48 protein-coding genes (1 of these 48 running past the window's edge) are annotated in these 57671 nt (G+C 44.1%); 39 read left to right on the forward strand and 9 right to left on the reverse strand.

Features of this window, described 5'->3' with window-relative positions:
• Positions 1-383: 383 nt before the first annotated feature.
• Together WC841_05655 and WC841_05660 are read left to right on the forward strand one after the other, a co-directional pair.
• Positions 384-2087 (forward strand): GspE/PulE family protein, encoded by a 1704-nt coding sequence (locus tag WC841_05655; protein MFA5828810.1) that lies wholly within the window; start codon positions 384-386, stop codon positions 2085-2087.
• Entirely contained in the window at positions 2084-3139 is a 1056-nt protein-coding gene (locus tag WC841_05660) for a type II secretion system F family protein (protein MFA5828811.1), read from the forward strand. The genes WC841_05655 and WC841_05660 overlap by 4 nt, the downstream gene beginning before the upstream one ends.
• A gap of 1 nt (position 3140) precedes the next feature.
• On the opposite strand, the gene WC841_05665 is transcribed toward WC841_05660, so the two are convergent.
• Positions 3141-3512: a response regulator gene (locus WC841_05665; protein MFA5828812.1), complete on the reverse strand. Its 372-nt coding sequence runs from the start codon at positions 3510-3512 to the stop codon at positions 3141-3143.
• Between the two features lie 63 nt (positions 3513-3575).
• Here WC841_05665 and WC841_05670 point away from each other — a divergent pair, with 63 nt between their 5' ends.
• On the forward strand, positions 3576-4757 hold the full coding sequence (locus tag WC841_05670) for a hypothetical protein (protein ID MFA5828813.1): 1182 nt from the start codon (positions 3576-3578) through the stop codon (positions 4755-4757).
• 12 nt (positions 4758-4769) lie between these two features.
• Positions 4770-5759, forward strand: a complete 990-nt coding sequence (locus WC841_05675; GenBank protein MFA5828814.1) for a hypothetical protein — start codon at positions 4770-4772, stop codon at positions 5757-5759.
• Position 5760: 1 nt separating this feature from the next.
• On the opposite strand, the gene WC841_05680 is transcribed toward WC841_05675, so the two are convergent.
• Positions 5761-6162: a heme-binding protein gene (locus tag WC841_05680; GenBank protein MFA5828815.1), complete on the reverse strand. Its 402-nt coding sequence runs from the start codon at positions 6160-6162 to the stop codon at positions 5761-5763.
• Positions 6163-6190: 28 nt separating this feature from the next.
• On the opposite strand from WC841_05680, the gene WC841_05685 reads away from it, so the two are divergent.
• From WC841_05685 to WC841_05725, 9 genes are all read left to right on the forward strand, one after another.
• Positions 6191-7609, forward strand: a complete 1419-nt coding sequence (locus WC841_05685; GenBank protein MFA5828816.1) for an ATP-binding protein — start codon at positions 6191-6193, stop codon at positions 7607-7609.
• Between the two features lie 2 nt (positions 7610-7611).
• Positions 7612-8085, forward strand: a complete 474-nt coding sequence (locus WC841_05690) for a prepilin-type N-terminal cleavage/methylation domain-containing protein (GenBank protein ID MFA5828817.1) — start codon at positions 7612-7614, stop codon at positions 8083-8085.
• The gene (locus WC841_05695; protein MFA5828818.1) at positions 8060-10003 is read left to right on the forward strand and encodes a hypothetical protein; all 1944 of its coding nucleotides are present in this window, start codon (positions 8060-8062) and stop codon (positions 10001-10003) included. The genes WC841_05690 and WC841_05695 overlap by 26 nt, the downstream gene beginning before the upstream one ends.
• 1 nt (position 10004) lies before the next feature.
• Positions 10005-10499 (forward strand): hypothetical protein, encoded by a 495-nt coding sequence (locus tag WC841_05700; protein MFA5828819.1) that lies wholly within the window; start codon positions 10005-10007, stop codon positions 10497-10499.
• Positions 10496-10885: a hypothetical protein gene (locus WC841_05705; protein ID MFA5828820.1), complete on the forward strand. Its 390-nt coding sequence runs from the start codon at positions 10496-10498 to the stop codon at positions 10883-10885. Before WC841_05700 ends, WC841_05705 begins: the two co-directional genes overlap by 4 nt.
• Before the next feature lie 4 nt (positions 10886-10889).
• A complete protein-coding gene (locus tag WC841_05710) occupies positions 10890-11972 on the forward strand; it encodes a LytR C-terminal domain-containing protein (GenBank protein ID MFA5828821.1) in 1083 nt (360 codons plus the stop codon).
• Between the two features lie 33 nt (positions 11973-12005).
• Positions 12006-12488, forward strand: coding sequence for a type II secretion system protein (locus WC841_05715; protein MFA5828822.1), 483 nt, complete (start codon positions 12006-12008; stop codon positions 12486-12488).
• Between the two features lie 72 nt (positions 12489-12560).
• On the forward strand, positions 12561-12896 hold the full coding sequence (locus tag WC841_05720) for a hypothetical protein (protein ID MFA5828823.1): 336 nt from the start codon (positions 12561-12563) through the stop codon (positions 12894-12896).
• Positions 12893-13102: a hypothetical protein gene (locus tag WC841_05725; GenBank protein ID MFA5828824.1), complete on the forward strand. Its 210-nt coding sequence runs from the start codon at positions 12893-12895 to the stop codon at positions 13100-13102. Before WC841_05720 ends, WC841_05725 begins: the two co-directional genes overlap by 4 nt.
• Here the strand turns inward: WC841_05725 and WC841_05730 are convergent.
• Together WC841_05730 and WC841_05735 are read right to left on the reverse strand one after the other, a co-directional pair.
• Positions 13089-15842, reverse strand: coding sequence for a hypothetical protein (locus WC841_05730; protein MFA5828825.1), 2754 nt, complete (start codon positions 15840-15842; stop codon positions 13089-13091). The two genes, WC841_05725 and WC841_05730, sit on opposite strands and share 14 nt — an antisense overlap.
• Before the next feature lie 59 nt (positions 15843-15901).
• Positions 15902-16492: a hypothetical protein gene (locus WC841_05735; GenBank protein ID MFA5828826.1), complete on the reverse strand. Its 591-nt coding sequence runs from the start codon at positions 16490-16492 to the stop codon at positions 15902-15904.
• A gap of 435 nt (positions 16493-16927) precedes the next feature.
• Between WC841_05735 and WC841_05740 the strand changes: the two genes are divergently transcribed.
• From WC841_05740 to WC841_05765, 6 genes are all read left to right on the forward strand, one after another.
• Positions 16928-17584 carry a hypothetical protein gene (locus WC841_05740; GenBank protein MFA5828827.1) on the forward strand — a complete coding sequence of 219 codons (657 nt, stop codon included), beginning with the start codon at positions 16928-16930 and terminating at the stop codon, positions 17582-17584.
• 34 nt (positions 17585-17618) lie between these two features.
• Positions 17619-18941: a hypothetical protein gene (locus WC841_05745; GenBank protein MFA5828828.1), complete on the forward strand. Its 1323-nt coding sequence runs from the start codon at positions 17619-17621 to the stop codon at positions 18939-18941.
• A gap of 14 nt (positions 18942-18955) precedes the next feature.
• Positions 18956-19354 (forward strand): hypothetical protein, encoded by a 399-nt coding sequence (locus WC841_05750; GenBank protein ID MFA5828829.1) that lies wholly within the window; start codon positions 18956-18958, stop codon positions 19352-19354.
• Between the two features lie 269 nt (positions 19355-19623).
• Positions 19624-20658, forward strand: coding sequence for a glycosyltransferase family 2 protein (locus tag WC841_05755; GenBank protein MFA5828830.1), 1035 nt, complete (start codon positions 19624-19626; stop codon positions 20656-20658).
• A gap of 106 nt (positions 20659-20764) precedes the next feature.
• Positions 20765-21265, forward strand: a complete 501-nt coding sequence (locus WC841_05760; protein MFA5828831.1) for a hypothetical protein — start codon at positions 20765-20767, stop codon at positions 21263-21265.
• Entirely contained in the window at positions 21247-24498 is a 3252-nt protein-coding gene (locus tag WC841_05765; GenBank protein MFA5828832.1) for a polysaccharide deacetylase family protein, read from the forward strand. The genes WC841_05760 and WC841_05765 overlap by 19 nt, the downstream gene beginning before the upstream one ends.
• Here WC841_05765 and WC841_05770 read toward each other — a convergent pair.
• A complete protein-coding gene (locus tag WC841_05770) occupies positions 24491-25543 on the reverse strand; it encodes a glycosyl hydrolase (protein ID MFA5828833.1) in 1053 nt (350 codons plus the stop codon). The genes WC841_05765 and WC841_05770 overlap by 8 nt on opposite strands.
• Positions 25544-25630: 87 nt before the next feature.
• Here WC841_05770 and WC841_05775 point away from each other — a divergent pair, with 87 nt between their 5' ends.
• The 3 genes from WC841_05775 to WC841_05785 are packed head-to-tail and all read left to right on the forward strand — an operon-like array spanning position 25631 to position 27843.
• Positions 25631-26848: a phosphodiester glycosidase family protein gene (locus WC841_05775; GenBank protein MFA5828834.1), complete on the forward strand. Its 1218-nt coding sequence runs from the start codon at positions 25631-25633 to the stop codon at positions 26846-26848.
• Between the two features lie 23 nt (positions 26849-26871).
• Complete coding sequence (locus tag WC841_05780) at positions 26872-27330, forward strand: HIT family protein (protein MFA5828835.1); 459 nt, start codon at positions 26872-26874, stop codon at positions 27328-27330.
• A gap of 54 nt (positions 27331-27384) precedes the next feature.
• On the forward strand, positions 27385-27843 hold the full coding sequence (locus WC841_05785) for a flavodoxin domain-containing protein (protein ID MFA5828836.1): 459 nt from the start codon (positions 27385-27387) through the stop codon (positions 27841-27843).
• Here WC841_05785 and WC841_05790 read toward each other — a convergent pair.
• Positions 27838-28389, reverse strand: coding sequence for a metal-dependent hydrolase (locus WC841_05790; protein MFA5828837.1), 552 nt, complete (start codon positions 28387-28389; stop codon positions 27838-27840). The genes WC841_05785 and WC841_05790 overlap by 6 nt on opposite strands.
• Before the next feature lie 56 nt (positions 28390-28445).
• Between WC841_05790 and WC841_05795 the strand changes: the two genes are divergently transcribed.
• A complete protein-coding gene (locus tag WC841_05795) occupies positions 28446-29690 on the forward strand; it encodes a pyruvate carboxyltransferase (protein MFA5828838.1) in 1245 nt (414 codons plus the stop codon).
• 199 nt (positions 29691-29889) lie between these two features.
• Positions 29890-31002: a methionine adenosyltransferase gene (gene metK / locus WC841_05800; protein MFA5828839.1), complete on the forward strand. Its 1113-nt coding sequence runs from the start codon at positions 29890-29892 to the stop codon at positions 31000-31002.
• Here the strand turns inward: metK and metG are convergent.
• A complete protein-coding gene (metG, locus tag WC841_05805) occupies positions 30969-32675 on the reverse strand; it encodes a methionine--tRNA ligase (GenBank protein ID MFA5828840.1) in 1707 nt (568 codons plus the stop codon). The genes metK and metG overlap by 34 nt on opposite strands.
• A gap of 135 nt (positions 32676-32810) precedes the next feature.
• Between metG and WC841_05810 the strand changes: the two genes are divergently transcribed.
• A complete protein-coding gene (locus WC841_05810; protein ID MFA5828841.1) occupies positions 32811-34268 on the forward strand; it encodes an ABC-F family ATP-binding cassette domain-containing protein in 1458 nt (485 codons plus the stop codon).
• A 7-nt stretch (positions 34269-34275) separates the two neighbouring features.
• Here the strand turns inward: WC841_05810 and WC841_05815 are convergent, their stop codons facing one another.
• On the reverse strand, positions 34276-34752 hold the full coding sequence (locus tag WC841_05815) for a CxxC-x17-CxxC domain-containing protein (GenBank protein MFA5828842.1): 477 nt from the start codon (positions 34750-34752) through the stop codon (positions 34276-34278).
• Positions 34753-34836: 84 nt separating this feature from the next.
• On the opposite strand from WC841_05815, the gene WC841_05820 reads away from it, so the two are divergent.
• The 14 genes from WC841_05820 to mscL all read left to right on the forward strand — a co-directional run bounded on the left by WC841_05820 (position 34837) and on the right by mscL (position 56987).
• Entirely contained in the window at positions 34837-37614 is a 2778-nt protein-coding gene (locus WC841_05820) for a hypothetical protein (protein MFA5828843.1), read from the forward strand.
• The gene (locus WC841_05825; GenBank protein MFA5828844.1) at positions 37586-38653 is read left to right on the forward strand and encodes a hypothetical protein; all 1068 of its coding nucleotides are present in this window, start codon (positions 37586-37588) and stop codon (positions 38651-38653) included. Before WC841_05820 ends, WC841_05825 begins: the two co-directional genes overlap by 29 nt.
• Before the next feature lie 66 nt (positions 38654-38719).
• Positions 38720-39739, forward strand: coding sequence for a hypothetical protein (locus WC841_05830; GenBank protein ID MFA5828845.1), 1020 nt, complete (start codon positions 38720-38722; stop codon positions 39737-39739).
• Positions 39740-39776: 37 nt separating this feature from the next.
• Complete coding sequence (locus WC841_05835) at positions 39777-40838, forward strand: hypothetical protein (GenBank protein MFA5828846.1); 1062 nt, start codon at positions 39777-39779, stop codon at positions 40836-40838.
• Complete coding sequence (locus WC841_05840) at positions 40787-41776, forward strand: hypothetical protein (protein MFA5828847.1); 990 nt, start codon at positions 40787-40789, stop codon at positions 41774-41776. Before WC841_05835 ends, WC841_05840 begins: the two co-directional genes overlap by 52 nt.
• Positions 41777-41903: 127 nt before the next feature.
• Entirely contained in the window at positions 41904-43208 is a 1305-nt protein-coding gene (locus WC841_05845) for a hypothetical protein (protein MFA5828848.1), read from the forward strand.
• On the forward strand, positions 43208-52516 hold the full coding sequence (locus tag WC841_05850; protein ID MFA5828849.1) for a DUF2341 domain-containing protein: 9309 nt from the start codon (positions 43208-43210) through the stop codon (positions 52514-52516). The genes WC841_05845 and WC841_05850 overlap by 1 nt, the downstream gene beginning before the upstream one ends.
• Before the next feature lie 35 nt (positions 52517-52551).
• Complete coding sequence (locus WC841_05855; protein MFA5828850.1) at positions 52552-53238, forward strand: LytR C-terminal domain-containing protein; 687 nt, start codon at positions 52552-52554, stop codon at positions 53236-53238.
• Positions 53239-53248: 10 nt separating this feature from the next.
• Entirely contained in the window at positions 53249-53800 is a 552-nt protein-coding gene (locus WC841_05860; GenBank protein ID MFA5828851.1) for a hypothetical protein, read from the forward strand.
• 25 nt (positions 53801-53825) lie between these two features.
• Positions 53826-54719: a GNAT family N-acetyltransferase gene (locus tag WC841_05865; GenBank protein ID MFA5828852.1), complete on the forward strand. Its 894-nt coding sequence runs from the start codon at positions 53826-53828 to the stop codon at positions 54717-54719.
• 37 nt (positions 54720-54756) lie between these two features.
• Entirely contained in the window at positions 54757-55704 is a 948-nt protein-coding gene (locus WC841_05870; GenBank protein ID MFA5828853.1) for a hypothetical protein, read from the forward strand.
• A 9-nt stretch (positions 55705-55713) separates the two neighbouring features.
• The gene (locus WC841_05875) at positions 55714-56025 is read left to right on the forward strand and encodes a cupin domain-containing protein (protein ID MFA5828854.1); all 312 of its coding nucleotides are present in this window, start codon (positions 55714-55716) and stop codon (positions 56023-56025) included.
• Between the two features lie 37 nt (positions 56026-56062).
• Positions 56063-56554 carry a hypothetical protein gene (locus WC841_05880; protein MFA5828855.1) on the forward strand — a complete coding sequence of 164 codons (492 nt, stop codon included), beginning with the start codon at positions 56063-56065 and terminating at the stop codon, positions 56552-56554.
• A 25-nt stretch (positions 56555-56579) separates the two neighbouring features.
• On the forward strand, positions 56580-56987 hold the full coding sequence (mscL, locus tag WC841_05885; protein MFA5828856.1) for a large conductance mechanosensitive channel protein MscL: 408 nt from the start codon (positions 56580-56582) through the stop codon (positions 56985-56987).
• Here the strand turns inward: mscL and WC841_05890 are convergent.
• Positions 56967-57671: the 3' portion of an alpha/beta fold hydrolase gene (locus WC841_05890; GenBank protein ID MFA5828857.1), read on the reverse strand. Its footprint extends 261 nt past the window's final position; 705 of the gene's 966 nt are visible here — the last part of the coding sequence; its start codon lies beyond the right edge, outside the window; it ends in the stop codon at positions 56967-56969. The two genes, mscL and WC841_05890, sit on opposite strands and share 21 nt — an antisense overlap.

Consider the following 57671-nt stretch of genomic DNA (forward strand, 5'->3'; position numbering starts at 1 on the left):
AGAACACCCATATTGTATATATTTTGTTTATTTTATATCCGGATCTTCGTAATTATTCCGGCGCCTTTTGAGAATAATAATCTCAAATGTCGGAATTTTACCACCTATCGTATGTGTAATCAAATTGTTATAGGTACTACCCGTTCAATTAGGATATTTAGAAAATATGGGGCCGAGCCTTTCAGACCAAAGCCTGCTCAATAAATTTCTCACCCCCGAACAATCTCTTGCTTTAGAACCATATTGCTCCCACACCGTAACCGATTTTTTTGTACCCATGGCCTGTGATTTACCGGCCCCTCGTAATTGCTCAAGATAAACCCAAAAACCACCGCAAGTATCAGCAGCAGTATTGCCCCGGCCAAAATTTGTTATTCTTATATATGCCCTCGCTAAATTCGTCAGAGTTAATTACCCTTTTAGAAAAAAACAAGCTTTCTACACCAAAAGAGCTGGCGGCCATAGAAGAGTATTCAAAAACAAACAACCTCAGCTTTTCCGATGCCATAGTCCAAAAAGGTATTGTTACCGAAGAAGCTCTGGGGAACCTCCTTGCCGGACACTATCAACTTCCCTTCATGGGTTTATCGAAGCTGACCATCCCCCCCGAAGCCTTCAACAGCATTCCTTTCACCCAGGCCGACAAACACAAAATGGTAGTTTTCAGCCGTGACGCCAATCTTCTCAAAATCGCCACCTGCCGGCCACCGATTGACTCCGAAATTTTAAAAAATATCGCCAAAAAAACCGGTCTCAAACCCGAAGTTTATTATTCCACCGAGGCCGACATAGAAAATGTCCTGATAAATAACCGCCAGGATCTCCAAAGTACATTTGAAAAATTAGTAAAAGAGGGGATAGTCACTGCCACCAATCTTGACGGCTCCGACGATCCTCCGGTCGAGAAAATCGTCGATCTCCTGATTGAAACGGCATATCAGGAAAAAGCTTCTGATATTCACATCGAGCCACAGGAAAAAAACGCCATTATCCGTTTCCGTATCGACGGTTCACTAAATGATGTTTTGACCGTCCCCAAAATTCTCCACGACCGTCTGATTACCCGCATCAAGGTAATGTCTAGTCTCCGCACCGATGAGCACCTGAGCGCCCAAGACGGCAAGATAAAGTTTCACTCAAAAGAAATTTATTTTGATTTGCGTGTCTCAATTATCCCCATAGTAGACGGAGAAAAGGTAGTTATGCGCTTACTTACATCAAATATCGGCGCCTTCGGTTTGGCCGATTTGGGTATGAGTGAAAAAGACATGGAAAAAGTCAAACGTGCCTTTACCAAATCCTATGGCATGTTTCTGTCCACCGGCCCCACTGGCTCAGGGAAAACTTCATCCATTTATTCCATCTTAAAAATCCTCAATGCCCGGGAAAAAAACATTACCACCATCGAAGATCCGGTCGAATACCGCATCAAGGGCGCCAACCAGATTCAAGTCAACAACCGCACCAATCTAACTTTTGCCAATGGTCTCCGCTCAATTCTTCGCCAGGATCCAAATATTATATTTGTCGGAGAAATACGTGACAATGAAACAGCCGGCATCGCCATCAACGCCTCTCTTACCGGCCATTTGGTTTTGTCCACTCTCCACACCAACACCGCCGCCGCCGCCATCGCCCGTCTGATTGATATGGAAGTTGAGCCTTTTTTGGTTGCCTCAACCGTTTCTGTGATTGTTGGTCAGCGCCTGGTCCGGCGTATTTGCGACAAATGCCGTGTGTCCTTTACCATTACCCGTGCCGAACTTCTGAAATATTTATCAGAAGACATGATTACCAAGCACTACATTCCTGTCGGCAAAGCCAAAGAAATTCGGGTGTACAAGGGCAAAGGCTGCAAATTTTGCCACAACACCGGATATGTCGGCCGAATCGGTATCTTTGAAGTTCTAGAGGTCACCAAAAAAATCCGTGAGCTGATCGGCCACCACGCCGATACCGACGAAATTCTTGAGGCCGCCAAAAAAGAAGGCTTCAACAGCATGCAAGACGATGGTCTAGACAAAATTACCAAAGGTTTTACCACTATTGAAGAAGTTCTTCGGGTTACAAAAAACGAATTGGAATGAAAACCACCTCCGTTACCTTTTCTACCGACGAAAAGATCAATCTTTTGAGTAATTTTTCTACCATGCTTTCCTCTAGCATTCCCATTTTGGATGTAGTAAATACCCTGCTTGAAGACTCCAAAGGCAACCTCAAGTTTTTTTTGACCACCTTAAAAGTTGATTTAATCGCCGGCAATCGGATAAATACCACTTTTGCCAAATTTCCCCGCAGTTTTGATCGGGTGGTGGTAAACCTCATCCGGGGAGCCGAAGAAAGCGGTACTCTGGAAACCACCCTTAGGGATATCAAAAACAATATCCAAAAAGAAGCTGAATTTTCCGACAAAATAAAATCAGCCATGATGTACCCCATGATTATTTTCACTGTCTTCACCGGAGTGATTCTCATGATTCTAATCGTTGTTATCCCCAAAATTTCGGTAGTTTTTACCAGGCTTCGGGTTCCTCTCCCCCTGCCAACAAAAATCCTGATTTTTTTATCTGATTTACTGATCCATCAATACCTCTATCTTATTTTTGGTCTGACGGTTTTTGCCATTATCGCTACCTTTCTCTACAAAGAAAAACGTTCTTTTTTTACCAAGCTGATTGTCTCTCTTCCCCTGATTTCCGGTCTGTCCAAAAAAATAGATTTAACCAGATTTGCCCGCAATCTTTTTCTCCTGTTGACTTCCGGTTTGCCCATTTCCACCGCCCTTGAGTTTTCCCAGGACGTCGTAGCCAATCAGCAGATAAAAAATCTAATCAGAAATTCCCGGGAAATGCTAACCTCAGGAAAACAATTTTCTACCGGTCTAAAAAACAATAAAAATGCCATCCCCAGTATGATGATCAAGCTAATCGAAGTCGGTGAAAAAAGCGGGACTCTGGAGAAATCCATGCAGGATATTTCTGACTACATGGATTATCAGGTATCAAAAGACCTAAAAACCATCACCGCCCTCATTGAGCCGATTATGCTTATTTGTGTCAGTATCGCTGTCGGCGGGATGATGATTTCAATTATTGGTCCAATCTACGGGCTGATTAGTCAAGTTGGCGGCAGACGTTAAATTACTTCAACACTTCCTTAATCTTTTTGAGAAATTCATCCGGATTCATCTCGGCTTTGTTCAGACAAGCCACCGCCCCCTTTTGAATCGCATCCTTAATTACTGGGTCATAAGCCAAATTTGTCAAAAGAATTATAGGACCATTTCCAACCTTCGGTTTTTCCTCTCTCAATTTATCCAATATTCCGATACCGTCCAGGTAGGGGAGCATCACATCGAGCAAAACCAAATCATACCCACCGGCAATTATTTTTTCAAATCCCTCTTTTCCGTCAACCGCAGTTTCTACCTCAAAACCGGCATTTTTCAATATCTCTTCATATAACTCTCTTATATATTGATCATCATCAACTAAAAGAACTTTTTGTGCCATATTTTATATAATTTATATTATATATTAACAAATACTTGACATACCTGATATTATATCAGCGTTATGCCAAAACGTGTTGAGGGACAACCCGATTCAGGTGCAAAAGAACCCGCCGCAAGCTCTCGGGTCGATCTATCACCACTCATTGACCGAAAGGAGGATGGTTTTTTATCCAGGGTATCGGACCAAATGAAGCTGCAAGGCAATGAAGATGGTGAAGACCGCCATCGCGATCCGATTATCCGAAAATTTTATCGCGGCGCATTAAAGGCAATCTTTGCCCCGGGACAAAAATTTTCGACCATGCTGTCCGAAATTCATGCCCATCGGTCTGAAATGGATGAGACACATATGGTCAACCTGTTTTTCAGAGCAATTCAGTACACTCGCAGACACAACAATGATTGTGCTTATATGACTTACGAAGAAGATGATTGGGCTAAATATTTTTCTGGAACTGGTTTAGCAGATATAGATACGATCAAACAAACCATGAAAGAAAAAAATACCGCCACAAATATCCCCGCCCGATATATCGGACTCGCCGCCGCCCTCCGCCTTATAACCGCCGGCAATCCCAATATCCGACTCGGAGTAGGGGATGTTGGCTGTAGTCTTGGCCTTGGCCTACCCGCCTCTATTCATCCTGACTATTTATCGAAACTGCAATTTGCAGACGGAACTGATGGCCAGCAAATTCAAGCCGCCCTTTCCCTACCGATAGCCGAACTTTACCGGGCGATTGGGATCGATATTGACCTTCCCGACGTCGAATGGGTTAAGGCCTGCAATTACCCGTCACAATATGACACCGATGGCGCTGCCATTGATAAAACTATTGCCGAATTATCCGAAGTGTCGCGTACCGTAGATATAAAGCAGGCCGACATTACCAGCCCGGAGTCGGTTGAAATTCTGACGGGAGGTGGCCCCGCTCTGCACGTAATTCATTCATCTCTGACCATGTACGAGCTAACCCTCGAGCAGCAGCAAGCCGCCCTCGATAATATCGCCAAGGCCTTGCGTGTTGGCGGAATTTACCTCGAGTTTACATTTGTCGATCCGAAAAATTGGTTTAAAGGCTTTCACGCTTTAGCCAGATATAAAACTCCTTCAGGCCAGCTCTCAGAATCGCTCGAATGGCTTGTCTGGGGCGATTCACGTTGCCGTCAGGTCGATCGGGGTACAGACTTCGCCCAGGTAAACGAGTATCTTGCAAACATGGGGAGAAACCACAATTTGTGATAATCTAAACATATGTCAGCCCAAGAAAATCCACCCTTATCCCCCTATTTACAAAGGTTGGCTGCATTACAAAAATTGGGCTTACTTCCACATCAGGGTGGGGAGCTTCCCTCAAAGACATCCGAGTTTGCGCCAAAAATTGTTTTCATGGACACACCTCAAGGAGTCGCCGAAGTTGGTGATGCTCTTGCTATGGGGTGGCCGGTGATTACCGATTATGGTGCCACTTACGGCACTACTTTCCCTCCCCACATCCGGGAGGCCGTTGCCCTCGCCCGTGGTGAAGTTGAGCCGTTGCCCACCGTTTCTATCGTAACTTTTCGCGACGTTGCCTATGGCTGGATGGATACTTCCCGTATTCATCCGGATATCGTCAAATCGCTTAATGCGGGTAAATTTGACATTTTAAACGGAATTGCTTTTATGAGATATTCCTGCAACGATGTCTGTCAAAAAACTCTGGGCCGGCATTACGTAAACGCAAAACAGGAAGTCCAGGTTTTTATTGTCGAAGATGTTGATCCGCTTATGTCATACCTTCGCCGGGAGCATCGCCTCGCCTATATCGCCGTCAGATCATCAAATGTCACCGGTCAACAGGAAGAAGCTTTTCCCGGAGGGGCGCTGAAATATGCTGCCTCTATCGGTTCCCCGATTCTGGCCGTCCGAACTGTTGCCTCACTGACCGTCCAGCAGGAAGATGAGCAAAATGTCCGGGAAAATTTATACGATAAGTTAAAAAGAAAGCGATACGGATCCCAACCGATTGTTACTCTTTCATCCGTCGACGAGCCTCCGGCTATTACCCTCACCCGGGCTGGAAACACCGACCCAGCCACCCTCCAACGGCTCATGGCCGACATTATTGCCGATGGTATTGGTTTTGTTTATATACCCGAAAAAGTAACTAATTTCACCAGGCCCATGTATGCCGCCGGAGACGACGTCCGCACTCCCCAAGATATCCGCCAAAGTTTGCTAAGACATTCAGGCCTAATTTAATCTATTCCAATGCGCCCAATCCGGCCTGAGCACAGGTTACATCCTTGTTAACATCAGCCGAGCCTCCCACGCCGATAGCTCCAACCACTTGGTCATTTTCCGAAACAGGGATGCCCCCCGCAATCACCATCAATTCTCCATCAAAAGCACTTGTAGTCCCATAGTACGGTTGGCCCGGAGTCGCGTATTTGGCGATATCAGCCGTTGCCAAACGTAAAACAGCCGAAGTATAAGCTTTAGCCATTGCATATTTGGGGCTGATAATCAGCGCTCCGTCCATTTTTTGGGAAGCTACCATTACCCCATAGTTATCTACTACCGTCACGGTAACTTTTTCTTTTAGTTCATCGGCTTTTTTAACTGCCGCATTAATTGCTTTTAAAGCTTTCTCAAGTGTTATCATAAAGTGCAAAAACAAATAATATTATTATATGCAAAACCATTCTAACACACCCAAAACCAGAAAAATAATTGAAGCCCTCTGGAAGTTGGAAAAAATAATTCTTGATACCCTCGATTTCAACGAGGTCGTCCAAAAAATCTGTGATGGTTTACTGACCGAACTAGGTTATCTTAAACTTGGCTATCGGATTATTGTTTTGACCCTGGTTGACGAAAATAAAAAAGTCTTAAAAAGGATATCTCTTTCTCAGACCAAAGAAGCCGCTCGCGCTCAGGCCGCCTCTGCCGTCCCCTTTCATAAAATTGATATCCCGCTTGGGTCCAGGAACAACCTTTTAATAAAAACACTTAAAAGTAATCAGCCCGAAATTACTCACTATTGGCCCGACATTTTCCGCCCCACTCTCACCGATGACCAGGCTCTGGCAAACCAGAAGGCTTCCGGTATCAAAACTAGTATGCTTTATCCGGTCACCGTAAAGGACAAGGTCATTGGTGTCGTCATTTTTAGTCTAATCAAGCACGAAGACAATATTTCCCAAGACGAAAAAGATTTGATCAGAGGCTTTTGCGATATCGTTGGTTTGGCCGTCCAAAATGCCAGGTTATATACCACTCTTGGTGAAACCTCTGAAAAATTAAAACAAGCCAATGCCAAATTAAAAGAGCTCGATGTCTTAAAAGACGAATTTGTTTCTGTTGCTTCACACGAGCTTCGCACCCCCATGACCGCCATCAAATCCTACCTTTGGATGGCCCTAAGCGGTCAAGGCGGCCCTCTCAATTCCAAGCAAAAATTTTATCTTCAAAGATCCCTCGACTCAACCGAACGGCTTATCAAGCTCGTCAACAACATGCTAAACATTTCCCGGATAGAGTCCGGCCGGCTCTCCCTGGAGCTAAACAAAGTCGACCTTTCAAAATTAATAGAGGACGCCATCAACGAAATTGCCCCCCGGGCCAAAGAACTGGGTATCAATTTGGTCTACAATCCGGCTCCGTCCCTTCCAAAAGTTATCGCCGATGCCGACAAAATCAAAGAGGTGGTGATCAATCTTATCGGCAACTCATTTAAATTTACCCCGAAAAACGGCTCTATTACCGTAAACTTCCAAGTCACTGATGATCAGGTTATCACCTCTGTCACTGATACCGGATCCGGCCTTTCCCCCGATATGATCAAAAATCTTTTCCAAAAATTTGGACTGATCAAGGGATCTTATCAGACCAACCAAACCCCAACCGACCAGGGGACCGGCCTGGGCCTATACATTTGTAAGCAAATCATAGAACTTCATCATGGCACTATTTCCGCCCTCTCCGAAGGTGTTGGCAAAGGATCAACTTTTAGTTTTTCCTTGCCAGTTTACACTCCCGCCAAGCTCAAACTTTATCAAAAAAAATTCCAGCATACTAGTAATATTGGTATCATTCACAGTAAGATTTAATCATGAGCCAAAAGTCTGGGTTTACTCTCCTCGAGGTCACTATAGTTCTCGGTATCCTGGCTCTCCTCTTTTCCATTACCTCACTTAATTTAAGCAACACTGCTCCCAAAAGTTCACTCGACAATGCCGTCCAACTTTTAATCGCCAACATAAAAGAGCAGCAGCTTTATGCCCTCACCGGCAAAACCGAAGACCAAACTGGTACTAACTTTGGTATTTATTTTGGCCCCCAAAAATATACTCTTTTTCAGGGAAACACCTACGACGCCAATGACCTATCCAACTATGATGTCCATCTTGACGACATCGACACGTCTTCAACCGCTACCGGTTCGGTTATAATTTTTACCAGAAACACCGGTGAAATCCAAAATTTTCAACCCACAGGCAACACTATCACTTTAACCCAAACCAACATTCAACAATCAAAGACAATCACACTAAATAAATATGGCATTATCGAATCAATTTTCTAAATCAGGGTCGGTCTTGGTAGAAATAATCATCGCCATCGCTCTCATGGCTTATATTGCTCCGGCCATTATTGATGGTCTTATCACTACCAGGCAGGGTGAACCTCAGCAGAATCAGCGTTTGACAGCTCTCGCCCTGATTAAAGAAACACAGGAATCGTTACGGGTAATCCGGGAAAAAGGTTGGTCCGCTTTTGCCGTTAATGGTACTTTTCACCCTCAAATATCTGCCGGCTCCTGGACACTTTTATCAGGCACCGAAACGGTAGGGGATTTTAGCCGCAGTATCACCATCTCTGATGTCTACCGTGATACATTTGGAAACATTGGTTCTTCCGGTATCGTCGATTCTTCTACAAAAAAAGTTCTCACCACCATAAACTGGACCGAGCCGATTGCTTCTTCCGTCACCACACTTTCCTATCTTACGAGATATCTCGACAACCTTTCTTATGAGGAAACGACCGCCTCTGATTTTAACGCTGGTATTGGTGTCGGTGTAACTGTAACTTCAACAAACGGTGGAGAGATAATTCTTGGCTCCGGCGGACGGGTAGACTGGTGTAAACCTGACTTAACCATCAACGCCCTGGATCTCCCCGGTCAGGCCTACGCCTCCGATATTTCCGCCATCGAAGGTCGGGCTTTTGTAACTACCGGCGGCAACTCTTCGGGTGATTCAATGGACAGAATCGATGTTACCAATTCTAACCCCCCGGTTGCCTCAAACACTGGTATCTACAACAATAGAAAATCATACGCTATTTTTGCTACTCCCGCCTACAACTATTTGACCTCAGACCACCCCAGCCTGACTGTCGATATTGTTAATTCTGCCACCCTAACGCATGCCGGATATTTTCTGGCAAGCGGCGGAGGCAAAGGCAACGGTGTCTATGTAGACGGAAATATTGGCTATGTTACCGCTGGATCAAAGCTGTACACCTTTGATACTTCCACCATCACCGGCAATAATCAATCAGAGCTCGCCAGTATTTCTTTGGCGGGAATAGGTCAAAAGGTGGTAGTCAAAAACGGTTTTGCCTACGTTGCGATTTCCGGATCCTCCATCAAACTCCAGATTATCTCCAGTACAAACGGTGGTCGTAGTCTAAAAATTATCGGTCAAGCCGACTTTGATAGTCAGTCGGCTGTAGGTGTCGCGGTTAACTCCACCGGCAGTCGGACTTATGTCATTACCGCTGCCTCTGGTACCCAAAAAGAACTATTTATTATCAACACCGCCGACAAACCGCTCGATCCCCCCACTCCCGTTAATTATTCTGTTGTCGGTAGCTATGAGGCCAATGGTATGAACCCCAAGGGGATTATTGTTGTCTTTGGAAACAAGGTAATAATTGTCGGTTCCGGCGGTGAGCAATACCAAGTGGTCGATATTTCCAGTGAGGCCACCCCCTCCCGTTGTGGCGGCTTAACCAATCCTTATGGCGCCAGCACCATCAACGCTATTGCTACAGTGGTCGAACAGGATTCCGATAGTTACTCGTATATCCTGACCAACAACAGCAGTAAAGAGCTGCAGATCATCGAAGGCGGCCCCGGGGGTGTAGTTAGCATCAATGGCAACTTTACTTCCAAAATATTTTCTCTGGACCGAGCCACTGCCTTTAACCGTTTTAATATTGACGCCGAGACACCCTCCAGTACCGAAATCCGCTATCAATTTGCCCTTGCTCCTCAGGTATCCGGCAGCTGTGTGGCCGCCAACTATGTCTTTGTCGGCCCCGACGGTACCCCCTCGACCTTCTTTACTTCCAATTCCGGAGCAATGCCGTTGTCAAACGACGGTCTGGATTACGAAAATCCCGGCAGTTGTTTCCGCTACAAAGTTTATTTAAGCTCGGCCGATAGGTCTCAAACCCCGGTTTTTAACAGCATTAGTGTTAATTACTCCCCCTAAAATGAAAAAAATCTCACCTAGTGCCGGAACAACCCTAATCGAGCTAATCCTATACATGGGGCTTTTGTCTATATTTCTATTAATGATTTTCAATTTATTTGCCACCATTCTTGCTTCTCAAACCCGTTCCGTCGCCGTATCGCTCGTTCAAACCAATGGTAATTTTATTTTAACCAAATTAACTCACGACATAAATCAAGCCGATTCTATCATCACGCCTTTAACTGTCGGCACCTCGGATACTTCCATGGTTCTTCGTGTAGGCACTTCCGATTCCGACTATAATGTCTCGGACGGCCGTCTTGTCCTTACCGATAGTACTGGTGCATCCAACCTCAACGATACCGATACTACGGTTTCTGATTTTGTTGTAAAAAGATTGGGCAATTTCGGTGGAAGACAGGGTTTGCAAATATCGTTTACAATTACAAGTAATGTTATCGACAACACTAGCGTCAAAACTAAAAGTTTTCAAACATTTGCTTCTCTAAGATGAATCCAAAATACATTTTTTCCACCTTCCAAAACGGGCAAGCCCTCACCTCTCTTTTGATCATCATGTTTATCGGTCTGGCAATAGTTTCCGCCTCGGTGGGGATGATCAGCACTAATCTTGCATCGACCTCCGGGCTCCTTGTATCAAATGATGCCCTGGTGGTCGCTGAAAGCGGGGCCGAGGATGCTCTTCTTAAAATCCTTCGCAATCCATCATACGCTGGGGGGACTTTGCCCCTTAGTATCGGCACTGCTACTGTCAGCATTTCTTCCACCTCTCCCTTCACCTTTGTCTCCACTGGTCAGGTGGGTCAATACCAACGCTCAATTCGGGTTATACTAAATAATACTGACGGTGTTACCACCGTCACTTCTTGGAAAGAATAAAACCATGACCAAAAAATCTAGCCTTATTTTTTACCTTGATCGGCAAAAATTAATTATTGCCGGTACTCAGTTGGCCGTCCCCCTAACCCTGGATTTCCCTGCAAGCATCGTTTTGGATATCGACATTATCGACATCGAATCATTTGACTTACTTCTGGGAAATTTTCTGGAACAATCCCAAATTGCCGTCTCCGATGTCCTGCTGGTTGTTTCCCCAGAAGTTTATTACGAAAAAGACACCTCCCTTTCCCTCGACCCTACCGAGCGTCAAAATCAAATTGATCTTTTTTCGGAAACGATACCATTCAAGCATCTTATTTTCAAAGATTATTCATTAGGTACGCCCCGTCTCATCGCCTTAAACAAAAATTTTTACGAACCGGCAATCAAATTAATCGAAAAAAAGGGCTTCAACATCTTTACCATTATTCCTTTTTTTGTCCTTGGTCATTTTAATTTAAAATTGGAAAATTACCAGCCCGCCGAAGTAAAAGAAATTTTCAAAAAAATAAAGTTGCTTGATCCTCTAAGTATTATTTCTAGTCAGGATATCGACAAAATGGTTACCACCCAAATCCACAAGCCCAAGGAAGACTCTAAGCGGACATATATATTACTTGCTGTTTTTTGTTTCCTCTTTGTCTCCCTTCTGGCTTTTGTTCTTCTTGGTCCCCGGCTACTTAGGCCCGGTGCCAAAAAAACATACCCACCACCATCTATAATATCCACCCCCATCCCGACAAAGGTTTTAATCTCCCCCATCCCCACCGTTACTTTTCTTTCCGAAGAAACCTTACGAATCAAAGTCGTCAATAGTTCCGGGGTGGCAAATCAGGCGGCTGCGGTAAAGCAAGCATTGACAGCCGCCGGTCTAAAGGAAATTACTATCGGCTCTTCGTCCAAAGTCACCGCCGCCAACAACCAAATTAGTTTTTCCCCAAATGTTTCTCCCGAATCCCGTCAAAAAATAACCGCCGCCGCTGAAAAAATTGCCGGGGTATTTACCGAGACCGAATCCACCGATCTTACCAATATTGATGTGCTTATCACCACTACTTTCAAGCCCGGTACTAAAGCTACCCCTTGACAACAAATACTGATTTAAACTAGTCTTAATCAAATGAAACAAAAAATCTGCCAAAAAACCAACAAAAGAGGTTTCACCTTGATCGAGTTATTGGTCGTCATAGGTATCCTCGCTCTCTTGCTTGCCATTACTCTTATCGCTATCAACCCGGCCAAACAGTTCGCCCAAGCCAACGACACCAAGCGTAGTAGTGATGTCAATGCCATTTTAAATGCTCTCAACCAGTATGCCGCCGACAATCGGGGCCAGCTTCCCGCCGGTATCGGTGCCTCAGCCGTTTCCATTGGTTCTTCAGGGGTCAACCTCTGTGCCGATTTAGTCACCGAATATCTGGCCGCCCTCCCCACCGATCCGACTAGTGGTAATACCGCAGGAGAAGTCGGAGCTCCCGTAACTGTCTGTACTGCCGCCTATGATACCGGTTATGTAGTTTCCAGAAGCGCCGACAATAACCGTCTTACTGTTACTGCCACTAGCGAGGTCAACCCGACCATCCCGATTTCAGTCACTCGCTAATAGAATTATTTAGACATTCAAGCCCCCCCAAGCTTCTCGAAGGGGGGCTTTTGGTATCTGTATAATTATTTTATGGATGAAATAAATTATTGTGCCGTCTATCATCAGTCAAGCGAACCCTTAGATTATTATTGCCGCAATTGTGGTAAAAGTTTGCGGCCCCGACCTCTTTCCACTTCTGTACGAAGCCAACTAGTCCTATATATTAAAACTCTTCTCTTGCCACCATTTGGTTTTATTTGGGGCTATCGCTATCTACGCCAATCGGACACCGTCTCAAAACTGGTCGGTCTTTTTACTGTTCTCATCACTACGGCTGAAATTATCTGGCTTATCCAATCCACGGTAAATACTTTTACCACCGTCAATCAGGAGATTTATCGGCAGATGAAACTCTACGGACTTTGATTGGATTATATATAATTACTTGTGCCAAAAAAACTGATTTTTTTTCCCAGCCGTCGTCGATAATTTTTGAAAAACTTCAGGACTCTCTTTTCCCGAAATTTCTCGTCGGTCGGGTTTTTGCCTATATGCCCTCAGACGGTAGCAATGTCGATGCCTCTGCCAAGTTCGTTTTACTGACAAATTTATTTTTGGCTAAAAAGCTTTAATCTGTGCCAGGGCCGTTATCGAAAACAACATCAGTACCGACAGGGTAAAGGTGACAATCACAAAAAGCAAATAAAATACTTCAAAAATATTTACTTTCTTTCCGTTTTTCCATTTGTTCAGCTGATGATATATCCACACCGAAGACTCAAGCAAAAGTGCCGCGTACAAAATCCAGTCTTTCTTTTCTGGTTCAATCATCTCCGTTATTTCTACATTGCTCCCGGCCACTTGCCCGTCGGTTACGTTATCCGTTTTCTCCTCCGCCATAGCCGCCAGCACTTTCCCGTATCGGCTCTTAACCCCAAATTCTGTCTCCGACCAGTTTGACATTAGCTTCTGGCCATTTTGGTCCAGGCCGTAAATTATTGTCCGGCTTCGATATTGTCCTTCACTTGTTTTTATGGGTATTGGTATTCCAAAGTGTACTTTCCCGTGTCTGTTTCCTTTAATTTCACCCAAATCAATTTCTGCCCATCGATAAAGTTCTCCGTATTGATCATATATCTCATGCCGCAGATATGTGTTGTATGCCGACACCGCCGCTCTGTTTTCTACTTCAATTTCAAAAGTCACCACATCACCCGGGTATACAAATTCATTTACATTATTACCGACTTTTATTACCAATTCTGCCCTTCGGCTGTCCTGGTTCTTTGATCCTTCTGTTGTTACCTCCGCCGTCTCTTCTTGTCCCTCACTACTGTCAATTTGCTCATCAATATCCACCACCACCTCACCGTTTTGAACTACCAGAATTTTGCTTACCGCTACCGCTTGATTGTTGCCGTTGTTCGTTTCCACCTGTCGGTTTCTCACTATCGCCCGCGCCTCCGCATCTATCAGTACCTCCGCTGCCAAAACCGGTCTTATAATTTTTTGCCACCAGGCTAATTCCTCATCAACTCCGGTGGCTACCTCTATCACAAAAGTTCCCCCCTCATTTCTCCCCAATTCACCCAATTGCCACTTTATCCTCCTCCCGCTGACAACCGGGTTCATCCCGCTGCCGTCTTTCACATACGCTGTTCCCTCCGGTAATACCAATTCCAGTTCGGTTCCCCTGGCTGTATCATACCCCAGATTTTTATAGCTCACCTGATAGGCCAGGCTCTCCCCCTGGCGAACTTCATTTTTCAATGCTATTAGCCCAACATCCATGTCCGGATAGGCAAATATCACTCTCCCTCTCCAGCCCCCAATTATATTAATCAGGCCATAAAACCAATTGTTGCCCGAAATATTTACATTTACCAGATTATTTAAATTGGCAATCGCCGTTGCCTCTCCGGTTTTGATTGCTCCTGTGCCGCTTTGTTCAATTACATTGTTGCCGGTATCTGCCGATACCTTTATGTTGTTGTAAACCTGGGCGTCATTACTATTGTAAATACCTAGATTTTCCCCTCCGATAGGGGATATCGCCCAGTTGCTAAAATCAGCCTCCGCTGTCATCCAATCGGTCGCCCCCGGCGCCGACCAGTTAACCACCTCCGTTTTTTCTCCTCCCCAATTGTTAATCGAAGCATAAAAATACCCATCACCGCTTATATTCATATCGGCTATAGTTGCGCTTTTTGCCAAAGCCATCGCCCCGCCGGTTTCTACCGTCCCCTGTGTTTCTGCTGATACGCTATTTCCCCCGGTGTTGGCTTCTGCCGTCACTTCATTTTTGATATTACTTTGATTCTGGCTGCTGACCACCGCTCCCCCGGTACTTCCCCCTGCTCCAAACCAAGTCGGTGCCGGTAGGATCAGGTCAGCCAACAGGCTGCCGTTGAGGTTCATAATTCCAAAAAACACCTGATTGCCAAAAATATTCGTGTTAACCAGATTTATCACATTAGCCAAAGCCGTCGCCGATCCCGACATTATCACCGCCTCATCGGTTTCACCGATTACATTCATCCCCGTCCTGGCCATTACCGTCACCCAGTTTTCCACCGATGCTTGGTTAAAATTACACAAGCTCATCAATTGGCTGTTTCCCTCATTTACCGTCATCGGTTGGGCTGATAACTCCTGCCACATTTTATTCAAGTCCAAGTCTTTCTTTTCTCCCGAAAATATATTGTTGATATAAACGCCGATTTTTCCGCCCACAATATTGCTGTTGACCAGGTTGATTACATTGGCCACTGCCGTTGCCCCGCCGCTTTTTATTTCCGCCGATATCTCCGTTTTGATGACTTCATTTCCTCCGGTATCGGCGCTCGCTGTCGCTTCGTTAACCAAATCGGCTTTATTTTTATTTATTACCTGTTTTGGTATCACCACTACCACTTCACCGCTTAAAGCTTTTGACGGTTCAATCAACGTATTTTCGTTTATTGTATTTTTCGAATCAGTCTCTGCCGACGCACTACTGGTATCAATCAATCCCGTTACCGCTTCCTCAATTGTATTTCCCCCCGTCTGGCTGTCCGCCGAAGTTTGCGCCGAAACCGACGCTTCATGTTCATTTACCACGATTTCCACCAGTTCCGGACTGGTTGTCCCTATGGTTGGGGTTGGCGTTGTTCCGTCGATTTCCGGTCCTGCTTCTGTTACGCCCACCCTTTCTGCCGTTACTTCCGGCGTTTCTGTCGGGGTTATTTCATCCGCTGCTTCCTTATTTTCCGATACCTGAGTTGAGCCCACTTCTAATGCCTCTGCCCAAACCGTCACAGGCACCAAAAGCTGATTCAGCCAAAGCGAAAAAATCGCCAAACAATTAAAAATTTTTATATATCTTTTTTCCATAAAAACCTACCTCTCTACCGCTCCCCGGTATCAACCGGGGGAGCAGTCGAGAAATATATCTAGTTCAAATCATTGACTTGAGCGTTGACTACCACTGAACCTTCTGCAAGAGCATCAGCTCTACCGGTATAAAGGTAACCGTTTCCGCCTCGTACGGTTAATCGGTTATCACCTGAATCGGCATCTGCCTCAACCTCGCTATCCACCATTACCAGATTTACATCTATTTCACTGGCAGGTTGGTATCCTCCTCCGCATCGGTTTAGAGTATTGCATGGGCTAGTGCAGCCTTCGTCACAGCAGCCGTTTTCTTGTCGGCCGACGGTAACACCACCTCTGGCAGTTGCCCAAGCTTCACCGGTATCAATTATTCCGGTTACAACCACGGGTTCCTCTTCGGGTTCCTCATGACACCACGGCCCAAAACACGGCATTCTATTTGTTTCCCTGACTGGAGCGGGAGCGCCAATATTGACATTGTTATCGCCTGAATCGGCTTCTGCCTCCACCTCGCTTTCAATCAGGGTGACATTCGCATTGATATCCGGGGTAACCCGGGTCATCCTGGATGGTCGTGTAAGAGCCGAAACTGGTACCGCCACGGCCAAAAGAACGGCCACTGCGGTTAAAGTTGCAATTGTTTTTTTCATATGTTTTTTAAATTTTCACCCCCTTTTAAAATTTTTAAATAATAATACGTAAAGGAATAAAACAAAAACACCCCAAACACGCGCCACAAACTCCAAAAACATCTCTTTTGTAAATACTATATATACTCATGGAAAAAACAAAAGCCACCTTATATTCTGAATTATCACCAAACCAAAATATCAAGTCAATACTATCAAAACAGGTCACCGAATTTAATCCCAAACGAACCGCTTTATTTTAAAAAGCAAAACAAAACCAAATTTTTTTAACTCCGAAAATCCGATTTTCCGGGCATTCGATATCTGCAAACAAGGAACATCAGTCGGGGCAAATAAAAATACCCAAATAATACGAAAAATTTATTTCCATTTTGTGGTAAAATAGAGAAGGTATAGAGTTTTACGGTTACATTCTTTTTGGCGCAGACGAATACAATGGATAACTTATTTGTATATTTTCTTCAAGCTCCTGCTACCGGAAATGATCCTGTCGTTTGTAAAGGGGCGGAGCAAATACTTAATAGTCTAGGCGATAGTATTAATTTCCAAAAAATTTCTCACCAATCTGAGGAACAAAGAGACCTAATTGAACTCCACCAACCTCTGCGAATTTTCACTCTTGGATGTAGCCCCCAATTCGAGGTCACTCCGATTACTTATCTCAATCAAAAATACAATCAGGATTTTCTGGTTATTTGGTTTGACATCCGGGGATATCCTTTTTTCACCGATCCCGCTTTTTCTCAGCTAGATTTAAATCAGATAATTTTGGCCGGTGTAAACGACCTGGGTCAGTCCATCACCACCACTTCCTGCCACGAATTAAAAAATGGTCAGTTAATTTATAAAATCCTGAAAAAAGCTAAAAAAAATATTTATATTCATCTCAACCTCAACGTTCTCGACCCTCAGGAATTAGGATCAGCTTCCCGCCCCGACGAAAACGGTATTCCCTTCGAAGCTTTAATCAGCCAAATTTTTCAGGTAAAAAAAGACTTCAACATTGTCGGGATAAGTATCGTCGAAGCCCCAACGATGACTCAATATCAACTGGACAAAGTCAACAAATTAGTACTAAAAACCTTCGAATAGTAAAAAAGTAAGCTATTATTAAACAAGCTTACTTATGAAAAAAGATATTCTGTCGCTTCTATCTGTTTTCAGCCTCGCAGTTTTAACCCTTTCTTTTTCCCCGCCGATTTCTTTTGCCCAAAGTTATACTTCCCGTCAAAGAATTGGTGTCGGTGTCCACTCCCACACTCCCGTAGACTATCTCAATTGGTATGATTTTCAGGCTTATAATCTTGGTTGGTATTTTACCTGGAAGGGGACCAGTGATTTACCCAACCCTGGCAATATCGATGGAGTTGAATTTATGCCCACGTATTACAATGGCAAATGCCCTCAGGCTTCTCTCGATCTGGTAAAAAATAACCCCACTGCCTATCCTTTTGGGACCACTTTTTTGATCGGCAACGAGCTTGGTATGACCGAAATTCCCGATATGGCTGTTTATGCCCAGGATTACCGCAATTGTTATCTTGCTCTCAAAAATTTAAATCGAAATTACAAAGTTGTTTTGGGCGCCCTAACTTCGTCAAGTCGGATATATATGCTCGAAACCATCCGTTCCGAGTATAAAAAAAATTACGGCACTGATTTGCCAACGGACGGTTATCGGGTCAATGTCTATTTTGAAACTTTGGCCAGTGCCGTCACCAAAATGCGTAATTTTATGAAAAGTGTCGGCGATCAGGATAAGGACTTAATCATCACCGAATCATGCCATCCCGACAAAACCGAATCCGAAAATGTTGCCTACCTAAAGGAAGCTCTAAACTACACCACCACTACCAAAGATACCTCTATCGGCAAACCGTCCGATAATTACATGCTGATCCAGCGCTTTGCCTGGTTTCTTATGAATAGTGCCGTCAACGGTTATTCCAGTTGTTCGCTTTACGATATCAATTTACATGCGGCTGCCTATCCTCCCCTTAAAACCAAAAAGACTCAAGTTGGTTTGGCTTTCTCCGATTGGATGGCCAAAAACATCCCCCCGACTGCCTCCAGTCCCACTCCCACCAAAAAACCCACCCTGATTCCCACCCTTCGCCCCACTTCAACTACAATCCCAACTATCCGTCCGACTTCCACCTCAACTTCCCGCCCCACCTCAACTTCAATCCCGACCATCCGTCCCACTCCCACCCTCAAACCGACCTCCCTCCCTTCTGCCTCTCCCACCGTCTCCGTCTGTTCCAAAAAAGCCACCGGTGATGCCAACTGTGATGGTTTGGTAAACATCTTTGATTTTGGAATTTGGAAAGTAGACTTTATTGACTATCGCAGCGGTACCAAAAAAAATATTTGGGACTCAGATTTTGATGTCGATTCAAAAGTTTCTATCTATGATTTTTCTATCTGGAAACTGGGCTACGGTAAATAAAGGCAAATAATAAAATGAAAAATAATAAATATATTTTTGTCGTCATTGCTTTCATGCTTTTGCTAACGGTGCTGATTTTTGCTCGTTATAATTATCAATTCCAAATATCAAAAAAACCGGGTCACCCGATTATCCCTCCTCCCGCACTTTCAGAAAGATGCGGTCTGCAAGACTGTCACGGGCTAGATGTTACCTGCGGTCCGGATGTCCCCGAAGTCTGCGACCTGATGTACCAAATAGGGGACAATTGTCGGCAATACGCGCTCTGCGGTAAAGTCAGCGGCGAATGCCGGCTACAAGCATCACCCAAATTTGATGCCTGTAAATCCTGTGTTCAAACTTGTGAGCAAAATTTCCAAAACACTTCAGATCCGGCAAAAGTATTCGAGTGCGAAAGCACCTGTTTTGAGTAGCCAATTCGATTAATTAAAGTCAGCTTTTTTGTAGGTAAACGGCCAACTTCCTGTCGGATATTTTTTAATATTAAATACATAATTTAAATTATTCCTGAGATACCAAAGCATCAAACACCCAAAAGAATTCTTTAACTCCGGGAAAATGCGATTTTAGGCACCCCTTTTCGCCATCGTTCAAGATTTTACATTATTTTGTTATTTATCTTATATAAATCTTACAAAACATATTGTAGAATACCTTGCCTATAATATTATTTCAAAGCCACATGGCCACAAGCCGCCCCAAAATATCCGTGTTAATCCCTTGCTACAACGAGGGAAAATCGATCCGCGCCTGTGTTCAGTCTTGCCTTGATCAAACCCGACCATTCGATCAAATTCTTGTCGTCAACGATGGCAGTACCGACAATTCCGCCTCGGCTTTGAAAAAATTTGGCTCAAAAATCCAAGTTATCACTTTCGACAAGCCCTCGGGAAACAAAAGTTTCTGTCAGGAAAAAGGGCTAAAATACATTACAGGCGATATTTTTGTCGCCACCGATGGCGATACAATTCTTGATAAAAACTTTGTTGAACTGATAAAAAATGATTTTGAAAACGAAAATGTCGCTGCCGTTGCTGGCTATGTCAGGAGTATCCGCTACAACTGGTTGACTATGTGCCGAGCCTTTGACTATGTAATTGGCCAAAACATCCACAAACTCGCCCAAAAATATTTAGGTTATATTTTTGTCATTCCCGGCGCCGCCTCGGCTTTTAGGACTGAAATTTTTAGGGAATATATCAATTTTGATCACGATACCATTACCGAAGATCTCGATTTTACCTATAAACTCCACAAAAACAATCTAAAAATTGCTTACGATAAAAAAGCAATCGTCTACACTCAGGATCCGGATACTCTTCGCTCATATATCGGTCAAATGCGCCGTTGGTATGGTGGGGGCTGGCAAAATCTGGTTAAGCATCTCAACCAGGATGTGACCGAAAATCCGCGTATAGTCCTCGAGCTTTCCTTGATTTACATTGAAGGTCTGGTTTTTTCGATTCTTATTTTCATAGTTCCTCTGATAAATATACTTCTGGCTATTAAATTTTTCTTTTATTTATCAATCGTGGTCTTTATAGAATCAATTTATGCCTCTTTCGTCGACAGAAGATCCGATTTGCTATTAGTCGTCTTTGTTTATCCTTTCATGATGTACATAAATAGCTTTGTCTCTCTGGAACAATTTATAAAAGAAGTCGTCCTTAAGCGGCGCAATTTAGTTTGGTATCATCCGGCCAGGAGGGAAATATGATATTTTTACCCGGACTGTCGCTGATTATTCATCTCACCATTATCGCGATTAATCTGATTTATATGGTAATAAATAGGCTTACCTTCAAATCAAGACCTACATCAAAATGAAAAAAATATTATCACTTCTAACTTTTTTTTCAATTACTTCGGCAGTAGTCTTAAGTGCCGGCATCATTCTCAACCTCTGCATCAAAAACGAACCTAACACTGTCCTTATCGCCCGTTTCATTGAGTCCCATTCCTCAACCGCTATTGCCCTCGTTAGAAACGATTCGGAGAACTCCACTGTTTTGGGTTCGTCCGATATTCAAAAACAGGCCGATAATTCCGGTCTAAATGTCTCCTATGGCCTGCCCCAGAGTGTTTCAGTTTCGCCGGCCATTTGGGTTTTTCGCTCCGGTTGCTTCCCCAAATATCCTTCCGGAAAAGAAATCCGCTCTCTTGTTGACTATCTGGCCATCAACAATATCGACTATTCTTTTGAAAACAGATACAAACTCGCCCGTGAAAATGGTATAACTAACTATCAGGGTACTCCATATCAAAACTTATTTTTGATAACCAGTTTGTCCGGCCAATACCCAGCATGTCTCACATCAAATTAAATTTTATAAAAATTTGTTTCTTACTTATAACCGCTCTGTTGTTGCGGTTTGGATTTTCGGAGCATGCCCTCGCCCAAACAGGAAACCTTATCGCCAACCCTTCGGTGGAAACAGCCAGTTCAACCGGAACCACTCCCCAGGATTGGTTTACTGACAAATGGGGGACAAATACGGCCGTCTTTAGCTACCCAGCCATGGGTTATTTGTCTGATCGGGCCGTCAAAGTTCAGCTGACCTCAAGATCAAGCGGCGATGCCAAGTGGTATTTCAAGGAAATTCCCGCTACTGCCAATACTAATTACACTTTTTCCGACTACTATCAGTCAAACGTGGCCAGTGTCATTGTTGTTGCCACCAAGTTAACCACCGGTAGTTACAACTATCTTACTGTTGCCAACCTTGTCGCCGCCCCTGCCTGGACCAAAGCAAACGTCACTTTTAAAACACCGGCCAACACTTCCACCGTTACTGTTTATCATCTTATAAACAAAGTTGGTTGGCTAATTACCGACGAATTTTCTCTTATTTCTACTGTCTCTGTCACTCCCACCCCCACCCCCACTTTAGCTCCGACTCTGACCCCAACTTCTACCCCCACTTCCACCCCCACGATCACTTCCACGCCGACTCCAATAGTCACAATTATTCCCACCAACACCCCCACCCCCACTGCCACGGCTGTCCCTACGTCTACCTCCACCCCCATTCCGACAGCCACTATCGCTCCCACCAACACTCCCACCCCTACCCCCACTCCTGTTACCAATCCTGTTTTGAATCCTTCACTCGAGCAAAACCGACCGACAAACACGAATTTACCTATTAATTGGACAAAAGAGAAATGGGGGTCATCCAATACTACCTTTACCTACCTAAAAACCTCCGGCCACACCGGTACCCGATCCATAAAAGTCCAAACCACCAGATACACTTCCGGTGATGCCAAGTGGACTTTTGATCCGGTTGCGGTCACCCCGGGCGAGTCCTATTATTTTTCCGACTGGTATCAATCAAATATTGTCACCCACCTTGTCGTCAGGTTTACCCTGGCAAACGGCTCATATAGCTATCTCGGCCTTCGGGATGCCCCAATTTCTGCCGCCTGGGCCGAATACAAAGAGGCTTTTACGGTACCTGTTGGGGTTAAAGCCCTTTCGGTACTTCATTTTATAGACAGGGTCGGCTGGCTGATAACCGACGATTATTCGCTTCAAAAATTTACCTCCTCCGGCTATGGGTTACCCCTGGTTTCTTTAACTTTTGACGATGGTTGGGAAGACAACACCCTTACTGCCATGCCACTTTTAAAACAAAACCAAATTCCGGTAACTTATTATTTTGCCACCACTTTTCTAGTCAATAGCCCCGCAACTGGCGCCATAAATGTCTCCGGTCCATCAGCTGTAAACTATATCTACTCCGAGGGTCACGAAATCGGCTCCCATTCTGTTACTCACCCTGATCTAACCACCCTCACCTCTGCCCAAATCATCGCTGAAATCACCGATTCCAAAAATTATCTGGAAAACCTTGTGGGTGTTGGCAAGGTTACTAGCTTTGCCACCCCCTTTGGTGCCTACAATGACACTGTTATCACTTCTCTTAAATCATCACTCTATCGTAGCCACCGCACCACCGATGAGGGACCAAATACTCCCGAAAATTACGACCGCTATCGTTTAAAGGTTCAAAATCTTCAATCCACCACTACTTTATCTGAATTCCAAAGCTGGGTTGACCAGGCTGTCGCCGACAAATCCTGGCTGATTCTGGTTTATCATCGAATTGCTTCCTCCGACCTTACTCAATACGACACCAGTCTGACCGACTTTAATAACCATCTTTCATATCTCAAACAATCCGGAGTCGTCTTTAAAACGGTCAGCCAGGCAATCGACAGTATTGAAAATGTTGTTCCCACCGTCACAACTACTATTGCTCCCACTTCAACCAATACTCCAATCCCCACATCAACTTCCATTCCCACCGCCACTCCCACCTCGATCATCACCCCCACCCCAACCACCGACCCGGCCCCCACCTCTACTCCGCTTCCCGTCTATCCCACGCCGACATATTTCCCGCAGCCGACAGCCGGCCCCAATCTAATCCTCAACAATTCCCTCGAAATAGGCGATACTCTTAACTCCTCCCTGCCGGATAAGTGGCAAAAAAATAACTGGGGGACAAATACTACCGTCTTTACCTATCCAGTCCCAGCTATTGATGGCTCTGCCGCCGCCAAGACCGAAATTACCTCATTCACCGATGGTGATGGCAAATGGTATTTTAGTGATGTTGCCGTTACTCCCAACACCGTTTATCAGTTTTCCGATCAATACCAATCAAACATTTCCTCCCGTATTACCGTCCGCTATTTTCATGATGACGGCACCTATACTTACGTTGATATCGGTAATGTGGTCGCTTCCGCCGATTGGTCCACTTTTACCGGCGAAATCACTATTCCTACCGATGTCCATTCGATTACCGTCTTTCACCTGATTGAAAGTATCGGCTGGATTATCACCGACAATTATTCTCTTCGTCAAAAAGCCGCTCCAATCCCTTTCAGCCAGGGGATGGTTTCCTTAACTTTTGACGACGGTTGGCTCTCAGTTTATCAAAATGCTATTCCCGCCCTCAATGCCGCCGGTTTTAAAAGTACTCAATATATCACCACTAGCTTTTTGGGGACTACCGATTATATGAGCGTCGACAACGTTTTGGCCATGCAGATTTCTGGCCACGAAATCGCTAGTCACTCCCTCAGTCATCTCCAACTGCCCACCCTAAACGAGTCTCAAATCCGTCAAGAGGTTTCCGACTCCCGAGTGACTCTCCTTGGCATGGGCTTTTCTCTGGTCAAATCATTTGCTTATCCGTACGGTGAATATAATGATCTAATTCTTCGCATCACCAAGGAATCCGGCTATACCACTGCCCGCACCGCCGTCCCCTTCGATTCGGGATACAACTATAAACATACCGACCCTTTCATGCTCAAAAACTTTTCCGTAGAAGTCGATACCACCCTCGACCAAGTCAAAACTTGGATAGATACCGCCAACCAAAACAAGACCTGGTCAATTCTGGTTTTCCATCAGGTGGATACCAGTGGCGGCCAGTATTCTATCAGCCCAACCTTGCTCCAAGGTATTGTCGATTATCTTACCCAAACCGGTACCAGTGTTGTTACCGTCAGCCAAGGCCTTGGCCAAATGCTCAATTGAGGATACTTTTAAACGCCTCCAAAGAATTTGTGTCAGACCACACCCGCCAATCCTTTTCTTTGTTTTCATTAAACCAAATAAAGCCCTGTACTTTTGGGTGTTTATAAATTTCTTTCCCCAAACCTTCTTTAATCCAGTTTGCCTTTTCCTGTCCGTCGGCACACGCCATAGAAAAAATCATTATTGGTTTATCCAGGGTTTCCAGGGTTTCAAGCCCGTCGTTAAACACTCTCGCAAAGCTGACCCAGGGGTTATCAAAATTAAACCCGTTGATACCCAAAATATCAACCGCTTCGTTCCCCGGATAAAAGTCCATAATCCGGTTACCATCCACCTCGGGGCTTGATTCACCATTGACCGCCCAGCCAAATTTTACGTTATTTATGCCCCCAAAAAATTTTTTTACGTATCTGTAGGCCGCAATATGTTTGGCCGCCGAATTGCCATTTTTTGTCCCCGACCACGGGTACCAATCTCCATTCATTTCTTCAAACGGAATCAGGATAACTTCCCCTCCAAAGTTTTTGGTCTGTTTTGCAAAGTCAGCAATATATTTATCCCAGTCGCCTCTCAAAATTGCATCGTAATTATATTTCGGGTCTTCGGTTGTCTCCTTGTTGTAGTCCATTGCTTCCCAAAAAAGCACCAATGTTTTCCCGCGGCTTTTTGTAAAATTTCCCAAGTCAAGGGGCAGTTCATTTTCATTTCCCCAGTGGACAAATGTGGCCACAAAATCCATTTGTTTTCCTACTTTAGATTCAAAATTATTCACTTCTTCCACTTGCCACCCGGTATAGGCACCCCACTTTAGCTTACTTTTATAAATCGTCTTTGTCGGAGCCAATGTTGCTGTCGCTACCACTACAGTTGTGGGTAAAACCGTTGGGATTATGGTAGCTTCTGTTACCTCTTCCGTCGGTACCGGGGTTGGCAAAGGCAACTGATCGGTTTTTTTTGGGCTTTTCCTCATATAACCGATTATCAATAGAAATATTACCAAACCAACGGCAAAAAATGCTGATAATATCTGCCTCTTTCTGCTCATGCAGTTATTATACCGCATATCATCTCAAAGACCCCCGTTTCCGTCGTCAAAAATATAAGCCATATATTATGTTACGATTAATTCATCGTGGAAAAAGCAAAAACAAGATTCCGCTCCTTTTGGCTACCGGTTTTCGGGGTATTTATGTTACTGGCAACTTTCTGGCTATCGCTGTCCAAAATTTATCAAAAACTTCAAAACCTTCAAAATACAAATACAGATCTGAATCAACAGATATTAGTTAACAATCAACAAATTGCCAAAAACAATGAAACCGCTAAAAATATTCAGGCGGAAAACGAAACGTTAAAAAATGAGGACCTTCGCCAAACAAACGGCAGTGTCAAAAAAGAAATTCAAGATTTGAAAACCAGTTTCAAAACCACCCTGACCTCGTACGAAGAAATTCTCGATCTACAAGATCGCGGATCAAAAATAACTTCCCTCCAAAGTAAATTTTCCTCAGTCCTCAGCTTTTTGGCCAAAGATGACCTCGCTTCGGCTCAAAAAACAGCAACTGAGCTATCGGCAGAAATTACCAAAGAAAAAACAAAATTAGCCTCTCTTGCCGCCGCTCCTATTCCGGCCAATGTTCCGGAAATTAACCAAGCTCCCGCTTCCGGGTATCGGAGGCAAAAAGTAACCATTGGTGACTCCTCGTATATGGTAAGCATTGTCTCGGCGGATCTCAATAGTACCAAAGTAATCGTCGACACTGCCTCAGATGGCACCTGCGCCAACAACTGTCCTGTTTTGCCTCTGGCCACTTACGTCAGCCGCAGTGGCGCCTATGCCGGTATCAACGGCAGTTATTTTTGCCCCGAAACTTATCCTTCCTGCGCCGACAAGAAAAATTCATTTGACACCCTACTAATGAACAAAAATAAGGTCTATTTCAATTCCGACAACAATGTTTACAGCACCGTTCCGGTCGCCATATTTTCCGGTAATTCCGGCAGGTTTATCGGCCAGTCTTCCGGATGGGGGCGAGATACCGGGGCCGATGCTGTGATTGCCAATCGGCCTCTTTTGGTTTTAGATGGGAACATCATGTTTGGCGGTGGCAGCGACCAAAAAGAATCAGCCAAAGGTAATAGAAGTTTTCTGGGATCATCAGGCAATATTGGTTATATTGGGGTTGTCCATAATTCCACCGTCGCCGAATGTGCCAAAGTTTTACAGGCGATGGGCATAAAAAATGCCATCAATCTGGATTCCGGTGGCTCCACCGCCCTCTGGCATGGTGGTTACAAATTAGGCCCCGGCCGCAATCTTCCCAATGTCGTTCTGTTCGTGAAAAAGTAGCAAATAAATTGTATATTTATCCTATGGATGATTGTATTTTTTGTAAAATCGTAAAAGGTGAGTCACCATGTCACAAGATCTGGGAAGACGACAAGCACCTGGCTTTTCTGTCAATATTTCCAAACACTCCGGGCTTTAGTGTTGTCATTACCAAGGAGCACTATTCCAGTTACGCCTTTGACCTTCCCGACCAAGTTTTAACGGAACTAATGCTTTCAGTCAAAAAAGTTGCCAAGTTAATAGACTCCAAGTTAGCAGATGTCGGTCGGACCGGCATGATTTTCGAGGGCTTTGGTGTCGATCACATTCACGCCAAGCTTTTCCCCATGCACGGCACCGCCTCTCACTCCGAGTGGAAAAAATACGAATCACACGTCGACAAATATTTCGACCATTACGAAGGTTATATCTCCTCTCACAATTCCAAACGAGCCCCCGACTCCGACCTTGCGAAACTGGCAGAAATTATTAGAGATAAATAGTTATGCTTGCCCTTCAAATCTAATAAACCTTCCTTGATTTGTTATCATGGTTTTGTGAAAACCGTAATTATTTATCAGTCTTTCCATCATCAAAATACCCAAAATATTGTCAAATATATTGCAGACAAGTATCCGGTTAAACTACTGAATATTTCCCGGGCAACCTCTGATTTAGTTAATAGATACGACCGGATTATTTTAGCCGGTGGTATATATTTTGGCAAACCCCACCGCTTATTTTCTGAGATTATTCCCAAATTAAAAATTAAAAATAAAAACATTTTTCTGATTACCACCAGTGGCCTTGTCAGTCTTCCCCTCATAAATGATTACCACAAAAACTTTAAATTATTGTTCAATAAATCCGGGTTGAATATCAAATCATGGTTTGAAACCCGCGGTTTCGATACTTATCCATTTTTTGTTAAACCTTTCGGCGGTATAAACAAAAACAGACCTAATCACAATGATTTAATCAAGGCTTTAAAGTGGTTTCGCAGTCTGGACTTATAATCGGATAAATCCAAGCCACAAGGTCAACCCCATCGAATAAATTACCAATAGAGGAAACACTACCCATTTTTCCACCCATCTACCGGTGTGGATTCTAAGTTTTTTCCATGGCGGAAATCCGAACTTCCACCTGATCGGGAACAAAAGCGGTAGCCCCTCTTCGGTTAATCCGTCCAGAATCATATGTGACACGTATCCCGTAAGCATTGCAAAAACTACAGAGTCCGTATTAACAAAATCTCTGTTAAGTAAATTCGGAATTAGCCACATCGACCCCTTGTAGACCAAAAATATTCCCAACAGTGAATGAGACAGCGACCGGTGACCCAAAAATAATTTTCCAAAAACTTTCCCAAATACATGTCCAATGGGTAACAAATCCCACAATCGGTTTGACACTTGATCCATGTCAGGCAACAACGCCCCGACCACATTGGCGATCAGTGCCGTTATCGCCGTTGCTGTCGATATCCCTCCGACATGCAGATAGGCTACTACCGTCAATAATGCTGCAAATGCCCCTATTTGATGAGTTCTAAATGTCATTGGTCTAGTATAGTCATTTTACAAACCAAATAAATCTTATAAACTAACACTACTCTATGTTAAATCCGAAAAAATATAGTCCGAGAAATTTCGAGGTTATTGATACCACCCTAAGGGAAGGTATCCAAAGTCCTCTTCTGGCAGACGTAGGTAAATATCACCTTTCTTCGGGCGAAAGAATCGACCTTACCCTTAATCTGATGAAATATGGCGTTCGGTTTTTAGAGGTTTTTTCTCCTATTGTAAACGAAAAAGAAGAAGGTCACTTAGCCCTTTTGATCAAAGCACGCGATGGCTTTTACAAAGAAACCGGTCATTCGGTTTTTATTCTCGCCCACGTCCGTTGCCACCCCTCCGATGTTGAAATGGCCATTAAATCAGGAGTTGATGGCCTTAATTTTTACATGGGTACATCAGAAGAAAGCCAAAATTATAATCATGGTAAAAAAATTGATGAAATAATAAATACCCTTCGCCCTCTCCTTAGTGAAATAAGGAAAAATCACCCTGACCTTTTATTGCGTTTCAGTGGTGAAGATGCCTTCAGAACCCCACTCGAAGATTTGTATGAGGTCTACGATTCAGTCGTTGATCTGGTTGACAGGTTGGGTACTCCCGATACAGTCGGAATCGCTACCCCGGCGCAGGTGGAAGCGCGGGTACTTGCCCTTAAGAAAAGATATCCCAAAACCCCTCTGGAAGGTCACTTCCACAACGACCGCGGATACTCTCTGATCAATACCGTTACCGCCGTAAAGGCCGGAATGCAATATATCCAAACTTCAGTGATGGGTATCGGCGAGAGATCGGGGATTACCTCACTTACCGGGCTTTTGTGTAACCTTTATCTGGATGATCCAAAATCAATAGAGGGTTTTAGTCTCGAGCAATCCTATCCACTAAACGTTTTTTTATCAAGCGTTGTCGGGATACAGGTTCCTACCACCGAGCCAGTAAGTCTGACCAACCGGACTCACTCAGCTGGTCCCCACACGTCGGCCGTCATTAAAAATTCCAGTGCCTACGAAGGCCACGATCTGTCTGTATTTGGCGTAAACGACCGTCGGCTTCTTTTGGGTCCGTTAAGTGGCAGGCATATAATAAAATACTATCTTACTAACGTATTGAATTTTCTTAATGTCACCGACGAAATAGCAAACGACATCGCTTCAGAGTTCAAGCTAAAAACCGGAGAAATAAAAAGCGGTAAAACTCCGACTCAGTTTCTTGAGCAGCTGGCCGCCACCCATAAATTGCAGAAACTTTCAAAGCCTGTCTCCCACCGGGAAAACTTGGGGTAAAACAAAGCCGGCTTTTCCCGGTTGACTACTGAGAATATTTTACCTATTCTAAGTATTAGCATTGTCAGGAGAATCTCCTTTCCGTTCATGCGGAGTAGGGGTCGGCAACCGAGTCCTCGACATAAGTCGGAATCGCGGTGCCATTGAACTCCGGTATCACCGGAACTCAGACATGCCTCTTATTAATTAAGGAGGAAAAATGAACTATTCTCTATTTACGTCCGAATCTGTTTGCGCCGGTCACCCCGATAAAGTTTGCGACCAAATTTCCGATGCTGTTGTCGATGCCGCCATTAAACTTTACCCCAAATCCCGGGTTGCCTGCGAATCCCTGGTTACCGGCGGCAAAATTGTTTTGGCCGGTGAAGTTACCTGTCCGCTGCCCATAAATTTTGAAGAAATCGCCAGGAATAAAGTTAAAGAATTGGGCTATATAAAAAAAGAATTGGGATTTAATTACAAAGCGGATGTCGAAGTTTATATTCACCGCCAGTCTCCCGATATCGCCCTGGGTGTTGATGACGGTGGGGCAGGGGATCAGGGGATGATGTTTGGTTATGCCTGTGACGAAACTAAAAATTTAATGCCTCTACCAATTACCTTAGCCCACGAATTATGCCGGCAAATGGATGAGTTACACTCCAAATATTCCTGGCTCCGTCCCGATGGTAAATCCGAAGTTGCCGTCAATTATGAAAAAGGCCGTCCCGTTTCTGTGGAAAAAATTGTTTTGGCCAAACCCATAAATTACAAGGAAATTGGGAGCGATGAAGCAAAAGATATTTTGTATGAGCAGGCAATCAAACCGATCATGGATAAATACAAAATGAATTTAATTATAAAAGACCAGGTCATCTTTAATGGTACTGGGAAATGGGAAATTGGTGGTCCGGCTTCTGATACCGGTGTAACCGGCCGGAAAATTGTTGTCGATACTTACGGTGGCATGGCCAGAATCGGTGGCGGCTGTTTTTCGGGTAAAGATACCACCAAAGTAGACAGGAGCGCCGCCTATGCCGCCCGATTGATTGCCAAAAATATTGTTGCCGCCGGTTTAGCCCGCCGCTGCGAGGTTCAACTTGCTTATGCTATCGGGGTAAGGGATCCCATCGCCAAAGCCGTCGAGACTTTTGGCACGGCAACAAAAGACCAAAAAGTTATCAGTGATTTTGCCTGGGAATTACTGGATCTTTCTGTAGAAGGCATTAACACTGGTTTGAACCTCCGCCAACCGATATATCAAAAAACCGCTGCCTACGGCCATTTCGGTAATCCGCTTTATCCTTGGGAAAAATTGTCGATTTCTTCCTGAGTTATCTTCCTGAAAATCGGAGTAGGTAATTCGGGGTGAACAAATATTCCAAACAATGAATTAATGTGGTCAAGTTCATTCTTTTCTTCTGGCCACACATGAAAATTTTCTATACCCAGATTTTTAGCCAGCTCGTCAGAAGCTTCGGGCATCAAAGGATATATTAAATATCCCAGCGCCAATATTATTGCATAATAGTTTTTTAGTGATTTTAAATATGCCTCTGTGTTTTGATTCTTCAATATCCATAATTTTTCCTGCCCCAAAACTCTGTTACCGAAATCCGATAAATCACAAATTGCATCCAGGTAATCCCTAAATTGGCAATTTTCCAAATACTTTCTTGACCGCTCAAACGCCTTATTAATTTCTGATCTTGTTTCCTCAGACACTGCTAAATCGTTTGTCTGTGAAGTATCGGTATCTTTTGAAATGGACAAAACCCGGTGGATAAAATTTCCCAAATTTGCCACCAGTACTCCATTATTTTTTTCCAAAAAGTCAGGCCACTTAAAGCTGGAATCTTTGGTTTCGGGCATTATTAAGGTCAGATAAAATCGAAGCGCATTGTTTCCAAAGCTAGAAACCATTTCATCAATACCAAGCGACATTCCCCGGCTTTTAGAAAACTTCTTTCCGTCGTAGTCCAAAAACATATTGATACTTGTCAAATCAGGCAGATGTAGCTCTTTATCTTTTACTATTAGCTGTCCCGGCCAAAATAATGTATGAAATATCAGATTATCCTTCCCCATAAAGTAATAGTGTTTTGACTCTTTGTTATACCAGTATTCTTTCCAATCCTTTCCTGTTTTTTCAGCCCACAAAAGCGATGCCGAATAATATCCGATCACCGCATCAAACCACACATATATCCGCTTGTTTTTGGCGCCATCAATCCGCATCTCTGGCGGAATTTCATCTGTAGGGATCTCCACCCCCCAGTCGATATCCCGGGTAATTGCCCGCGGTATTAGCCCCTGCTTTAGCCATCCTATACTTTCCGAGAAAACCCACTGCTTCCACTTAGGTCCGGTTTTTTCTACATAATTTTTTATCTCCGGTTCCAATTTTGCCCAATCAATAAAGTAATGTTTTGTCTCTCTAAAAACTACCGCTGACCCCGTCATTTTACTGTGCGGGTTTTCCAATTCATCCTGACTTAACAATTTTCCACAATTATCACACTGATCACTTCTGGCATCCGTAAACCCGCAGTTTTTACAGGTCCCAATAACATATCTATCCGGCAAAAAACGCTTTTCCTGCTCTGAATAATACTGTTTTGTTGTCTCCACAAACAAATAGCCCTTTTTCAAAAACTCCAAAAAAAATTCCTGAGTAATTTTTGCGTGATGATCTGTGTCGGTTCTGGTATATAGATCATACGTCAGTTTTAAAACGTCATTAAACAAATGCACATTTTTTTTATGATAAATATCCGCCACTTCTTTTGGCGTAATTCCTTTTTGATCGGCCTCTATTGTTATTGGTGTCCCGTAACAATCCGATCCTGATACCATCAGCACATCGTTGCCAATTGCTCTCTGATATCGGGAGGTAATGTCTGCCGGCAGCAAATATCCCGCCAGATGGCCGATATGAAGATCGCCATTTACATAAGGCCACGCTACCCCAATTAGAATTTTTCTTTTACCTTTTTTTTGTTCCATTTAATTTAACTATCCCAATAATTTACATCAAATTATAGCAAACTTGCGGCTATCCATAAGCCTTAGCCCAGACTTTGCCACAAGGAGCTTCTTGCTGTCCATCACTTAATCTTGTTTTGCCTTATAATAGGACACATGATTAGAGTAGAAAATTTATCATTTACCTGGACTGACAAGCCCATTTTTAGTGGCGTAAATTTTTCCGTCAGCAATGGGGAAAAAATTGGGCTAGTCGGTGTAAATGGATCCGGAAAAACTACCTTATTCAAAATATTAGCCGGACAGGAACAGGCCGACGATGGTCGTGTCACCATCGATGGAAAAATTACTTTTGTTCCCCAGGAAGTCAAATCCGATCCGATTTTAGATAACGCCAAAAACGTTTTTGATTATTTAAATGTCTCCAATTGTCCCGATTATGAGGTCAAGAGAGTTTTAGCCGGGTTGGGTCTGACAAACCTGGATACCGGTGTCCCTCCCCGGGTTTTAAGTGGTGGTCAAAAAACCAGGCTAGCATTAGCCAGAGCCATTTTGGGCAGGGGAAAAATTTTACTTCTTGATGAACCGACAAATTTTTTGGACGAAGAAGGCAAAAAGTGGGTGATCAATTTTATAACCCGCTTCGACGGGACAGTGCTTCTGATTTCTCATGACCTGGAATTTATCGGTGGGAAATTGGACAAAATTTTTTACATCAGTCCCCAAACCAAAGGTATAGATATTTATAGCGGTAATTATCAAAGTTTTATAAAGCTAAAAACCGAAAAAGAAGCCCTGTTGAAAAGACAAATCGAGACCGAACAAAAACATTTAACCCAAATGAAAAAAGGATTATTAAAGATCGCCCATTTTAAGTCAAAAAAAGGTGTCAAGGCCAGAATGAATCTTCAAAGAAGGGTGGAAAAGATGGAAGATAATATGCCCATCATGCCTCCCGAAGCCAAAAAAATCAAACTTATCCTACCGGAGCCGATGTGGGTGGGCCAAATGCCTCTTTTCACCAAAAACATCAGCAAATCCTTTGGCCCCAAAAAAGTTTTATCCAAAATTAATTTGTCCATTAAAAGAGGTTACAAGACCGCCCTTTTAGGTCCAAATGGGGCCGGTAAATCAACTTTGATCAAAATTTTGCTAGGGCAGCTAATTCCCGACGAAGGGGAAGTCGTCCGCGATCCAAAATTAAAATGGGGTTATTATTGTCAAGAATTATCCGACCTTATTCCGGAGTTAACTTTATTCGAAACCATCAAAAAACTAGAAGGTGGTCTCCTGGAGGGTCAAATCCGCGCTCTTTTGGGCCGCATGCTCTTTGTCAACGACAAAGTGTTTCAGAAAGTTGCATCGTTGTCCGGGGGAGAAAAAACCAGATTATCTATTGCCCGCCTACTTGCCCAAAATTTCAACTTTTTGGTTTTGGACGAACCCACCACCTATTTGGACCCTCTGTCGCAAAGATTGATATTGGAGTCTCTCAAAGACTACCGCGGTGCTATGTTGATTGTTTCGCACAATCAGGCATTTATCGACGAATTATCAGTCGATCAAAAACTTTATTTGCCTGAAAACCGTATTGAAGAAAAACTAAGTATTTAGTCAGTCCCTATTCTTTTATCTCTTCAGTCGCTGCTATTTCTTCGGCCAACTTTATTACTTTTTTAGCTCTTTTTACAGGTTTTACTACTTCAATCTCCCTAGTTTCTTTTTGCCCGGATTTAGCTTTAGTGGAGTTCAACAAATCCAAAATCTTTCCCAGTTTCGAATTAATTGAAACCAACAGGTCATTGGTTTGGTTTTGACTTTGACCGGAGTCACTTTTTCTTCCTCCGTCAAATGGCTGTCTGTCAAAGCTTGGTCTTCTCTGCTCAAACCCTCTTTGATTTTTCTCGAAACAATTTGAACAATATATCGGTTTACTGCCATCCGGTTCAAATGGTACCTGACAATCCCGTCCGCACTCATCGCATACCGCCGGGTACATTCTTCTATCTTGACTCTGTCCTCCTCGGCCGCCAAAATCTCTTTTGGGTCCAAAACTTCTCCGGTTATCTTGTCTGTCGTCTCTATTGAAATATGTCATAGAAAGATTCTACCACAAGATAAGCGGAAATAACTAACCTGCAAAGATGATAAAAATTGGTATCGGATAGGCTATTATTAATATGTGGTGAAAAAGATCATCTTTTTTCTATTCCTGTGGCTTGGGTCAACTTCTGATTTACAGGCCGCCGACCTCCAAAGCACCTATCTTCGTCTGGACAGAAACAAAACCGGTCTTAGCCCCGGAAAAGTCTTGGTAGTCACCAAAACAACTTCATCGGCTACCGAAGATGGTGTCAGAATTACCGTCGGCACCGGTTGGACTATTAACACTAATGCTTCTGCTTTTTCAGTTTCTACCATAAATTTACCCGAAGGAGTTTCTGCCTGGCCGGGGATAGACACTGCTGTCGCGGTCAACGGCCAAGCAATCACTTTTCCCGGTGTCGACCTGGCTCCGGGCGAATTTTATGGCTTCTATATTACCGGTGGAATAGGCGTAAACGGCCAGGTTAGCAGCAGCAACTATGTTTGGGAGGTTGCCACTTTAAGCGGTGGATTAGCCGACGGTACCATAGAGGTTGGGGTGCCGGTTGTGGCCGCTGATTCAATCACGGTAACTGGAACTGTTCCCGCCAATCCCTCAGATTATCCGGTCAGTATTTCCTCGGACCTTACCGGAAACGCGTCACAAAACCAGACACTCAACTATCAGATAGATTATGGTTCTTTATCTGCCGCCATTACCAAACCTCTGACCATAAAAGCCGAGTGGAGTCGTGGTACTCTGGAGAACTTTCCTATCCCGACTCTGGATATACTTGATTATGTAATCGGTAGCGGTACCAGTGCTTACAATGGGGTAGAGCCGGTAATAGATCTGATTGACCGGACAATTACCTGGACAATTCCCGATTTCCCGACAAACACTTTAGGTCAGACTGTTAGTTTCAGTCTGCAGACAAACGATCAATATACCGGTTCCAGCCTAGTTAATTTCGATGTCAGTGTCACCGTCACTGCCGGTAACATCACGGTTGCTACCGACACAATAAACCAATATTATCAATACAATCCGCCATATTTATCACCAACTCCGACCCCGACCTCAATCCCCACTCCCACTTCTGTTTCCACTCCGGCTCCGACCTCTACCTCCACTCCCGCAATTACTCTCGCTCCCGGTATTCCCACGGCCACGTCCGCCCCTGCAGCAACCTCGACTCCGGTTCAAGGCCCGACTCCCACCCCAAAACCTTTTAGGGAAAAGCTCAAAATAGAGAAAGTAGAAATAATAAATTTGTCCTCAAACGAGGCTGGAATCAGGGTAGCTACCAATATCCCTCTTGATAAATTAATTTTGACATATGGTTTAACTCCGAAAAAAATTACTCAAAAAATTATATTTTTAAAGCCGGATAATTTCGAAATATTTTTACTAACCAACCTTAATCCCCAAAACCTATATTATTTTCGTTTGGAAGCACAAGCCGATACCGATAGATTGTTTTCGGATATTTTTACTTTCAAAACTCCCGCCGTTTCTGATCTTCCCGAAGTTGTAAAATCCACTCTACTAGCGAATAGTGACGGTAAGGTTTTATATGACGCCGCCAGAATAGACAAAGAAATCAATGATTATTTGGTAATTATTCCCAAAGCGGTTGAATATTCTATTCAATTCCAGGTCGATAAACACGATTTGGTAAAGCAGGCTACCCTGATATTAAAAAGCCGCCAGGTTTTGGGGATTAGTAGCGCCTATGGAGCGGAACCCGCCAGTAGTTTAACTGATTTAATCGAAATTAGACCCGGTTGGTTCATGGGAAGACTTTTAAGTCCTTCAGAAGTAAGCTTCTATGAAATGTCCGTCAGACTGTCGGGTATCAACGGCACCATAATAGAAAACAAGTTGGCCGACATGGAAATAATCGAGCCGATGCGAATTTTGGAGTTGGAATCCCTTGCTCCCATTGAATCCGCCAAAGTCGAAATTAGTTTGTATAATTCAAAAGAAAAAAGGTTTTTAATAATCCCCCCAAACACTCTGTTGTCAGAAAATCCCGTATTTTCAGAAACAGACGGTGAAGTGGCTTTGGTTCTGCCAAGGGGTAAATATCGGGCCAAAGTCACTGCTTTGGGTTATTCAGAAAAACAAACCGAGTTTGAAATTAGCGCTGGTGGCGATTTAAAGCTACCGTCAATTTATCTAGAAAAAGACAAATTTAATTTATTGGTAGTTGGCAGATATTACTCTGGTACTTTCACAGATGTTTGGCAATATTGTAAAAACAACCTGAAATATCTATTTTCCTCCGGAAGATTTTTCAATCTAGTCGCCCTGATAAACTTGATTCTGCTGGTTATTAATACCACTATATTTTATAGAAATAGCCTAAAAACTAACATTTTCGGAGGCAAAAACCGCGACGACTATATAGATGGAAAAATAAATGTCTCTGGAGCCGATATCATTCTGATTGATGCTGAAGCCAGTAGGATCCTGGCCAAAACCAAAAGCAATTGGTTGGGGCGCTTCCGTTTCAAGCTCAAACCGGCCAAAAGATATAAGTTGTCTGCCTCCAAAAGCGGATACGAGACTTCCCCGTTCTTTGAATATGTTGGCGATGAGGGAATTTTAGCAGGCGATATTAAAATCAATCTGAAAAGATCAGAAGACAAACAAAAACTCAAATATATCCTCAACGAGTGGTTCTACTGGGAAATTTCAGATTTATCTACGGGGGTTTTAAACATTTCAGTCTTGTTGGTCGAAATACTTTTTATTAATAAATTCGGTTGGTCGGCAACCGCTATATGGATATTAATTGGTATATTAAATTTAATCTTGTGGTTAGTTTATACTTACAGAAATGGCAATAAAGTGGTGGCAAAACCTTAAATTAAAGTGGCTAATATTTTCCTTTCTTATTCTGCCCGCCAGTACCAATTACAAACTGGAGGGTTTTAGTCTTGGAAACGCCGGGGGAGAAGTAATAGGTTCATCAAGTTATGAAATGGTCGGAAGTGTGGGTGAACTTTCAAGTAACAGCTTGTCGGGGGAAAGTTATGATTTGGGGGTGGGGCTGGCCTGGGTTCGGCAATCAAACGTCCCTCCTGCCCCGGCAATCACCAATCCCGATAATTATTACAACAAGCTTCATCTGGTAATAAACCGGGGTGATAACCCTGCCGATACAAAATATGCAATCGCTATCAGTAGCGATGACTTTACCACTACCCAATATGTTAAAAACGATCACACAATCGGAGCCACTTTGGTTTTAACGGATTATCAGACATATACGGAATGGGGTGCCGCAACCGGTATCGATATTATTGGATTAACCCCCTCAACCACCTATTCAGTAAAAGTAAAAGCTATGCAGGGCAAGTTTACTGAAACTGATTTTGGGCCGTTGGCATCTGTGGCAACCGTAGACCTCGAGCTTACTTTCGATATTGACGTCTCGGCATCCGACACTGAAACGGCCTCACCCTACATCATTTCTTTGGGGGATTTAACCCCGGGAAGTGTTAAAAGTAGTACCGAAAAAATTTGGGTTGATATAGGGACAAATGCTACAAATGGAGCAAGTGTTTTTGTTTATGGTCAAAATGGTGGGCTGTACAGTTTGTCAGCCGGGTCAACTATTGCCGCCATTAGCGGAAATTTGTCGGAACTTCCCAAAGGCTTTGGCTCCCAAGGGGTAGGGGCCACTCAAAATAGCGGCGGACCGATAAATATTTCCTCTCCTTACAATGTAAACAATGATGTGGTTGGAATTACCGATACAACTATACGACCGATTTTTTTATCTGAAAACCCGGTTAATGCGGGAAGGGCTAGATTTTTGGTTAAGGCCAAAGTGGATATAACTACCCCGGCCGCCGATGACTACAGCGAAACTTTAACTGTAATCGCCGCGGCAAATTACTAGCAACTATCGCTTGACAAGATAGTCTAAATAGCTCATATTTATACTTAGAAACGAGTTTATCAAACAATGAAAAAAATAAAAGGCATTTTTTCTAGATGGAGTATCAGCTTAATTACCGCGATAACAATCTTCCTTGCTTTCGCCGCCACCGAGGTTAACGCAGCAAGTTTTTCCCACGCCTCCCTTCGCTACGACCGGATTAAAGCCGAGACCCTTTCCAGCCTTCAGGTGGTAATTGTTCCCGCGACAGTTGCAACCGAAGACAGAGTGGTCATAACCTTTGGCTCTGCCACCGTCGGTACCACCAACGCCACTTCGGTCACCAATATACCTACTGGCTCTGTAGCTCTTCCCGGCACTCTTTCTGCCGTAAGTGCCGGTACCACTATCGTTATTACTGGCGTTACCGATCTCACAGTCGGTACCACCTATGCTTTTAACCTGACAATCGGTGTCTCCACCCCGGCCGCAGGAACTGCAAACGATATTATTTCTACCCGAAGTGATGCTACTACCGTAATAGATCAAACCACTGTCGCTTCAAGATATATCACCAACGATCAGATAGTTATCAACGCCGTCGTTCCCCCCTCTTTTAATTTTGTCTTAAGTGCCGGCAACACCGATACTTTTACTGCTAATTTAAGTGGCACCACAGAAGTATCTACTTATGGTAATACGGTAACGGTTACAACAAATGCTCCAAGGGGATGGATCGCCTGGGTAAAAAGCGCCAATCAGGGTTTAGTTTCCCTGTCCACCGGTATCACTATTGCCACTACTGGAACCGTAAATGGTAGCCCCGACACGCTGACTGCCGGTGCTAATGGCTATGTCCTGGACGCCGATTTAACTAGCGATAATGGTACGGGTACAGGCACCGTAACTATCGCTCCCGAATACAACGGCGCTTCCGCCAAGGCCGGAGGAACTTTATCCGCTATTTTTCAGCCCTTTGCTTCATGTAACGGAACCACCGCCGGTGACGTTATCACCCTGATAGAAAGAGCCACGGTAACCACTATTTTAGCCGCTGCTTCGGATTATTCTGATACTCTAACGGTTGTTGGTGCGGGGACTTTTTAGATAAATCTCCGGGGATTAATATATAATCTTGGTATCAATGATCAGCCACCGTTTCTTGGCAAAATTTTTTTTTGGTCTCATATTAGCCCCCTTGTTATTTTCCGGTCCAAAAGTCATTTGGGCCCAAACTACTGCCACCAACAGCGAACTGAATTTAATCACCTCGCCCCTGCCGATAAATTTGGTAACCGAGCCCGGGGCTACGGTTTCTGCTGATCTGAAAATTCAAAATGGTGGAATTGTCACCGAACAGCTAAAAGTTGAAGTCCTAAAATTCAACGCCTACGGAGATGACGGATACCCAAGGCTGATAGATCGTCAACCCGGTGACTCATTTCTGGATTGGGTATCATTTTCGGAAAATTCTTTTGAACTTGCTCCCAAACAGTGGAAAACCATCACGGCCACTTTTTCCATCCCCCCCGATGCTGCTTTTGGCTATTACTATGCTATAACTTTTTCCCGAGCCGAAAACATCAAGGCCGATGGTGGGGGACAAACTTCCATTACCGGCGCTACTGCTACCCTCATTCTTTTAGAGGTTCGGGTCCCAAATGCCAAAAGAGAGGTCGAAGTCATGGAGTTGTCCACCGATAAGAAAATTTATGAATTTTTACCGGCCAACTTTCAGATAAAACTGAAAAATAAAGGTAACGTTCATCTTTCTCCCCGCGGAAATATTTTTATCGACCGAGGCAACCAGCGTGATGTTGCCATTTTGGAAATAAATCCCGAAAAAGGTAGTCTTTTACCCGATTCAAACCGCGTTTTCAGCACTAAATGGGCTGATGGTTTTCCTCTTTACCGGGAAAAAGTTAAGGACGGAAAAGTAGTCTTAAACAAAAAAAATGAAAGCGAGAAAGTACTCGAGTGGGATTTTAGCCAAACTCACAAATTACGTTGGGGAAAATTTTCAGCCAAAATGCTTATTGTTTACGACAACGGAGAAAGGGACATCCCCATCGAAGGTATTGTCAGTTTTTGGGTAATTCCCTGGCGGCTTGTCAGCGCCGCCGGAGCCATAATTCTTTTAACCATCGTCGGTTTATGGTCAACTTTGGGAAAAATACTCATGAAGTTAATCAACAGAAAAAAATGATCAGCGGCCAAAAATGTTTTGGTTTAATATTTTTTTTAGGCCTAATTGTTTCGCTCCTTCCGATCCGAGTTTCAGGTCAGCAGAAAAAAATCCAAACCGGTATAAGTATTGCTCCGCCGTTTACGGAATTAGTTTTTGACAAGCTTGACAAAGAAAAAAACTTTATCTTAACTATCACCAACCATGGCCACAAATCCGAAGTGTTCAGGCTGTCGGTAGTCGACTTAGGCGGGCTTGAAGAATCAGCCGGAGTTCCGTTTTTGGGGACAAAAAACTCAGAATTAGAAAAAAAATATTCCTTAAGTTCGTGGATAATTTTGGGTAAAGACGCTCTGGTAGTCGATCCCCAAAAAAAAGTTGACATAAAAATCACCATCCAAAACAAAGAATCCTTGTCCCCGGGAGGTCATTACGGCGCCGTAATTGTTAAACTGGATAATTCCGACAAATCCGGTACCGATGTCGTGGAGGTGAATCAAAATTTTGCCTCTCTTATCTTTGTCAAAAAAATCGGTGGCGAGATATATGACTTAAAGCTTAACCAAACAACAATCCAAAATTCTTATCTAAAGATACCGGACACAATAGAGCTCAGATTTCAAAATTCCGGCAATATCCATGTCGTCCCCCGCGGTACGCTGGAATTAAAAGATCCCTCCGGCCGTTTGATCGCAAAAGGGGTTATAAACAAGGCCTCTTCCATTATCCTGCCCGAGTCCTTCCGAACTTATCAAAACAGAATCAATCAGTTAAAACCGGCCTGGTTACCGGGAAAATACCACCTTACGGTCAATTATCGATTTGATGGGTCAGACCAAATATCATCTCTGACAAAAGATTACCTATACCTAGGTTGGCTGCCGTATGCCGTCTTCGGCGTCACTATCGTCACTTGGTTTTGGTTTTTAAGGTCCAAAAAATCTAAAAAACAAGAATAAAAAAATCGCTAACTATCGCCATATTTATAATATTTGAATTTGATATCTAAAGATATCTTTTAAATAGACATCGTTTTCACTATAGTACACAGTAAGGGCTGTTATATCGGGCCTAGTCTTGACGTATATGGGAAAGTTTATTATAAAAATCTGGTCAATCTTCTGTTTAATAATTTTTTGGGTATATTTCTGTCTCTCACCTGTTTCCGCGGCAATTTACGAAAGGGTGAATTTTCAGGGTAAAGTAGTCAATAAATCCGTCGGCGAAACAGACGGCACCAATGTCCCCGACGGCGATTACGATTTTGTTTTCACCATTTACCCGGCCCTTAGCACCGGCTCTTCTCTTTGGACCGAGACCTGGGATAGTGGTACAGCTCAGGTAGCAGTTACTAGCGGAGTATTTAACGTTAATTTAGGCACCCAACTGACCTTTCCCGCCAATCTTTTTGAAAGTGATAGTTTATTTTTGGCCATAAATTTTAACGCCGATGGCGACATGACTCCCAGGATTCGGCTCACTTCTGTTCCCTATGCTTTTAGTGCCGGCAAAGTTGCCGGCTTAACCATAGATAGCATTGGAGTTACCCTTGACCAAAGTTTAGCTACTACCAATTCACCCACTTTTTCGGGTCTAAATATTGGCACCTCTCTGTCGGTTGCGGCCAATGTAAACGTCGGCGGCACCTTAATTTTTTCCGCTACCGGCGTAAATATCGACGCCGTCACCGCCCAAGGGTTAATTTTTCAGGGGAGGAATTCTTCCTCTTTTAACACCACTAGCGGTGACATTACTCTCAATCCTGCCGGTTCAGTCATAATCGGTACCGGCACCAGTACTTTTACCTTCAACCCTCTTTCCGGTCCGCTCTATTCAGGCTCGGCCCGACCTTCAAAAACAATCAGAATTTCACCGGAATACCCCGGAGCTTCAATGACTGCCGATGGCTCCACCGATATTGGTGGTACCATGACTTCCGACAACACCCTAAACGCCGGTGGCATCGGCTGGAAAAATTATTATCAGTGGTCATCCGGCAATGCTGCCTTACAGGACTATTCGGTTTTGGCCCGAGTTGCCCTTCCCTCTGATTTTGATACCTGGGAAACCGGCTCTTGTCCGGGAGCTGCCTGTGCTTTTGAAATAGAATTCCAAACCGGGGTCGGCACCACCGACGATAATTATATTTCTGTCGCCGTCAACAATAACTCCGACACTCCCGGCACCGCCGTCTGTTCAATTGGCTCAACCGCCGCTACCGCCTGGACCTTAACTGGTTGCCCTGAAGCCACCTTAAATGATGGGTCTTCTTCAGAGTGGGATGCGGCCGGAGAAGCGGCCGTTGTTCGTATCAAATTGGCGGCAAAAAGTACCGAAAATGCCTTATCTCGGGTAGGGGACATCATTTTAAGGTACAAGGCAAAATTCTAATGAAAATTTTTTCGCCCCTCCCTAAGTTAAAAAAAACCCTCTCGCTATTTCTCTTGACCGGCCTGGTATTTTTTTCCTTTTTATCTACCCCCACCCTTTTGGCCCAGGATGCGGCTCCTGCTATATCCGTAGACCCCGCTGTATCAATCTCTCCACCTTCCCCAGAGTCCTATTCTGATTCACCCGAAGCCAACAACTCAGCCAGACTTCGTCCTAGCTTTAAACTGGAAACTTACGACACCAATCCGGTTTTCAGTAAATCAAAACCTGAGTTTAAACTAGTCTCCGGCACCAAATTTAAACCAAGAATCAAGGTGTACAATAATTCAAAACAGGAAATCGATATTGAGCTCGTTGAAAAAGTCGACAAGGGCGATGTTGTTTATAGCTTCAATCAAGCCACAGAAATTCCCCCCGGTAAATATACAATCACATTTCAAGATGATCTCGGCGGCGAAATATCGAAAGATTTTTACTGGGGAGTTTTGGCCATCAATTTCAACAAATCCGTTTATAACCCGCTGGAAAACGGTTACATTTCTCTTGCCGTTTTAGACGAAACCGGCGACATGGTCTGTGATGCCAAGTTAGCCCTGATTGTCGAAGAACCAGATGGTTCAGTCGAAGAGTTAACCACCGATGATGGCCGCATCAAGGTCAACCCCGAATGTCAGGTTCATGGCTTTACGGAAAAGCCGGATTATGAAACCGAATATGCTTTTAGTGAAAATCCGGGCACATACAAATTTCACCTTGTCGCCGAAACCAAAAATGGTTCTTATAGTATTACCGATCAGGTTCAGGTAGCCGAAAACTTACCTATCGAAGTCGACCGGGTTATGGCTACCCGCATTTATCCCCCCCACCCTTATACTGCCACTATTAATCTAAAGGCAAATGAAGATTTTATCGGAATAGTCACGGAAACCGTCCCCTCAAGTTTCATTATCACCAAAGCCGCCAATACCGAAATTTTACCCTACAAAACCATAGTTGAAGACAAAAACTCAAAGACAAAAAAAATTACCTGGAATTTAGACCTAAAACCAGGCGAAGATGTCACTATCGGTTATCGATACGATATCCCCGATATCTCGCCCGAATTTTATCTGGTTGGGCCGATAAAGTTTACCGATTATAGCGGTACTGTTGATTTTTTTACCGAAACCCGTCAATGGCAATTGGCGGCCGATGCCGTAGCTCCTGTAAAAATCCGGCAAGAAATTAATATTATTAACGGTTTAGTTACTGCCGCTGGGGTTGATGCCGCCATAGTAAATCTGGATACCGCCAAATATAACAGTGCCACTTATTATTTTGAAGTAATTGCCAAGGTCAGTGCCGGCACCTTAACCGTCAACCTCAGTACCGGAAACACCAATACCGTTGGTATCGGTATCAGTGATACTAGCTTTGTCAGAGTTCGGTCGGCTTTTACCCCCGAAAGCGGTTCTTTTGACTACCGACTTAATTTAGTAAACGGGACCTCGCCACAGGTGAAAGCCGCCAGAATCATTATTTTACAAAGCGCCACTACTATTACTGCCACTCAAACCCAGATTGAAATCGGCAATTTGGAAATCGGTTTATCCATGGCGACGACGGCTCCCCTTACCAGCCCAAAATATTGGAAATATGATTCAGCTTTGTGGGATGGGACAAAAACATTTGATATCAGCGTTTCATATAAAGCCGGCGTGGGGGTCACGGCCGGTTCCCAAACTTTTACAGTAGCAGGTATCAATACTTTTACCCCACCTGGTGGCATAACCTCAGTCAAGGTCGAATGTTGGGGCGGCGGCGGCGCCGGTGGAAGTTCCAACACCACCACCGACGGTTGCGGTGGCGGTGGCGGTGGTGCCTATTCCAATAAATTAAATGTGGGTGTCACAGCTGGAATTGGCTATACCGCTTTTGTCGGAGTCGGCGGTACCTATAGATCTCAAGCCAAAGGAGGCGATGGCGCCGCCAGCTATTTTCGAAATAGCGTCGGCGTGACTGTTGTCTCGGCCGCCGGAGGAATCGGCGGCACTTCTCAAGCCAGTAGCAATCCGGGAGCCGGTGGAGCTGGCGGTAACTCCACCGTTGGTGTTGGAGATACCAAATGGAGCGGAGGAACAGGTGGTAGAGGCTATAATGCTTCGGCAGGGCAGGGAGGTCCGGGTGGTAGCTCAGCCGGAATTGGAACCACGGGCCGGTCTGGTCCGGATCCCTGGTCAACCAGAGTTGCCAGTGCCGGCCCTACTGGTAGTGGTATCGGCGGTAGTGGTGGCCCGGCTGGTAACAGCGGTGCAGCCCCGGCCAGTGGAAATGGCGGCGGCGGCGGCGGCTCCGGCGATGTGGCAACCAGTGTCGGTGGAAACGGCGCCGGTGGGAAAGTAGTAGTTACTTGGGCCGCAATAGATAACGCAGTTTCAATTTATCTTCAGGAAGACAACGGTTCTTTTGCCGGCTGGACAAATGTCGTCACTGTTTTAAGCGGTGGTACCGCCACCGTCCCGACTTCGGTGGGCATTACAAACTTTACCCCTACCACCGGTAGAAATTATCGACTCGTTGCCAATACTGGTCTCAGTCCTTTTGATATTTATAATGCCAAAATTATTGTTAATCAAACCAGTGCTACTACTATTGACAAGCTAGTTCCCCAATATTTGTTGCTAAATACAAAATCAACCACCACCGGCAGTGCTTTAGGTTATCAAAGTTTATGGACCACCGACGAATGGGGCCGGACTACCAATACCTATCTGCATGCCTTTGACTCCATCGGTGGCGGCACCACCGCCACTGTTAAGCTCGTTGATATTGATGCCGGAAATGCTGAATTAACCAATTCCGCCATTGGCGGGACAAATCAAGTAATTAGTAATGGCATAACAATGCCCACTTCCGGTCATCAAATAGATACCTGGCTGACCGCCGCCGGAACCGAAGTCGACGCTTCGAGAATTTTGGTTCAAGTTGACGTAACGGCAGTTCAAAATCCGACCGTTGTTCTCAACAGTCTCGACAATGGCGCCACCACTACTGATACCACCCCGACTTTGGATTTTACCGGCACTAGTGCCTACGGAGATAGTGTCAGATATAACATTCAGATAGCCACCAACGACCTATTTTCTTCTAGCATAATCACTCAAACCTCGGTTCTGTCTCAAGGCACCGAGACGGACGCCAGTTCGTACGATACCGCCAGTATTTCCCCCGGTGCTAATAAATTAGTCCTTCTAGCCGTGGCCTCCCGGGTGGCTGGCGGCGGAAACAATACCCCTACCGCCAGTGGTGTTGGCATGAGCTGGGATTTAGTCACCACAGTTCAGGAACCCGGCAGCTGGAATAGGATTAGTCTTCTTCGAGCCATGAGTCCGTCGCCTTCTTCCGGGGCTATCACCATTTCTTTTGGTGGTCAAACTCAAACAGCTGTAAACTGGCAAATTTCCGAGTTTTCAAATGTTGATACTTCGGGGACAAACGGTGCTAGCGCCATCGGTCAGTCACAAACCAACACCGGTGCTTCCGTTACTAGTCTCACCGTTACCTTGGGTGCTTTTCAAAGTACCAATAACGCCACCTATGGGGCTATGATCTCTGAGGTCGCCTCTCCCATCAACCAGGGTACTGGATTTACTGAAGTTTATGATTTAAGTGTTACCGATAGCGCTCTGGAAACAGAGTGGAAAGATAGCAACGATACTTCGGTGGATTGGTCTTTTACTCAGGGCAGGGTCGGCGGAATTGCCGTCGAAATAAAAGCGGCTCCATCTGCCCTCGATAAAGTTTCCGGTACCGATGTCGGTTTTTCCGGATCTCCGGATAATACAGATCCTTTTACATCCGCCCAAGCCGTAAATTATACCGTTGAGGAGGGAGATAGCTTGGCGGTAGGCACTTATTACTGGCGAGTCAGAGGTATAGATCCAGATGGGAGCAATGCTTACGGCTCGTGGAGTGATACCCGTAATTTTGTGGTAAGCATGGCTGCCAATGTGACTATTTCGGGAAATATCTATACCACCGAAACCGCCACTGCCTACAACTGTTCATCCACCAACCTAACAGTTCGGGCCATAGTCGAGGGAGCCGGAGTCGGTACTACCGGTATTTGTACCTCCGGTGGTGGGGCATTTCTTATCCAAAATATCACCGTTGGTGATACCGGTCATGTAATTACCTTATATTTAGACGGAGAATCAGAGAAAGCCACCTCCATTACCAAAGTTGCCAGCACCTCTATAGGATTTACCCTTCCCCTTTATCAAAACCGGGTATATCTTAGTCACCAAAATGACGGGCCGATTACCAATGCAGATATCGATAAATATGATAGCGCCAACGATGCCGATATCCAATATACCTCAAACGGTGTCGGTCTCACCGTTACCCCGGGCTCCAAAATTGTTATCGCCCTTGGAAAAACCTATACTCCCGGCGGAAGTATTGACACCCCCTCAATCGGCATCGGTGGAACTTTCAACCCGGAGTCGAACACTGTTAATCTAACTGGAAGCGGCAGCAGCATCACCTGTACCGATGCCCCGGGGACAGTCATGCCTCTATGTAATAGTGGTACTTTTAACCAGTCAACCTCAACCATCAATTACAACGGGACTTCCGCTTCTGCCATCGCCGCTCTTACCTTCAATAATCTGGGTGTGGGTATTTCCTCCGAGGCGGGAGTCGGCACTACCTATACCTTTACCGGTAACGTCACAGTCGGCGGTATCTTCTCTATCGGAAATATCTTGTCATCAAATATCGATGTTGTAAATGCTTCCTCCCACACTCTTACTCTAACTCAGGCAGATACTCCGCTAAATGCTACTCCCAAGGGTGCTCTTGCTCCGGGAAGCTCGACTGTCGTTTACACTGCCTCCGCAGATACCAGCGTTGCGACTGTTGACTATTACAACCTTTCTCTGGCCCCTGCCTCAGGCACACCCACTTATACTCTTTTAAACGTTTGGGAATATAGAAGACCAATAGCAATTACCAATGCCTCGGGCGGGGACCTAACCGACTTTCAGGTTTCCTTTACTTTGGACACCACCGACAGTACTAGATTTCAGCCGGATTGTGATGATATAAGAATCACCGACTCAAGTGGTATTACCATTCTTCCTCATTGGATCGAAGAAAACAATCCCGGTTGTGGCAATGCCTCTACCAAAATTTGGACCAAAGTTCCCTCTATTCCCACTGCCGGCACAACCATCTATGTTTATTACGGCAATCCCATTGCTTCATCATCGCAAAACGGTACGAGTGTTTTTGAGTTTTTCGACGATTTTAGTGGCGATAGCCTAGACACACAAAAATGGACAAAAGTTAATGGCTCAACTCCGGTTCTTGCCTCCGGCACCTTGGCCATTACCGCCACCGCCGACCCGGGTAAATTAATTGCCTCTGCCGGCCCCAATGGCGACAACTACATTTTAAAAGCCAGATTTATGGTTACCGGCGGCTCTGCCGACGATGAAAGGTTGGGTCTAAGCGTAAAAACCAATACCTCAAGCGGAGCTGGCTACAATCTGGTTTTTAGGGGCTTTACCAACCTGTCAACGGTTCAGTTTTTACATGACGCAGTTGAGTGGGGCAGCGCAGACACTGTCAATTGGGCCAAAGACACATATTATACCGAAGAAATTTATCATGACGGAACAAATGTCAAAGGTCGTTTTAACGACGGTTCCTGGTACAGTTGGCCCAGAAGCGGAATATCCGGCTATTTGGCGATAAATTTTGCTAGTTTTAACGGTACAACTAGTATCTGGGATTATGCTGTTATTAGGAAAGCGGCTTCAACTGAACCCTCCTCCTCCGTCCAGGCAGAACAGGGTGTAACCAACACTGATATATTAACCGTCCACAATGATTTTTCTACTTCAGGCGCCGGTACCGTAACTGTCAATGTAGAGACAAACAACAGTGCCACCCTGGATATTAATGGGGATTTTACTCTGGCTTCCGGCGATACCTTTCTGGCCCCTCCCACTACGTCTATAGCCGGCGGCTATACCAACAATGGTACCTTTACCGCCAATTCTGGAAAAGTTACTTTTGACGGAACCGGAAGCAATACCCTATCTGGTTATATGAATGTCGGATCTGGCTCAACCTCTCCTTTCTATAAAGTGGTCTTTAGCGGCATCGGTGGCAGTTGGACCATTGCCGACCCCATAAAAATCGGAGCTACCAATGCTACCGATACCCTATTAATAAACGCCGGAGTTGTTACCTTGGGCAATGGAAACGGTGATGATATGGAGGTCGATGGAAAAATGAATATCGGTTCTACTGTCGGTCTGGCAATTTTTCAAACCATGGATGGTCTTGCCCAGGGCAGTGTCATCAATCTTGATATCAACAGCAATACCGCTCCGTTTAATTGTACTAACTGTTTGGTTCAAGTAGGCACAGCCGACAACACCGCCCCCCAGGGGACTTTTGTCATCAATGAAAACACCAACCTTCGATTAAATTCTTTCTCCAGCATTCAGTCGGGTCTGGATATTTATGCCTCGGGGAAAATAACTATTCGGGGTCTTCAGTCAGACACCGGCGCTGATAGCGGCACCGACACTACTTCCGCCGCCACCAGAGAAAGCAAAGTGTGTGTTGTCAAACCCGGCTGGGAAAACGACAGCCACAATAATAAAAACCTAAGAATCACCTCCGGCCTTGCCTTTGGGAAAATATACACTATCTCGGACACTATTACCAACGATTCCGATTGTGCCTCCGATACTGATGAGTCGCTGACTATCAACGATACTTCCGTTCCCTCCGGGGCTAGCACTGCCGTCGTAAGCTCAATCACCACCGTCTTATCGCAAAGATGGGTTTGTTCCAATGCCACCACATATATTTCCGCGGATAATAAAGAGATAGGCAGATATCTACACGATCTGTCGGGTGTCACCGGTTATTACAAGATTGTCGACTCCACCAATAATGATGCTACCAACTGTTCGGGTAATGATAGGTTCAGGATTATGGCTGATCCTGCTGCTGAATTTGCCAGTCTGCAAACCAGTGATACTTTTAAAATTGTCGATGGTATTAGGTCCGATGACACCTTTGAAATAATTGATTATGCCTCTATTACGGCCCAAAATGGTGTCGCCTGTAACTCATCGTTCAACGGCTATATCCTGGGAAGAAACCGTTCAGAAGTAGATATCCAATATTCAGATATTTGCAATATGGGAGCTTCCGATGAATATAAAACCGGAATCATGCTTGGCTACTCTTCGGCGGGCACCGACGGCTCTCTGCAAAACGAAGGGTTTGCAATTTCCAAGTCAAGGATAAGAAATGGTCACAATGGAATTGTTTTTTATTATGCGGACAATAATTCCGGAGCCAAAGGTATCTCCGACAATTATATTTCAGGACATGCATCTTTCGGAATTGACTTTTACTACGGTGCCGACAACAATAGTGTTACTTCAAACACTGTTTGTGGCAATTTTCAAAACATTTATTTTAGGAATAATTCAAATAACAACACCGTATCTTCTAATATTATTTGTGAAGCCACCACCTTTGCCGGAATTGTTTTATATGATTCGCTAAGCGGTAATATCGTCTCTTCAAATACTATTTACAACAACGCCCAACATGGTATCTATACTGGCACTAACGCCATAGACAACACCTTTTCATCAAACACCGTCTTCGGCAACCAATTAAGTGGAATTACTCTTGACAGTGCCCACATGACCAAAGTATCGGGCAACACGGTAAACAACTCTCAATATCATGGGATATATATAATCGGAGGGTCAAAGGGCAATATCATTTCGTCAAACAACGTTTTTGGTCAAGACGCTGGTATTTATCTTTATAATTCTGCCAACAACAATCTTTTGTACACCAATAATTCATACAACAATGCCTACGGTTTACAATCGGGTTCTAACTCGACAAACAATGTATTTTTCGGAAATGATTATTACTCTAATACTAGCTATGGTAGCTATAATAATGACGGTTTTAGTAATAATGTTTTCTATAATGATTCGTTTTATGGCAATATATTCGGCTGGATTGACAATGGTGCCTCAAATTTAAATAACATCCTTATAAACAATAGTTTCGGAGTCGGAACAGAAAATGGTTTCTACGATATCTATCAAATAGGATCTGCTCCCCATTCTACGCATTTATATAGCTCGACTGTTAATTCCACCGTTGAGGCCGACGGAATTATCTACCCCGGCTCATCAATTATCTCCCGCTCTCACGATGGAGTAGCCGGTGCTACCAAAATCTGGGGAGAATATTCCACTTCATCAAATAACTCCGAAACGCCACAGGATGAAGGGTTAGAAAGATATAATTATGCCGATTCCTCCTGGCCCGACTCAATTACCGACCCGGGGTTTTCCGGTATCGGAACCTCAGACACCGATCTAAATCTTGGCTTCGCCGGAGGTACCTTAGGCGGGGGGACTTCAGCCGCCTTTGTCTACCGGGTTTACTGCACTGTCACCAACTGTGTCACCTCCCCCAACTCGTGGGGGGTTGAAAGAGATGGGATAGGTTTGGGTACCTCCGCCTCTAGCGGCGTTGGCTATACCGACCCTGGCACCAATATCTCGTTTAAAATCGATGATTCCGGAACAGATTTTGCCCTGGGTGATACCTACACCTTTGTTGCCTTCAGGGGTAGTACTGACACCAATACTCAAAAAACTATAACAATGGCCCAGGATGGGGATTTAATAAATGTTGGTGCCGGTACTACTCTCCGGGCAATCGGGGTCGGCGGTAGCCACACCTTGATCACCCGTGGTGGATCGGGCGGCTACCACATTAATGTCGCCGGAACCCTTGATGCTAGCTACTATACTTTAAGTTATTTAGGAGGAACCGACGGAAATTTAGGGCTTGATTTACAAAGTGGTTCTCTGATTACTAATTTAGCCAACGGTGTCTTTGATAATTTCCAAGATGTCGGATCATCGGACACTTATATTAGAGTTCACAGTGATCTGATTGGGGTAGGAAGTCCGACCAAGACTTTTAGTGATTTAACCTTTACTCAAAACGGTTCCGGTGCTCCGGAATTTACCGTCACCGAATCCGGAGGCAGCTCCCCGGCCGACGATCGTTACTGGCAGTTTGAAAATTCTGTCTGTAGTTCTTGGGCTTCCTGTGAAGATTCCGACCTCGAACAAAACACCAACAGCGGTGGTAGCATCCGTTGGGATGCCATTATTCCTACCAGCCCTATTCTTGATCAGCTTATGCGCCACGGCCAGTGGTTTTTTGGCGGTCTCAAACAGCCGTTTACTTTTTAAACTTGTGACCCAACCAAGAATAGTCTAATATTTGAATGATGAATAAAATTGTTCCTCTGGTAGCAAAAATAATCGGAATATTGGTATTTATCGGATCAATCGTCGGTATGGTCTATTTTTACAACAAGTCAAAAAATGTAGAAATCCAAAACCCCGGAGAAATCGAGGAAATGGTGAAAACCCTCTCCGTATTTATGGAACTTCCCGATGAGATCCCGACTCTCGCCACCGTTACCGATACCACAAAATTAGAAAGTGAAACATTTTTCAAAAATGCCCAAAACGGGGACAAAGTATTGATTTTCCCTAACTCTACAAAAGCAATTCTTTATCGCCCTTCTACCAAAAAAGTTATTGAAGTCTCAAGCGTTATGGTTTCCGGCAGTCAGCCTGCGGCACCTCAACCGACCATTAGCCCCACTTCGCTTACCAGTTCCTCAAACCTTACCATTGCCCTGTACAATGGTACCGAGGAAGCCGGATTGGCAAAAAGTCTGGACAAAGATATTTTTAGTAAAACTCAAAATTACAAGGTAACAATTATTGCTGATGCCCAAAAAAACAGTTACGAGGATACCCTGGTCATCGACATCAGCGGTAAAAATCAGGAAATCGCCCAAGCTCTTGCCCAAAGTCTTTCCGCTGTTTTAGGCCCTCTCCCCTTAGGCGAACAAAAACCAGATACCGATATTTTGATAATTATCGGGAAAAATCACCCCTAATCTTGTCTACATGAAAATCCACAAAATTAGCCGTCTTGTTTCAATCAGCGGAATAATCATATTAGCGGTAGCTTTATTTATTTTTGTCATTTCAAAGCCCTCTATCGGGAAAATCAACCCACCTCAAACCGACCACACGACCGAACTGCTTCCCACCGAAAAGTGGTATACCGACGACAATATCAATTTTACCTATGGTGCCAAATATGAATTAAGAGCCGTAAAAGCCGGCTCCGGCAATCAGCCAGAGGTTATCAACTTACTTGGTACAAAAGGGGACTCATCCATGTGGACTATTACCATCAAAAAAATTGATTATACCGATTTATCCGAAGTCTCCGGAGTCCAGCTTCGTAGAATTAAATCCGAGGATTATCTTGAAAAAAATCTGGAAATCGATCAAACTAGCGGATTATTTTTTAAAAAGATAAGCAGTAGTGAATTTACCGCCCTGGCCATAAAAAACGGCAAACTTATCACCATGGCTCTTACGGTAAACTCCAATGATACCGGAAAAGAGGCGGAGTTTCTGAGTTTTATTAAAACTCTGAGAATCAATTAAAACGATTTTGCAAAAAAACGCATAAATGATTACCTATCAGGTTGTCCAGGGTATCGATGTTTGCCACAAGTTATGGCAAAAATATTCCTCGAACCTTCATCTGAGCCAACTTTGGAATTACCGCCTTTGTTTTCACCGGGGATACCAGAGTCAACCCCACTTTATAGTTGCCTATGAGGATTCAATTCCTCTCGGCTTTATCCCCCTAGAATTTTATCCCGAAAATGATGTTTACCAACTTTTCGGTGGTGGTGACTGGAATGAAAAGCTAGATTTGTATATGGGCCAAAAAATTTCCGACAAAGATTTATCCCAAATGGTGAAATTAATTCCTCAAAACCATAAAGTTATTTTTCTCTCGCCGGACTCTAAATTTATCAAACCTTTTGAACCCACTTACTACATCAGCCTCAAAGACTTTCCCACCCCCGAATCTCTATTAGCCAACATGGACAAAAAACATCGCAAAAATCTCCGTCTCGAGTTTAACAAAATCGACCAAAACAAAGTTGATCTAAAATTCGGCGATACCGATATTATCGACAGTATCGTCAAGTTTAACCAGGAAAGATTCGGCCAAGAATCATCCTTCGGTAGCCCCGGTTTTGATACCACTTTCAAGCTTCTTCTCTCCGAAGCATCACTCATTGACATTATCAAAACTATTTCTATTTATATAAACGGTCATCTTGAGGCTGCTGCTGTTTGCGCCAATTATCATCAAACATTTACCTATCTCCAGGGTGGTAGTAATCCGCACATAAACAACCTCGGGAAATATCTTAATTATCAGGTTATAAAAATGGGGTACGACCAAAAACCAACCATTATTGATCTTTTATCCGATGATTGTGGTTGGAAAACTCATTGGCGCTCCGCGGTTGGCATGACCTATCAGCTTGACTTGTCAAAATTGTAAATATTTTACTTTCCGGCATTAATGTTAATATTATTTAATGCCTGTGTTTATTAGCTTTTTGATATTCATTGCCTCTCTTCTAGGCCTCTGGCTCTCCTCCGAAATAATTCTTAGCTCTGTTGGTCGCCTTTCAACCAGGCTCAGACTTCCCCCATTTGTTGTCTCTTTTTTTATCCTCGGTTTTCTTAGCTCATTACCCGAATTGAGCATTGGTGTCAATTCAATCATTAACAAGACGCCCGATATTTTTGTCGGTAACTTATCCGGTGCCTCTATCGTCCTTTTTTTGTTTATCATCCCGCTTTTGGCGATTTTGGGTGATGGGATTATCCTTTCTCGCCAGTTACCCAAGAACAAATTAATTCTCTCCATCCTGGCGATAATCTCCCCGTTTCTTTTGATCCTTGACGGATTCCTAAGTTATTTTGATGCCTTTGCTTTGGTGGCTGCCTATTTCCTTCTTATCTCCTCCATCAAGCACAAAAGGCGTCTTTTCAGAAAAATAATTACCAAAAAAATAAAAAATGTCAGCTTTAACCCAATTGCTGAATTAATTAAGGTTCTTATCGGTGCTGTTCTGATTTATATTTTCAGCAAAGTCTTGGTCGACCAAACAGTCTTTTTTGCCCGGCTGTTCCATGCCCCGGTCCTTATTATCAGCTTTTTACTTTTATCACTCGGCACCAATTTACCCGAGCTGGTTATCGCCATCAATGCCGTAATTAGCCACCAAAAGGAGGTTGCCTTTGGCAACTACGTCGGTTCCGCCGCTGTAAATACCCTTCTCTTTGGTATTCTGACCTTTGCAAACGGGGAATTTACAGTTACCGGCAACGGTTTCTTGGTTAACTTAATTGTTTTTTCCTTTGGCCTTTTATTGTTTTATCGTTTTTCTACTACCAAAAATGATATTTGCCGCAAAGAAGGTTGGATTCTTCTGTCTCTTTATTTGTTTCTGGCACTAATAAAAATTGTGGAAATATAAACATACAAGATGACAGATCCTCAAAATATCAATCATTCGGTCAAAATTCAGCCTGGATCTGTAGTCAGCAGAGAAATTATAAATAAATCCTTCGGCACTGTTACCGTTTTTGCTTTCGACAAAAACCAAGGCCTGAGCGAACACACCGCCCCATTTGACGCTCTCATTATTGCAACTGAAGGTGCTTGTGAAATTATAGTTTCCGGTGCAAGTCACACTGTCAAGGCCGGTGAGATGTTTTTATTGCCCGCAAACGCCCCACACTCTCTAAAAGCGATCAAAGCTTTTAAAATGATCTTGATAATGATTAAATCAGTATAGTTACGCCCCTATCAAAAAATAAATAAAATAATAAACTATGAACAAAAAATTTTTATTTCCTCTCGTTTTTTCTTTAGCCATAATCTTGGGCGGGTGTTTCCCAAAACCCCAAAATCCCTCGCCTGTTATAGACAATCCCCCCACTGTCGAACCATCAGAAGTTCCGATAGTTGGCGGCGACGCAGACGAGCATGGTTGCATTGGCTCCGCCGGTTATTCCTGGTGCGAAGACAAGGGTAAATGCATTCGAATTTGGGAAGAAGACTGCGGCTCTGCCTCTGCCATAAAAACTGCCATCGCCAAAAAAGACAACATCACCACAGATTTTACCGTCACCATTAAACACGAAAATACCAAATATGCTTCGGGTGGTATTTCTTTTGACGGTAGCGGTGGGGGGATGTTTTTGGCAGCAAAAATAGGGGATGAGTGGCAGATCATCTACTCCGGCAATGGCAGCATCGACTGCGTCGCTATCAAAAACAATTACGATTTTACCCCCGAGATGTTGCAGGGTTTTTGTGACTGAAACGGGATAGAGTTATAATTCTCTTATGCTCAAAGGATTTAAACAGTTTATTTTAAAAGGCAATGTTGTCGACTTAGCTGTCGGTATTATCATGGGGACTGCTTTTGGTTCTGTGGTTAGCTCTCTGGTCAAAGGTGTTATCACTCCTTTAATCGGTGCCTTCGGCGGCCAACCCAACTTGTCTTTTATCTCGTTTACTATCAACAATAGTAAATTTTTATTTGGAGATTTTCTAAACGCCCTGATCTCTTTCTTGATCAACGCCTTGGTCCTGTATTTTTTTGTCGTTCTTCCTGTCAACAAGCTAAGTGTCCTTACCAAAAAAGAAAAGTCACTTGATCCCACCAACAAAACTTGTCCCGAATGTTTAAGCAATATCCCAATCAAAGCCAAACGTTGTGCTTTTTGTACATCACTCCAGCCCAAAAATTAACCCTCTAAAAAATTCCACATCGCGATTTAGCGCCTCTGCCCAGTGACCGGCAATATTATGGTTATCCCTCTGGTAAGAATACAAAGTTGATTTTTTCCCGCTTCTAATCAGAGCATCGTTTAGTTGTTTTCCCCAACCAAATGGTACCGATTCGTCGGTTATGCTATGGTGAATAATAACCGGAGCTGTGATCATATTTATATTGTCAAGTGACGATAGCTGCTTTCCATATTTTGTCGTAAGCTCTCTGGCAGAGATTATGTTCAAATCACTGTCGGCATTATGATTTTTCCCAAAATAGCTCAGGCTTAGGGGATATGACGTTACCGCCGGAGCCCACAGTGATACCCCCCTTATTCTTGCCGAAACTTCGGCCACCTGCAGGACCACATCCCCGCCCAACGAATGTCCGTAAAGAAATATGAAGTTAGAATTGGCCTCGGGTATCGACTTTACCGCCTCCACTAAATTTAATACATCAACCGCATATTGATTTCTTGCTACAAGCTGAGTTGGCACCCCCTCCGATTTATCATGACCCCTATAGTCGGGTTTCAGCACCAAAAAACCACTGTTGGCGAAATACGCTGAAGTGTTTTTATAAGAATCTATTGTCGAAAATTGTCTGGGATTTATATATCCATGGTTTACGATTACCACCGGCCACCCGCCCGCGGGGGCTAT

Source organism: Candidatus Shapirobacteria bacterium (genome assembly GCA_041659325.1).
Lineage (GTDB): Bacteria > Patescibacteriota > Microgenomatia > UBA12405 > UBA12405 > JBAZYN01.

What these genes read in the sequence shown, in the direction of transcription:
- WC841_05655 (MFA5828810.1), top strand. Translation starts at nt 384, where the DNA reads ATGCCCTCGCTAAATTCGTCAGAGTTAATTACCCTTTTAGAAAAAAAC.
- WC841_05660 (MFA5828811.1), top strand. Translation starts at nt 2,084, where the DNA reads ATGAAAACCACCTCCGTTACCTTTTCTACCGACGAAAAGATCAATCTT.
- WC841_05665 (MFA5828812.1), bottom strand. Translation starts at nt 3,512, where the DNA reads ATGGCACAAAAAGTTCTTTTAGTTGATGATGATCAATATATAAGAGAG.
- WC841_05670 (MFA5828813.1), top strand. Translation starts at nt 3,576, where the DNA reads ATGCCAAAACGTGTTGAGGGACAACCCGATTCAGGTGCAAAAGAACCC.
- WC841_05675 (MFA5828814.1), top strand. Translation starts at nt 4,770, where the DNA reads ATGTCAGCCCAAGAAAATCCACCCTTATCCCCCTATTTACAAAGGTTG.
- WC841_05680 (MFA5828815.1), bottom strand. Translation starts at nt 6,162, where the DNA reads ATGATAACACTTGAGAAAGCTTTAAAAGCAATTAATGCGGCAGTTAAA.
- WC841_05685 (MFA5828816.1), top strand. Translation starts at nt 6,191, where the DNA reads ATGCAAAACCATTCTAACACACCCAAAACCAGAAAAATAATTGAAGCC.
- WC841_05690 (MFA5828817.1), top strand. Translation starts at nt 7,612, where the DNA reads ATGAGCCAAAAGTCTGGGTTTACTCTCCTCGAGGTCACTATAGTTCTC.
- WC841_05695 (MFA5828818.1), top strand. Translation starts at nt 8,060, where the DNA reads ATGGCATTATCGAATCAATTTTCTAAATCAGGGTCGGTCTTGGTAGAA.
- WC841_05700 (MFA5828819.1), top strand. Translation starts at nt 10,005, where the DNA reads ATGAAAAAAATCTCACCTAGTGCCGGAACAACCCTAATCGAGCTAATC.
- WC841_05705 (MFA5828820.1), top strand. Translation starts at nt 10,496, where the DNA reads ATGAATCCAAAATACATTTTTTCCACCTTCCAAAACGGGCAAGCCCTC.
- WC841_05710 (MFA5828821.1), top strand. Translation starts at nt 10,890, where the DNA reads ATGACCAAAAAATCTAGCCTTATTTTTTACCTTGATCGGCAAAAATTA.
- WC841_05715 (MFA5828822.1), top strand. Translation starts at nt 12,006, where the DNA reads ATGAAACAAAAAATCTGCCAAAAAACCAACAAAAGAGGTTTCACCTTG.
- WC841_05720 (MFA5828823.1), top strand. Translation starts at nt 12,561, where the DNA reads ATGGATGAAATAAATTATTGTGCCGTCTATCATCAGTCAAGCGAACCC.
- WC841_05730 (MFA5828825.1), bottom strand. Translation starts at nt 15,842, where the DNA reads ATGGAAAAAAGATATATAAAAATTTTTAATTGTTTGGCGATTTTTTCG.
- WC841_05735 (MFA5828826.1), bottom strand. Translation starts at nt 16,492, where the DNA reads ATGAAAAAAACAATTGCAACTTTAACCGCAGTGGCCGTTCTTTTGGCC.
- WC841_05740 (MFA5828827.1), top strand. Translation starts at nt 16,928, where the DNA reads ATGGATAACTTATTTGTATATTTTCTTCAAGCTCCTGCTACCGGAAAT.
- WC841_05745 (MFA5828828.1), top strand. Translation starts at nt 17,619, where the DNA reads ATGAAAAAAGATATTCTGTCGCTTCTATCTGTTTTCAGCCTCGCAGTT.
- WC841_05750 (MFA5828829.1), top strand. Translation starts at nt 18,956, where the DNA reads ATGAAAAATAATAAATATATTTTTGTCGTCATTGCTTTCATGCTTTTG.
- WC841_05755 (MFA5828830.1), top strand. Translation starts at nt 19,624, where the DNA reads ATGGCCACAAGCCGCCCCAAAATATCCGTGTTAATCCCTTGCTACAAC.
- WC841_05760 (MFA5828831.1), top strand. Translation starts at nt 20,765, where the DNA reads ATGAAAAAAATATTATCACTTCTAACTTTTTTTTCAATTACTTCGGCA.
- WC841_05765 (MFA5828832.1), top strand. Translation starts at nt 21,247, where the DNA reads ATGTCTCACATCAAATTAAATTTTATAAAAATTTGTTTCTTACTTATA.
- WC841_05770 (MFA5828833.1), bottom strand. Translation starts at nt 25,543, where the DNA reads ATGAGCAGAAAGAGGCAGATATTATCAGCATTTTTTGCCGTTGGTTTG.
- WC841_05780 (MFA5828835.1), top strand. Translation starts at nt 26,872, where the DNA reads ATGGATGATTGTATTTTTTGTAAAATCGTAAAAGGTGAGTCACCATGT.
- WC841_05790 (MFA5828837.1), bottom strand. Translation starts at nt 28,389, where the DNA reads ATGACATTTAGAACTCATCAAATAGGGGCATTTGCAGCATTATTGACG.
- WC841_05795 (MFA5828838.1), top strand. Translation starts at nt 28,446, where the DNA reads ATGTTAAATCCGAAAAAATATAGTCCGAGAAATTTCGAGGTTATTGAT.
- metK (MFA5828839.1), top strand. Translation starts at nt 29,890, where the DNA reads ATGAACTATTCTCTATTTACGTCCGAATCTGTTTGCGCCGGTCACCCC.
- metG (MFA5828840.1), bottom strand. Translation starts at nt 32,675, where the DNA reads ATGGAACAAAAAAAAGGTAAAAGAAAAATTCTAATTGGGGTAGCGTGG.
- WC841_05810 (MFA5828841.1), top strand. Translation starts at nt 32,811, where the DNA reads ATGATTAGAGTAGAAAATTTATCATTTACCTGGACTGACAAGCCCATT.
- WC841_05815 (MFA5828842.1), bottom strand. Translation starts at nt 34,752, where the DNA reads ATGACATATTTCAATAGAGACGACAGACAAGATAACCGGAGAAGTTTT.
- WC841_05825 (MFA5828844.1), top strand. Translation starts at nt 37,586, where the DNA reads ATGGCAATAAAGTGGTGGCAAAACCTTAAATTAAAGTGGCTAATATTT.
- WC841_05830 (MFA5828845.1), top strand. Translation starts at nt 38,720, where the DNA reads ATGAAAAAAATAAAAGGCATTTTTTCTAGATGGAGTATCAGCTTAATT.
- WC841_05835 (MFA5828846.1), top strand. Translation starts at nt 39,777, where the DNA reads ATGATCAGCCACCGTTTCTTGGCAAAATTTTTTTTTGGTCTCATATTA.
- WC841_05840 (MFA5828847.1), top strand. Translation starts at nt 40,787, where the DNA reads ATGGTCAACTTTGGGAAAAATACTCATGAAGTTAATCAACAGAAAAAA.
- WC841_05845 (MFA5828848.1), top strand. Translation starts at nt 41,904, where the DNA reads ATGGGAAAGTTTATTATAAAAATCTGGTCAATCTTCTGTTTAATAATT.
- WC841_05850 (MFA5828849.1), top strand. Translation starts at nt 43,208, where the DNA reads ATGAAAATTTTTTCGCCCCTCCCTAAGTTAAAAAAAACCCTCTCGCTA.
- WC841_05855 (MFA5828850.1), top strand. Translation starts at nt 52,552, where the DNA reads ATGATGAATAAAATTGTTCCTCTGGTAGCAAAAATAATCGGAATATTG.
- WC841_05860 (MFA5828851.1), top strand. Translation starts at nt 53,249, where the DNA reads ATGAAAATCCACAAAATTAGCCGTCTTGTTTCAATCAGCGGAATAATC.
- WC841_05865 (MFA5828852.1), top strand. Translation starts at nt 53,826, where the DNA reads ATGATTACCTATCAGGTTGTCCAGGGTATCGATGTTTGCCACAAGTTA.
- WC841_05870 (MFA5828853.1), top strand. Translation starts at nt 54,757, where the DNA reads ATGCCTGTGTTTATTAGCTTTTTGATATTCATTGCCTCTCTTCTAGGC.
- WC841_05875 (MFA5828854.1), top strand. Translation starts at nt 55,714, where the DNA reads ATGACAGATCCTCAAAATATCAATCATTCGGTCAAAATTCAGCCTGGA.
- WC841_05880 (MFA5828855.1), top strand. Translation starts at nt 56,063, where the DNA reads ATGAACAAAAAATTTTTATTTCCTCTCGTTTTTTCTTTAGCCATAATC.
- mscL (MFA5828856.1), top strand. Translation starts at nt 56,580, where the DNA reads ATGCTCAAAGGATTTAAACAGTTTATTTTAAAAGGCAATGTTGTCGAC.